The organism is Sporosarcina sp. So3-204, assembly GCF_058068165.1.
Genome location: NZ_CM176485.1, coordinates 2,768,228 through 2,825,898, shown reverse-complemented (window position 1 = coordinate 2,825,898; position 57,671 = coordinate 2,768,228). Strand labels below are relative to the sequence as shown.

45 protein-coding genes, 21 tRNA genes, 3 rRNA genes and 1 riboswitch (2 of these 70 running past the window's edge) are annotated in these 57,671 nt (G+C 38.5%); of the genes, 50 read left to right on the top strand and 19 right to left on the bottom strand.

From position 1 onward, the window contains the following. Positions 1–1,202, bottom strand: the 5' portion of a protein-coding gene (locus tag AC3RV6_RS13905; protein WP_489749263.1) for a transglycosylase domain-containing protein. Its footprint begins 490 nt before the window's first position; only the first 1,202 of its 1,692 coding nucleotides appear in the window; its start codon is at positions 1,200–1,202; the stop codon falls past the left edge of the window. Positions 1,203–1,560: 358 nt separating this feature from the next. Between AC3RV6_RS13905 and AC3RV6_RS13900 the strand changes: the two genes are divergently transcribed. After that, entirely contained in the window at positions 1,561–2,913 is a 1,353-nt protein-coding gene (locus AC3RV6_RS13900; protein WP_489746479.1) for a transposase, read from the top strand. Positions 2,914–3,047: 134 nt separating this feature from the next. On the opposite strand, the gene AC3RV6_RS13895 is transcribed toward AC3RV6_RS13900, so the two are convergent. Beyond that, a complete protein-coding gene (locus AC3RV6_RS13895; protein WP_489746601.1) occupies positions 3,048–4,262 on the bottom strand; it encodes an MFS transporter in 1,215 nt (404 codons plus the stop codon). Between the two features lie 132 nt (positions 4,263–4,394). Here AC3RV6_RS13895 and AC3RV6_RS13890 point away from each other — a divergent pair, with 132 nt between their 5' ends. Genes AC3RV6_RS13890 through AC3RV6_RS13880 form a run of 3 tightly spaced genes read left to right on the top strand, consistent with a single transcriptional unit; the run spans position 4,395 to position 6,000 of the window. Further along, positions 4,395–5,123, top strand: coding sequence for a peptidylprolyl isomerase (locus AC3RV6_RS13890; protein WP_489746600.1), 729 nt, complete (start codon positions 4,395–4,397; stop codon positions 5,121–5,123). Positions 5,124–5,150: 27 nt separating this feature from the next. Continuing rightward, positions 5,151–5,741: a peptidylprolyl isomerase gene (locus AC3RV6_RS13885; protein ID WP_489746599.1), complete on the top strand. Its 591-nt coding sequence runs from the start codon at positions 5,151–5,153 to the stop codon at positions 5,739–5,741. Positions 5,742–5,781: 40 nt separating this feature from the next. Further along, positions 5,782–6,000 (top strand): hypothetical protein, encoded by a 219-nt coding sequence (locus AC3RV6_RS13880; protein ID WP_489746598.1) that lies wholly within the window; start codon positions 5,782–5,784, stop codon positions 5,998–6,000. A 57-nt stretch (positions 6,001–6,057) separates the two neighbouring features. Here AC3RV6_RS13880 and AC3RV6_RS13875 read toward each other — a convergent pair whose 3' ends face one another. Beyond that, positions 6,058–7,230, bottom strand: a complete 1,173-nt coding sequence (locus tag AC3RV6_RS13875) for a MalY/PatB family protein (RefSeq protein WP_489746597.1) — start codon at positions 7,228–7,230, stop codon at positions 6,058–6,060. A gap of 74 nt (positions 7,231–7,304) precedes the next feature. On the opposite strand from AC3RV6_RS13875, the gene AC3RV6_RS13870 reads away from it, so the two are divergent. Next, complete coding sequence (locus AC3RV6_RS13870) at positions 7,305–7,565, top strand: DUF1871 family protein (protein WP_489746596.1); 261 nt, start codon at positions 7,305–7,307, stop codon at positions 7,563–7,565. A gap of 139 nt (positions 7,566–7,704) precedes the next feature. Here the strand turns inward: AC3RV6_RS13870 and AC3RV6_RS13865 are convergent, their stop codons facing one another. Then, positions 7,705–9,036: a sodium-dependent transporter gene (locus tag AC3RV6_RS13865; protein ID WP_489746595.1), complete on the bottom strand. Its 1,332-nt coding sequence runs from the start codon at positions 9,034–9,036 to the stop codon at positions 7,705–7,707. Positions 9,037–9,337: 301 nt separating this feature from the next. On the opposite strand from AC3RV6_RS13865, the gene AC3RV6_RS13860 reads away from it, so the two are divergent. Together AC3RV6_RS13860 and yugI are read left to right on the top strand one after the other, a co-directional pair. Next, positions 9,338–11,467 (top strand): sigma-70 RNA polymerase sigma factor region 4 domain-containing protein, encoded by a 2,130-nt coding sequence (locus AC3RV6_RS13860; RefSeq protein ID WP_489746594.1) that lies wholly within the window; start codon positions 9,338–9,340, stop codon positions 11,465–11,467. 123 nt (positions 11,468–11,590) lie between these two features. Beyond that, the gene (yugI, locus tag AC3RV6_RS13855; RefSeq protein ID WP_489746593.1) at positions 11,591–11,962 is read left to right on the top strand and encodes a S1 domain-containing post-transcriptional regulator GSP13; all 372 of its coding nucleotides are present in this window, start codon (positions 11,591–11,593) and stop codon (positions 11,960–11,962) included. A 32-nt stretch (positions 11,963–11,994) separates the two neighbouring features. On the opposite strand, the gene AC3RV6_RS13850 is transcribed toward yugI, so the two are convergent. After that, on the bottom strand, positions 11,995–13,299 hold the full coding sequence (locus AC3RV6_RS13850; RefSeq protein ID WP_489746592.1) for a sigma 54-interacting transcriptional regulator: 1,305 nt from the start codon (positions 13,297–13,299) through the stop codon (positions 11,995–11,997). Positions 13,300–13,441: 142 nt separating this feature from the next. On the opposite strand from AC3RV6_RS13850, the gene pruA reads away from it, so the two are divergent. The 3 genes from pruA to AC3RV6_RS13835 all read left to right on the top strand — a co-directional run bounded on the left by pruA (position 13,442) and on the right by AC3RV6_RS13835 (position 17,591). After that, positions 13,442–14,986 carry an L-glutamate gamma-semialdehyde dehydrogenase gene (gene pruA, locus AC3RV6_RS13845; protein WP_489746591.1) on the top strand — a complete coding sequence of 515 codons (1,545 nt, stop codon included), beginning with the start codon at positions 13,442–13,444 and terminating at the stop codon, positions 14,984–14,986. Positions 14,987–15,071: 85 nt separating this feature from the next. Beyond that, positions 15,072–16,262 carry an ornithine--oxo-acid transaminase gene (locus AC3RV6_RS13840; RefSeq protein WP_489746590.1) on the top strand — a complete coding sequence of 397 codons (1,191 nt, stop codon included), beginning with the start codon at positions 15,072–15,074 and terminating at the stop codon, positions 16,260–16,262. Between the two features lie 84 nt (positions 16,263–16,346). Next, positions 16,347–17,591 carry a Glu/Leu/Phe/Val family dehydrogenase gene (locus AC3RV6_RS13835; protein WP_489746589.1) on the top strand — a complete coding sequence of 415 codons (1,245 nt, stop codon included), beginning with the start codon at positions 16,347–16,349 and terminating at the stop codon, positions 17,589–17,591. A 46-nt stretch (positions 17,592–17,637) separates the two neighbouring features. On the opposite strand, the gene AC3RV6_RS13830 is transcribed toward AC3RV6_RS13835, so the two are convergent. Then, entirely contained in the window at positions 17,638–17,877 is a 240-nt protein-coding gene (locus AC3RV6_RS13830; RefSeq protein WP_489746588.1) for a DUF378 domain-containing protein, read from the bottom strand. Positions 17,878–17,996: 119 nt separating this feature from the next. Between AC3RV6_RS13830 and AC3RV6_RS13825 the strand changes: the two genes are divergently transcribed. After that, positions 17,997–19,160 carry an iron-containing alcohol dehydrogenase gene (locus AC3RV6_RS13825; RefSeq protein ID WP_489749262.1) on the top strand — a complete coding sequence of 388 codons (1,164 nt, stop codon included), beginning with the start codon at positions 17,997–17,999 and terminating at the stop codon, positions 19,158–19,160. 43 nt (positions 19,161–19,203) lie between these two features. On the opposite strand, the gene AC3RV6_RS13820 is transcribed toward AC3RV6_RS13825, so the two are convergent. Then, positions 19,204–20,205 carry a cation diffusion facilitator family transporter gene (locus AC3RV6_RS13820; RefSeq protein WP_489746587.1) on the bottom strand — a complete coding sequence of 334 codons (1,002 nt, stop codon included), beginning with the start codon at positions 20,203–20,205 and terminating at the stop codon, positions 19,204–19,206. 12 nt (positions 20,206–20,217) lie between these two features. Next, a complete protein-coding gene (locus tag AC3RV6_RS13815; RefSeq protein WP_489746586.1) occupies positions 20,218–20,940 on the bottom strand; it encodes an MgtC/SapB family protein in 723 nt (240 codons plus the stop codon). 108 nt (positions 20,941–21,048) lie between these two features. On the opposite strand from AC3RV6_RS13815, the gene AC3RV6_RS13810 reads away from it, so the two are divergent. From AC3RV6_RS13810 to AC3RV6_RS13685, 26 genes are all read left to right on the top strand, one after another. Then, complete coding sequence (locus AC3RV6_RS13810) at positions 21,049–21,951, top strand: DMT family transporter (protein ID WP_489749261.1); 903 nt, start codon at positions 21,049–21,051, stop codon at positions 21,949–21,951. 474 nt (positions 21,952–22,425) lie between these two features. Beyond that, positions 22,426–23,983 (top strand): 16S ribosomal RNA (locus AC3RV6_RS13805). Between the two features lie 497 nt (positions 23,984–24,480). Further along, positions 24,481–27,436, top strand: a 23S ribosomal RNA gene (locus tag AC3RV6_RS13800). Positions 27,437–27,588: 152 nt separating this feature from the next. Beyond that, a 5S ribosomal RNA gene (rrf, locus tag AC3RV6_RS13795) occupies positions 27,589–27,704 on the top strand. The 16S, 23S and 5S rRNA genes sit together here with 21 tRNA genes alongside, the layout of an rRNA operon. Positions 27,705–27,774: 70 nt before the next feature. After that, positions 27,775–27,850: transfer RNA gene (locus AC3RV6_RS13790), tRNA-Val, on the top strand. 55 nt (positions 27,851–27,905) lie between these two features. Next, positions 27,906–27,981: transfer RNA gene (locus AC3RV6_RS13785), tRNA-Thr, on the top strand. A gap of 5 nt (positions 27,982–27,986) precedes the next feature. Further along, positions 27,987–28,059, top strand: a tRNA-Lys gene (locus AC3RV6_RS13780). 36 nt (positions 28,060–28,095) lie between these two features. Continuing rightward, a tRNA-Leu gene (locus tag AC3RV6_RS13775) sits at positions 28,096–28,177 on the top strand. Between the two features lie 9 nt (positions 28,178–28,186). Beyond that, positions 28,187–28,261: transfer RNA gene (locus tag AC3RV6_RS13770), tRNA-Gly, on the top strand. 11 nt (positions 28,262–28,272) lie between these two features. Continuing rightward, positions 28,273–28,361 (top strand) — tRNA-Leu (locus tag AC3RV6_RS13765). Between the two features lie 20 nt (positions 28,362–28,381). Beyond that, positions 28,382–28,458 (top strand) — tRNA-Arg (locus AC3RV6_RS13760). A gap of 21 nt (positions 28,459–28,479) precedes the next feature. Continuing rightward, positions 28,480–28,553, top strand: a tRNA-Pro gene (locus AC3RV6_RS13755). 11 nt (positions 28,554–28,564) lie between these two features. Continuing rightward, positions 28,565–28,640: transfer RNA gene (locus AC3RV6_RS13750), tRNA-Ala, on the top strand. A gap of 32 nt (positions 28,641–28,672) precedes the next feature. Next, positions 28,673–28,746 (top strand) — tRNA-Met (locus tag AC3RV6_RS13745). Between the two features lie 7 nt (positions 28,747–28,753). After that, positions 28,754–28,830, top strand: a tRNA-Ile gene (locus AC3RV6_RS13740). A 21-nt stretch (positions 28,831–28,851) separates the two neighbouring features. After that, positions 28,852–28,944: transfer RNA gene (locus tag AC3RV6_RS13735), tRNA-Ser, on the top strand. Positions 28,945–28,997: 53 nt separating this feature from the next. Continuing rightward, positions 28,998–29,072, top strand: a tRNA-Met gene (locus AC3RV6_RS13730). Between the two features lie 69 nt (positions 29,073–29,141). Beyond that, a tRNA-Met gene (locus AC3RV6_RS13725) sits at positions 29,142–29,216 on the top strand. Positions 29,217–29,220: 4 nt separating this feature from the next. After that, positions 29,221–29,296, top strand: a tRNA-Asp gene (locus AC3RV6_RS13720). A gap of 23 nt (positions 29,297–29,319) precedes the next feature. Further along, positions 29,320–29,392, top strand: a tRNA-Phe gene (locus AC3RV6_RS13715). A 10-nt stretch (positions 29,393–29,402) separates the two neighbouring features. Beyond that, positions 29,403–29,476, top strand: a tRNA-Gly gene (locus AC3RV6_RS13710). Positions 29,477–29,483: 7 nt separating this feature from the next. Next, a tRNA-Ile gene (locus AC3RV6_RS13705) sits at positions 29,484–29,560 on the top strand. Between the two features lies 1 nt (position 29,561). Continuing rightward, positions 29,562–29,636, top strand: a tRNA-Asn gene (locus AC3RV6_RS13700). Between the two features lie 7 nt (positions 29,637–29,643). Beyond that, positions 29,644–29,734 (top strand) — tRNA-Ser (locus AC3RV6_RS13695). An 8-nt stretch (positions 29,735–29,742) separates the two neighbouring features. Continuing rightward, positions 29,743–29,814, top strand: a tRNA-Glu gene (locus AC3RV6_RS13690). Between the two features lie 499 nt (positions 29,815–30,313). Then, positions 30,314–31,671 (top strand): IS3 family transposase gene (locus AC3RV6_RS13685; RefSeq protein ID WP_489746585.1). Its coding sequence is split into 2 segments (ribosomal slippage): positions 30,314–30,782 and positions 30,782–31,671, totalling 1,359 coding nucleotides; the frame shifts between segments, so codons are not numbered across the junction. Between the two features lie 172 nt (positions 31,672–31,843). Here the strand turns inward: AC3RV6_RS13685 and AC3RV6_RS13680 are convergent. The 5 genes from AC3RV6_RS13680 to AC3RV6_RS13660 all read right to left on the bottom strand — a co-directional run bounded on the left by AC3RV6_RS13680 (position 31,844) and on the right by AC3RV6_RS13660 (position 38,166). Then, positions 31,844–33,058, bottom strand: coding sequence for an ISL3 family transposase (locus AC3RV6_RS13680; protein WP_489749260.1), 1,215 nt, complete (start codon positions 33,056–33,058; stop codon positions 31,844–31,846). A gap of 626 nt (positions 33,059–33,684) precedes the next feature. Continuing rightward, positions 33,685–34,437 carry an IS21-like element helper ATPase IstB gene (gene istB, locus AC3RV6_RS13675; protein ID WP_489745758.1) on the bottom strand — a complete coding sequence of 251 codons (753 nt, stop codon included), beginning with the start codon at positions 34,435–34,437 and terminating at the stop codon, positions 33,685–33,687. Further along, entirely contained in the window at positions 34,430–35,971 is a 1,542-nt protein-coding gene (istA, locus tag AC3RV6_RS13670; protein ID WP_489745757.1) for an IS21 family transposase, read from the bottom strand. The genes istB and istA overlap by 8 nt, the downstream gene beginning before the upstream one ends. 270 nt (positions 35,972–36,241) lie before the next feature. Beyond that, positions 36,242–36,832 carry a TraR/DksA C4-type zinc finger protein gene (locus AC3RV6_RS13665; RefSeq protein WP_489746584.1) on the bottom strand — a complete coding sequence of 197 codons (591 nt, stop codon included), beginning with the start codon at positions 36,830–36,832 and terminating at the stop codon, positions 36,242–36,244. 422 nt (positions 36,833–37,254) lie between these two features. Further along, the gene (locus AC3RV6_RS13660) at positions 37,255–38,166 is read right to left on the bottom strand and encodes a 1,4-dihydroxy-2-naphthoate polyprenyltransferase (RefSeq protein WP_489746583.1); all 912 of its coding nucleotides are present in this window, start codon (positions 38,164–38,166) and stop codon (positions 37,255–37,257) included. A gap of 155 nt (positions 38,167–38,321) precedes the next feature. Between AC3RV6_RS13660 and AC3RV6_RS13655 the strand changes: the two genes are divergently transcribed. From AC3RV6_RS13655 to AC3RV6_RS13635, 5 genes are all read left to right on the top strand, one after another. Further along, positions 38,322–39,707: an isochorismate synthase gene (locus AC3RV6_RS13655; protein ID WP_489746582.1), complete on the top strand. Its 1,386-nt coding sequence runs from the start codon at positions 38,322–38,324 to the stop codon at positions 39,705–39,707. Further along, positions 39,700–41,391: a 2-succinyl-5-enolpyruvyl-6-hydroxy-3-cyclohexene-1-carboxylic-acid synthase gene (gene menD, locus AC3RV6_RS13650; protein WP_489746581.1), complete on the top strand. Its 1,692-nt coding sequence runs from the start codon at positions 39,700–39,702 to the stop codon at positions 41,389–41,391. The genes AC3RV6_RS13655 and menD overlap by 8 nt, the downstream gene beginning before the upstream one ends. Position 41,392: 1 nt before the next feature. Beyond that, positions 41,393–42,229 (top strand): 2-succinyl-6-hydroxy-2,4-cyclohexadiene-1-carboxylate synthase, encoded by an 837-nt coding sequence (gene menH, locus AC3RV6_RS13645; protein ID WP_489746580.1) that lies wholly within the window; start codon positions 41,393–41,395, stop codon positions 42,227–42,229. A 4-nt stretch (positions 42,230–42,233) separates the two neighbouring features. After that, complete coding sequence (gene menB, locus AC3RV6_RS13640; RefSeq protein ID WP_489746579.1) at positions 42,234–43,052, top strand: 1,4-dihydroxy-2-naphthoyl-CoA synthase; 819 nt, start codon at positions 42,234–42,236, stop codon at positions 43,050–43,052. 63 nt (positions 43,053–43,115) lie between these two features. Further along, entirely contained in the window at positions 43,116–44,564 is a 1,449-nt protein-coding gene (locus AC3RV6_RS13635; RefSeq protein ID WP_489746578.1) for an o-succinylbenzoate--CoA ligase, read from the top strand. Between the two features lie 31 nt (positions 44,565–44,595). Here AC3RV6_RS13635 and AC3RV6_RS13630 read toward each other — a convergent pair whose 3' ends face one another. Beyond that, positions 44,596–45,624: a metal ABC transporter solute-binding protein, Zn/Mn family gene (locus tag AC3RV6_RS13630; RefSeq protein WP_489746577.1), complete on the bottom strand. Its 1,029-nt coding sequence runs from the start codon at positions 45,622–45,624 to the stop codon at positions 44,596–44,598. A 127-nt stretch (positions 45,625–45,751) separates the two neighbouring features. After that, on the bottom strand, positions 45,752–45,976 hold the full coding sequence (gene yidD / locus AC3RV6_RS13625) for a membrane protein insertion efficiency factor YidD (RefSeq protein ID WP_489746576.1): 225 nt from the start codon (positions 45,974–45,976) through the stop codon (positions 45,752–45,754). Between the two features lie 100 nt (positions 45,977–46,076). Here yidD and AC3RV6_RS13620 point away from each other — a divergent pair, with 100 nt between their 5' ends. From AC3RV6_RS13620 to AC3RV6_RS13600, 5 genes are all read left to right on the top strand, one after another. Continuing rightward, entirely contained in the window at positions 46,077–46,526 is a 450-nt protein-coding gene (locus tag AC3RV6_RS13620; protein ID WP_489746575.1) for a Dps family protein, read from the top strand. Between the two features lie 82 nt (positions 46,527–46,608). Continuing rightward, entirely contained in the window at positions 46,609–46,791 is a 183-nt protein-coding gene (locus AC3RV6_RS13615; protein ID WP_489746574.1) for a putative motility protein, read from the top strand. Between the two features lie 83 nt (positions 46,792–46,874). After that, a complete protein-coding gene (locus AC3RV6_RS13610; RefSeq protein ID WP_489746573.1) occupies positions 46,875–47,183 on the top strand; it encodes a transposase in 309 nt (102 codons plus the stop codon). A 14-nt stretch (positions 47,184–47,197) separates the two neighbouring features. Continuing rightward, positions 47,198–47,659, top strand: a complete 462-nt coding sequence (locus tag AC3RV6_RS13605; protein WP_489746572.1) for an NUDIX domain-containing protein — start codon at positions 47,198–47,200, stop codon at positions 47,657–47,659. Continuing rightward, the gene (locus AC3RV6_RS13600) at positions 47,649–48,434 is read left to right on the top strand and encodes an alpha/beta hydrolase family protein (RefSeq protein ID WP_489746571.1); all 786 of its coding nucleotides are present in this window, start codon (positions 47,649–47,651) and stop codon (positions 48,432–48,434) included. Before AC3RV6_RS13605 ends, AC3RV6_RS13600 begins: the two co-directional genes overlap by 11 nt. 43 nt (positions 48,435–48,477) lie before the next feature. Here AC3RV6_RS13600 and pckA read toward each other — a convergent pair whose 3' ends face one another. Next, the gene (gene pckA, locus AC3RV6_RS13595) at positions 48,478–50,064 is read right to left on the bottom strand and encodes a phosphoenolpyruvate carboxykinase (ATP) (protein WP_489746570.1); all 1,587 of its coding nucleotides are present in this window, start codon (positions 50,062–50,064) and stop codon (positions 48,478–48,480) included. 186 nt (positions 50,065–50,250) lie between these two features. Further along, positions 50,251–50,370: riboswitch (SAM riboswitch) on the top strand. 189 nt (positions 50,371–50,559) lie between these two features. Here pckA and metK point away from each other — a divergent pair. Further along, positions 50,560–51,765 (top strand): methionine adenosyltransferase, encoded by a 1,206-nt coding sequence (metK, locus tag AC3RV6_RS13590; protein WP_489746569.1) that lies wholly within the window; start codon positions 50,560–50,562, stop codon positions 51,763–51,765. Positions 51,766–51,929: 164 nt separating this feature from the next. Here the strand turns inward: metK and scpC are convergent, their stop codons facing one another. Then, positions 51,930–53,450, bottom strand: coding sequence for a succinyl-CoA:acetate CoA-transferase ScpC (gene scpC, locus AC3RV6_RS13585; protein WP_489746568.1), 1,521 nt, complete (start codon positions 53,448–53,450; stop codon positions 51,930–51,932). A 152-nt stretch (positions 53,451–53,602) separates the two neighbouring features. Next, the gene (locus AC3RV6_RS13580) at positions 53,603–54,253 is read right to left on the bottom strand and encodes a LytTR family DNA-binding domain-containing protein (RefSeq protein ID WP_489746567.1); all 651 of its coding nucleotides are present in this window, start codon (positions 54,251–54,253) and stop codon (positions 53,603–53,605) included. Positions 54,254–54,478: 225 nt separating this feature from the next. Between AC3RV6_RS13580 and AC3RV6_RS13575 the strand changes: the two genes are divergently transcribed. Continuing rightward, entirely contained in the window at positions 54,479–55,579 is a 1,101-nt protein-coding gene (locus AC3RV6_RS13575) for an NAD/NADP octopine/nopaline dehydrogenase family protein (RefSeq protein WP_489746566.1), read from the top strand. Positions 55,580–55,779: 200 nt separating this feature from the next. After that, complete coding sequence (locus AC3RV6_RS13570) at positions 55,780–57,318, top strand: class I adenylate-forming enzyme family protein (RefSeq protein WP_489746565.1); 1,539 nt, start codon at positions 55,780–55,782, stop codon at positions 57,316–57,318. Positions 57,319–57,378: 60 nt separating this feature from the next. On the opposite strand, the gene AC3RV6_RS13565 is transcribed toward AC3RV6_RS13570, so the two are convergent. Continuing rightward, positions 57,379–57,671: the 3' end of an AEC family transporter gene (locus AC3RV6_RS13565; RefSeq protein WP_489746564.1), read on the bottom strand. The gene runs 613 nt beyond the window's last position; 293 of the gene's 906 nt are visible here — the last part of the coding sequence; its start codon lies beyond the right edge, outside the window — the gene reads right to left on this strand; its stop codon occupies positions 57,379–57,381.

Sequence of the window (57,671 nt, the reverse complement as noted above, 5' to 3'; positions counted from 1 at the left end):
TCTTCAATGCCAACACGTTGAAGAAGCCGAACTGCTGCTGTATTATAACTATTTCGAAAAGCGGTCCGAATACTTGTATTCCCGTATACATAACCTCCGAAGTTTTTCGGACAATAACTTCCAATGCAAAGACTTCCACTATTGACAGTCATATTATCTGTATAGCTGCCGCTTTCGAATAAAGGGGCATAGACCAGTAGTGGTTTTATCGCTGAACCTGGTTGTCTAACAGCCTGAAAGGCCCGATGAAAATCAGCTTTTTTATAGTTTTTCCCACCGTAGGCACTGACGATTTCCCGTGTCTTATTATCAATTACAACGGAACCTGCTTGAAGATCTTCTGGTTGCAATAAAGAGGTAATTGCCTGTTCATTTCTAACTTGTTTTGAAGAATTATAGGCTGTTTCAATCATGACTCCAGTTGCTATAATAGCTGAAGTACGCGATTTTAATTGTTTACGTAAGATATTTCGCATATCTTCATCCTTGGCCTCAGCCATTTTTTCAGTAAAACCTTCTGAATTCCCAATCAGTTCTTCAAGCTCAGCTAAGACCAATGTGCTGTATGTAGGTGAATAATTTACCTTCTTTTTAATCTTTAAGACAATAGGCGTTGTTTTATATTGGATGGCCTCTTCCATGAGTATTACGCCATTATTCAAAAGTGTATCTATAAGGCGTTCTTGTCTTTTTTTCGTTTTTTCAAAGCTTTTAACTGGATCGTAAAGAGATGGGTTGTTTGGAATGGCTGCAATAAAGGCAATCTCTCCTTCATTTAAATCTTCTAGTGGTCTACTAAAATAATAGGTAGCGGCGCCACCAATTCCGTAAACTTTGTTACCAAAATACATCTCGTTCATATAACCCTCTAGTATTTCATTTTTTTCTAATTGCTTTTCGAGTTCTGCTGAGTAGAATAGTTCTGTTAGTTTTCGTTCATATGTTTTATCTGTCGTCAAAAAACGCATACGTACGAGCTGTTGCGTAATTGTAGAACCGCCTTGTGAGAAACTGTCAGAAGATGAATTCATAACAAATGCCCTTGCTATTGCGGCCACATCATAACCTCGGTGATGATAGAATTCCTTATCTTCACTTTCTAGAAATAATTGCCTGGCAATAAGAGGGATTTCGGAAAGTGGTAGGGGATTTCGCCATTCTATATACTCCTCTGAAAAAATGACGCCATCTTTATCTTTCATCACTACTGGAACATCCTGACTAGGTGCAGTTAATTCGATTGAATTGGTAATATGTTCATTAAATGTATCTGCATACCCCAACTGTACAACTATTTCGGAGTTGACAAAAATAAGGGTGGGGATGGCTATAAGAATGATTAAAAAGCCGAATACTTTTTTCAGTGGAGGGCCTCCGTTCGTAGCGTTTATTTAATTTGAAAGAATTAATATGTGTATGTATTTTTACTTATATGAATCAATTTCATATTTCTGAGCCCTTGGGGCTCTAGGTGTTAAATCACAAAAAAATAGAGCACCTCCCCAAATCCTGTATAATGAGAGTTACCACACACACATTAACAGACTGGAGAAATGCTCTATGCCTATTATACGACAAGAAAGCCTGTTTGACATGCAAGTTTTATTCGACTTGGAACCTACCCATCGATTTAATTCGATTTTGTCGGTTATTGACATACATCCCATCCTTGACGTGATGATGAAAAAGTCTCGTTTTGGACCTAAACAATCACTTAATTATTCTGCTATGATCTATTCGTTGGTTATTCGAATCACCGAACGCATTCCATTTATTAAGGACCTTGTAAAGCGTCTCACTACAGATTTACGGTTTAAGGTTGATTGTGGATTCTTAGTATCTGATGAGATTCCATCGGAAGCTTCCTATTCCCGTATGATTGCATCCATTAGCGAATCTGATACTTTAGAAATCGTTCAAGAACGTCTTCTTCTCCAAGCGATAACAGAAGGTTTCGTATCAGATGAAACGATAGCTATTGATGCAACACATGTTGAAGCGCGTGATCGTGCTCCATTTAAATCGGATAAAGTTAAAAAAGAACCCAAAAAGCGTGGCCGAAAAAAGAAAGAAGAACATGAACAATGGCTAGTTGAAAAAGCTGAAAAGGAAGCGAACCTTCCGCTCTATGAAAAGAAAATTGAAAATCAACTTGATGCATCCCTATTGGAACTTCGTTCCTCTGTGCCTATTGAACCCAAATGGGGAATAAAGAAAAACAGTGAAGGGAAGAACATCTTTTGGTATGGATTTAAATGTCATCTAGCGGTTGGGACGAAAAGTCAATATATTCTTCAATCTCTATTTTCTTCAGGCAGTCTTAATGATGGAAAAGCTGCAATCTCATTATTAAAAGGTACTAAAGAACGTCTACCTTTATTAAAAATAAACTACGTAACAATGGATGCAGGTTACGATTACAACCCAATTTACGAACAAATTTATCGTAACGGATCGCAATCTATCATTGCTTATAATAAGAAGAATGAACCTGAGCCTATAGGCTTTGATAAATATTTCACACCGACATGTGTTCGAGAACATTCGTATCGTTATGATAGCTTCGACAGTAAGTATCAAACACTGAAATACACACGTCCATTGGAATGTAAGAATTGTCCACTCGCTACTGATACTTTATGTCAGAAGGTTTATAAAAAGAAAATCACTGATGACCTGAGACGTTACACTGCGCCAGCACGTGGCTCAGTAAAATGGGATGAAATTTATAAGGAACGAAGTTCCGTTGAACGTGTAAATGCATACCTCAAAGGATATTTTCTATTAGATCAGATTTATCATTGTACTGGTGAAAAAGCCAAGGTTCATTTTGATTTAGTTCAAATCGCGTACAACGCTAGTAAACTTGCTGTTGATCGACTCCTTCAACTTCAATTATCTGAAACAGCATAATCAGCTACTTCATTCGTTTTTTTAAGAAATCATTTTTAATTCTGTTTCTATATGATTTTTTAAAAGTACGCATTATGAAATTGATTCATATATAAAATTTTAGCACACTCAAGTGAAATGAGTGTGCTAAAATTTTATTTTTCCATAAGAAAGTCTTCAAAGTCTTGTTGAGGTCTTTTTCTCACATAATATAGGAAAGCGAAAGCGATTAAAAATAGCGAGCCGGTTACAAAGAAAACATTAGAGATACCGATGAAACCACTAATTATTCCCCCGAACATTGGTCCGATAATATTACCTAGAAAACGGAAACTCGTATTATAACCCATGACCTCACCCTGAACGTCAATTGGTGCTTCTCTTCTAACGAGCGCTGTCGTAACAGGAATCATACCCCCGACTGCAATACCAAATAAGATACGACAAATAATGAGTTGCCATAAATGAGTAACAAATGCTTGTGGAATGACAAAGAGGAAGGAGAGAAGAAGTAAAATTGATAACACTTTTTCGTAGCCAATATCATCACCGAGCTTACCCCAGCGCCTGGCAAACAGTAAATTACCTATACCTGCAGCACTAAATGTAATCCCTGCAAGAAATGCAACATCTTTTGTATCGGTCAATTCGGCAACATATAAAGAAAGAAGAGGTTGAATACTAAAGTTACCGATTTGAATAAGCACTGTTACTATCATTACATTTAGCATTAGTCGGTGGCGTAGTAACGCACTTAAAATAGTCTTCCTAGAGTAACTAATCGCCAATACACTTTTAACACGCACCGTCTCTTTTATTCCAAATAATATAATTAAAGCTGCAATTGTCACAGTCACCCCTGTAATAATAAAAGTGTATTGAAACCCATATGAATCTGCCAATAATCCCCCGAATACAGGTCCGAAAAGCATTCCAGTAACACTACCGGTTTGAAGTGTTCCAAGTGTTTTACCTGCTTCTTTCTTAGGCGTTTGGGAAGAAATATAGGCAAGAGATGTTGGAATAAAGCCTGTTACAACCCCCATACCCAATCTTAAAAGGAAAAACATTTCAACTGATTGGACGAAGCCCATTAAGAAAATAAAAGTTGCAATACCAAAGCAGTTTATTAACAGTATAGGTTTAAAACCATATTTATCAGCAACTCGTCCCCATATTGGAGACATAATCACTGCAGTTATAAATGTAGCTCCGAAAATTAAACCAGCCCATTTCTGCACATAAGCTGCTGAATGATCGCCAAATGTATCGATATAAATTGAAAGGAAAGGCATGATCATTGTTGTCGTACCTGCTGCTAAAAAATTGCATATCCATATGATTAGAAAATTTCTTTTTTTTACGTCCATAATATGTGTAAACCCACTTTCATTGACTTGCTGTTTCCTTAGTATAAAACAATTCGAAACTCGAAGGAAATAAGGTGCTTAATAATCGAAATTGAGACATCGATATGATAGACTAAAACGTGGTGATTGAGAATGAGAAAATTAGTTTATCCTTTACTAATCGTTTTACTACTAACAGGCCTTGCAGCTTGTGGTAAAGACAAAGTTAAGGAAGAAGTACCAAAGGATGACCCGGCAACAGATAGCTTAAGTGAGAATGTAAGTGATTATCCACAATTATCAGGAGACGTTGCAGATAATGAGGCGCTCGTTGTCATGAACACTACTCTTGGTAGCGTTAAAATTAAGTTATTTCCAGAAATGGCACCAAAAACAGTGGAAAACTTTTTAACACATGCAGAAGATGGTTATTATGATGGTCTTATTTTCCACCGTGTTATTAATGACTTCATGATTCAGGGTGGAGATCCTGATGGAACTGGAGGAGGCGGAGAAAGCATATTTGGTAGTTCATTTGAGGATGAATTTTCGAATAAGCTATTCAATTTACGCGGAGCACTTTCCATGGCTAACGCAGGTCCTAACACGAACGGCAGTCAGTTTTTCATTGTGCAAAATTCAAGCGTGGATGATGCTTCCCTTAATCAAGAAAAAGAGTTTAAGTATGCAGAAATAATCAAAGAAGCTTATCTTGAACTAGGTGGAACACCACATCTTGACCAAGCACATACGGTATTTGGACAAGTCATTGAAGGTATGGACGTTGTTGATAAAATTGCGCAGGAAGAAGCTGTCAACGACCGACCGGTTAATGATGTAAAAATTGAATCGATTGAAATTGTTCAAAAACCAACAAAATAATACGCACAATAATAGGAGGAAATAATTATGTATCCACAGTTATCTAAAGAAGTAGCAGGAAACGAAGCACTAGTTGTTATGAACACAACAATGGGACCGATAAAAATTAAATTGTTCCCTGAAATTGCACCAAAGACAGTAGAAAACTTTTTAACACATGCTGAAAATGGTTATTATGACGGTATCATTTTCCACCGTGTTATTAATGATTTCATGATTCAAGGCGGAGACCCAACTGGAACAGGAATGGGCGGAGAAAGTATTTACGGCGCTTCATTTGAAGACGAATTCTCAAAAAATGCTTTTAATTTACGCGGTGCATTATCAATGGCTAATGCTGGACCAGGCACAAATGGTAGCCAGTTCTTCATTGTTCAAGCATCAGAACTTCCACGCGGAACAGGTAAACAATTAAAGAGTGCTGGTTTCCCTGATGAAATCATAGAAGCTTATGAAGAAATGGGTGGAACACCTCATTTGGATCATAAACACACTGTTTTTGGTCAAGTAATCGAGGGCATGGATACAGTCGACAAAATGGCTACAGTAAAAAAAGGTGCTCAAGATAAGCCTGTTGAAGATATTAAAATTGAATCGATTGAAATCCTTCAAAAATAATATGCCTTGTGAATCATCCAAAGTTAGGAAGTGTACGTAAATGAACGTACTATTAATGCCGTTCCTTTACTTTCCAGAAGATAAGTCAGAATATATTCCAGCTGCGATTTCTTTTGCATTTTTTATGATTTTGTTAGTACTCACTTTTATGTGGATACAACGGAATTCAAAGAAACAGGCAGAAGAGACAAAAGAGCTTGAAGAACGTATTTTAAAAGAACGTCAAGAAGCAAATAAAAACGAACACCTTCATAATTGAAGGTGTTCGTTTTTATGTTCAAAAAGTATGGATAACTAAAATCTATGAAGAATTTATTTAACTTAATGCTTTTATAAAGCGTTGCACACCATCTTCAACAGTAGCTTTAGGACAAGCAACATTCATACGAAGAAAGCCTCTTCCGCGTTCACCATATTTAGTTCCTGGTTCAAGAGCGAGTTTACCTTTATTTAATAGCTTGTCCATGATTTCTGGCTCAGTTAAACCTGTATCCCGGTAATCTATCCATAATAAATAGGAAGCATCGGGTTTATTAATTTTAATGCTTGGAATTGTTGAAGTAAGTTCGTGAATAACATAGTCCATATTCAATCCTACGATTTCAATTAATTCTGCGAGCCAAGGTTCACCTTCTGAAAACGCAGCTTTTAAAGCAGTACCGGCAATTGGACCAGGATCCATTAAACCATGTAACATTCTTGTTGTGTCTAGTTTATTTCGAATAGCCTCGTTTGTTGCGATAATAACAGCAATTTGAACCCCGGCTATATTGAATGTTTTCGTTGGCGCTATTGTCGTAATGATGCGATCCACTTGTTCACCTGCTACTTTAGCAAGCGGGATATGTTTGTGGCCTGGAAGTACTAAGTCAGCATGTATTTCATCTGATAAGATAAGCACATCATATTTAGTACATAAGGCAATCATTTGTTTTAAATCTTCTTCAGTCCATACGACTCCACCTGGGTTATGTGGATTACAGAGAATGAATAGTTTTACGTTCTTCTGTAATGCTTTTTCAAATGCTTTGAAATCAATCGAGTATGTACCTTCATTCTCTACTAAGTCGCACTCAACGATTGTCCGCTCCATGCGTTCTGGAACAAGGAAAAACGGGTGGTAAACTGGTGTTGTTATTAAGATACCGTCGCCTTTCTCAGTAAACGTTTCAATGACGGATGATATAGCTGGAACGACACCTTGATGAAAGAGCATCCAGTCGTTTTGTGTATCCCATGAATGGCGTTCAGACAACCAATTTCTGATAGAATCTTTTTGAGCATCACAAATAAATGTATAACCGAAGACACCGTGATCCAGTCTTTCTTTAATTGCATTAATGACAACAGCAGGTGCCGCGAAATCCATATCTGCGATCCACATTGGTAAAATATCAGATCCATCTTCAATGCCGTAGACCAATTCTAATTGATCCCATTTAAAAGAATTTGTATTTCGACGTTCAATTACATTATTAAATACACTCACTCTAATCCCTCTTTCCTTTTACTCTTCTTATGGTATCATATATATAACTAACAGAAAACATAGGAGACTTCGTTGTGAATATAATTGATATGAATAAGAGAGCGGTTACAATTCTTGAGCAATGGGATCCATTCGATGAAGGAAAAAAGGCTTATGAACTTGAAATCGTTGAGGTTGTGTCAGAATTACACCGACTTGACTATCCAACAGATTTAGCGAAAAGAATTCGTACAATTTACGAAAACACACATAAGCTATGGATTCCAATTGAAAATTGTGTTCAAATATCTTATAAACTTCTTGCATTGAAGTATGAAGCGAAGAGTATAGTTTAAGAAGACTTTATAATTGTTATTTGTATTAAATAGCTAGACAAATAGATAATTAAAATTATAAAAATGGTGTATACATTGTGTTGACAATGTATACACCATTTTTTGAAAATTTCATGGTCTCCGCTTGGTAATTCTGTTGTCAAGATGACCAAACTTCTTTAATCCAAGCTCCAAAGATAATAATGATTGCGATTGGAGCGGCGAACTTAACTAAAAATCGCCAAATACCATACATAACAGGGTGCATAGCTAGCTCATCTTTAGTTTCTTTTTTAGTTAAAATAAAACTAACGAAAATAGAAATTAAAAGTGCGCCAATAGGCATCCCAATTCTACTTGTTAATGTATCCGCAAAATCGAAGAATGTGCCTCCGAATATAGTTACATTTTTAAGCACGCCAAATGATAATGCTGTCGGAATACCGATGATGAAAATAAGTATACCAAAAAACCAAGCTGCACGTTTTCTACGATCATACTTCGCTTTTATACCAGTAGAAACGACAATTTCAAGCATCGAAATGGATGAAGTAAGCGTCGCGAAAAGTAATAAAATAAAGAAGATAATAATGAAAAAATTACCAAATGGTATTTGTGCGAAGATAGCCGGTAATACGATGAATACAAGACCTGGTCCTTCTTCAGGAGACTGACCTAGTGCAAAAACAGCTGGGAAAATGACGAGACCAGCTAATATTGAAATTACGATGTTTAGTATTGCGACATTTAATGCGGATTGTCCTAATTTAACTTCCTTTGGTAAATAAGATGCGTAAGTCATCATGCCTGTTACCCCAACACTTAGTGAGAAAAAAGCCTGACCTAACGCAAGAATAAATGTTTTGCCTGTTAATAATGACCAATCCGGTACAAATAAGAAACGAACGCCTTCCATTGCGCCGTCCAACGTTAATGAACGTATTGCTAGAACGATAAAAAATACGAATAGTAAAGGCATCATCCATGAACTTGCTCGTTCAATCCCTGCTTTAATTCCACCTTGCACAATCCAAATCGTCAGTATCATGAATATGGCCTGCGCGAGCAGAGATTGAATAGGATTAGCAGATATTGATGCAAACAATGCCGCATGGTCTGTTACATCTAAGTTGAAAGTGATTGCACGGGCTAAGTAAGAGAGTATCCAACCTCCAACTACACTGTAAAAAGATAGGATAATGATAGCAAAAGTAAAGCCGAGCCAACCAACGAAATACCACTTACTTCCTTTTGAAAGCCGCTTAAGTGAAGTAACAGCATCAGCCTGTCCTCTTCGTCCAATTAGGAACTCCGCAAGCAAAATGGGAAGTCCAATTGCAAATGTACAAATGATAAATAGTAAAACGAAAACACTACCGCCATTCGTTCCAGCCATATAAGGGAATTTCCATATTGCGCCGAGTCCAATCGCACTACCAGCAGCGGCTAGGATGAACCCGATTTTAGACGACCATTGTTCGCGTGGGGCCATGATTAATCACCTTTCTTTTCCAAACACTGTCTAATCTTACACGATTTATTATTGAATAACATTATTCTTGTATCATTTAATATATATTTTTCGGAAAGAGCTCAAATACTTCTGTCCTTATTTAATAGTATCTGAATTAATGAATAAAAACATACAGTAAAAACTAAATAACGTTTATTAATGGTTAAAATTCATAACATGATGTGAATTTATTAATATGGATACTAAATTTTGCTTAATTAATATACATATTTTGGTATAGTAGAACAATAGGTATGTATGTGTAAAGGAGTCTGATGGTATGGAAGAGTTTATAGAAAATTATTGTAAAGCCACTGAGCGGTTCGCTTTACAGTATGGCTGTAATGAAGAACAGGCGAAACGTATCACAGAAGAAGCCTTTAGCTCTATAAATCAAGAAATTAATGAAGTTGACGATGATTTGTTTATTCATTTATTTAAACAGGCGAGTATGTTATTAGAACAAATTGAATTGACTGAGGTGCAAACTGATAAATTTTTATTTGAAGAGGATACTTACTTACATTGTCAAATACTTAAATTGCCGCATGTAAAGCGAGTGCCGCTAATTCTGTCAACCTTTCAAAAAATAGATATTGATGCAATTGCAAAAATCACAGAAATGACAACGTCTGAAATTAAGAAGGAAATTCAATCCGCGAAGGAAATCCTAATGCTTGCAGTAGAAGAAATTATAAAAGAAAGACTAGAAAAGCGTCTTCAATTTCTAGGTAAATCATATGATCGTTTACCGCTATATTTCCATCCACTTCAAGTAGATGGAATTGAGAAAGCTGAAAGTTCTTTGGAAGAAAGTGTTCAAACTAAACGAAGCCGCAGAGGGCTTATGATTTCAGCTTTAGTAGGTGTTCTCCTAATCGGTTTATTAGCAACTACTTTTTTCAAGGGTGATGACTGGGCACTTACTTCAGATGAGCGCTATGTAGAAAAATTAAAAAAGGATTTTGAGAAAGAAAAGAATAGGCGGATGGAAACACTTGGTATTGCTGAAGAGGTTTTCAATAAAATTCCTTTCATCGAAGAAGAGAATGTACGCTTTGATAATATGATTCGTGATTTTAAAAAGAGAATTGGAAAAGAACAGAAAATCAATAAAGAATTCGGTGATGAAACTTTTAACCTCATTATCGACTCAATGAAATTACCTTCTGAGTTAGCGGATGACTTGTTCAAATCACCTCTCAATAATGACGTGGACAAAAGCATGACATATATTAAAAACTATTTCGCGAAGATGGCGATTGTCTCTAACGCACTTTTTGAAGAGATTTTGCCAGAACTTGAAAACTTTGAAGTTTTAACGAGTTCTCCAAATTCATTTGATTTTGACGCGGAATTATTTTTATCTAAAGAGAAAGAATTCGACGAAGGCACACAACGTGTGATGTCTGGTTTAAGAAGCCAAGGCTTACCAGTACTACCACTATATTTCGATTTAGACTTTGCGGCAGACCCAGCTAGAATATTACATCTGGAAAAAATGCGTAATTCTTTACATGAATCCGTAGGTGGTTATATTACGTTGCAAGAAAAAGAACCGTTTGTTGTCGACGATAAGCTTGTTTATTCATTAGATGAAACTATCGGCTTTATTGAAGAAATGGAAAATACAATGAATGCAGATACTACAGCTGATCCTGATTACTCGTTCTCTTTAGAAGGAATGATTGCCTTTTTTCTTGAAATGATTATTAACGGCAAAACGATAGAACCTTTTAGAGATGCAGATTGGCAAATTACTGAAGTGCACCGCGTAGCATGGAAACAATTAGCTTCGTTTGAAGAGGAGTCGGGGGTTGGACGCTTGATGACGAAAATTGTTGACGAGATGGAGGCCTCGAATTGGGAGCAGTCAGAATTTCTTACTGCCCTTGGTAAAGAGCAGTATAGAATACACGAAGCCTACTATATGGCAGCTGAAGGAAATCTTGAAAACTTTCAATTAGAGTATGTAATACCTGATTATAGCTTGTACAAAGGGCGAGCTGTTGACCCTATCACTATGTTGGAAGAAACGAAAGCTTTATACGAGGACTTTTCAGTTGATTATAATGAAAGTCTACTTGTAAATGCGCATCCGCTTTTAATTTTAAGTTTATTTTATTATGCGAATGAAATTGAAGATCCAATGATGATGTGGTTGTTGTCAGATGAAGAAAGTCGCGGGGAGACACCTGGAAAGTATATAAACGATTGGAAAAAGGAGGAATCATTATTACTGAAAGAAAACACCATAATATCATTTGACCCTGCTTCAATAACAGAGAATGGAGATAAGCCCCATGTTCCACTTGCTATAAGTAGAAGTGGTGGTGGAGCAAATTACGTATGGGTAACGTATGGTCAGGATGAAATATGGCGAATAGAAGGTATAATTCCCGTCAATTAAAATCATCAAGTATTGCATATCGTCAGAGCTGCCCAATTTTGCTCAACATCCTAAATCATGGTATAATTGTGACGGCCCTCGTGGCAGACAGGTACTTAAAAAATAGATTGGGAGCTGTTTCAAATGGTGAGAAAATATGAAACGGGTGAAGAGCTCACTGGAAAAGTTACAGGTATCCAGCCATATGGCGCGTTCGTTGCATTAGATAAAGACACACAAGGATTAGTTCATATTTCAGAAATTACGTATGGCTTTGTAAAAGATATAAACGATCATCTTACTGTAGGCGAAGAAGTAAAAGTAAAGGTATTGGAAATAGATGATTCGGCAGGTAAAATTAGTTTGTCGATTCGTGCATTTCAAAAGGTGCCTGGTAAAGGGAAAGATGGTCGTTCCCGTCAATCATTGCAAGCGCATGTTGAAGAGCGAGATGCAGATGGTTTTAACTCGCTGAAAGATAAATTACAAGACTGGATTAGTCGATCTGGCCAATAAGAAATGAGGGAGAAGGCCTATTGCCTAATCCCTCATTTTTTTAATTTACGCAAACGGTATTGTAAGTTTTGTCTACTCATCCCTAGCGCTTTAGCTGTTTTTGTAATATTCCCATGGTGAAGTTTCATCGCTTTATCGACATAATAGGCTTCAGCAACGCGAAGATACTTATCAAGTGGAAGTATTTCTTTATCGGTTGGCATGATTAAATTTGTTGCATCTACAACTGAGTTAGCAGTTGCATCTGTTTTCATACGGAAATGAAGCGGTAACATAGAGTAGGTAATAACTGTTTCAGTTGTCGCGGTAGAAGTAATTTCATCAAGAAAAAACTCGATTTCCCGTAAATTACCTGGCCAGTCGTATTGTAGAAAAAGTTGTTCTACTTCTCTCGTTATTCCTCCTAATGCGGTACCAAACGTATCACGCCTTCGATTTAAATAATTATTTATAAAAGGTATGATATCTTCTTTCCGTTTGTGAAGTGGGGGCACCCGAATCGAGAAAGAGGCAAAGAGATAGTATAAATCTTTCAACAAAACGCCTGATGCGATTAAATCAACAGGGTCATCTGAAATACTAGCGATTAAATGATGGTTATGTACTTCTAAATTGGAAAGCGCGTTAAATAGTTCCTCTTGAAGAGAGATTGAGAGCAAATCAATACGCTCCGTGAATAGTGTGCTATTAGCTGTCGTTTCTACTAATTCTAATAAAAGTCGAATCTTCTCTTGGTCGGAACTTGAGCAATGTAATGTGTAAAAATTCATGTTTGAAAAGGTACGCATATTATGAATGCTTTCAGCTATTAACTGTTTACCTGTACCAGCATTGCCTATAAGCAAAACAGGTAAAGCTGATTCAGCAGCTTTTTTAGCAGTCGAAACAACTGTTTTCATTGCAGAAGATTCTGCGACGATTTGATTGAAAGTGACGGGCGTATTCGTCTTTTTAAAAGGTTGATGGATAAATTTTTCTAATGCTGTTACATCTCTTGCAAGTACTATTGCGCCTATGATTAAGCTATCGTTATCAAAAATGGGGAAAGTATCGTTTATAGTTGTAATTTCAATACCATTTCTATTCCAATAAGTTTGCTTGACATTCAAAAACTCACTTTCCTCGCGCAATGCTTTGAGAAGCGTACTTTCTTCAGAATCAAAATTGAAAAGTTCAAGAATTGTTCTATCTTGAATGTCTTCAAAGTTTAACCCTTCAATTTCTTTCATTTTTTTATTGTAAATAATAGTCTTGCCTTCTATATCAATCGCGTGGATTCCAATAGCTATATTAGCCAAAGCGAATTCTTGAAAAGGTTGAAGGAATTTATCTGACATAATAAAACCTCTCTTCATAAATTAATTGAAAATAAAGTGAATAATACTTGAAAAGCAATAATCCTTTGCGTTAGTATATAGGTAATCACATACTAAGTGCAAATATTATTTGCGTCTTATTTGTAAATAGGGAGGAAAATATATGATTCCATATAAACATGAACTTTTCACAGATTTTTCGATTGAGGAAAACAAAAATGCTTATCTAGCAGGGTTGGAAATTGTTGAAGGATACCTTGGTGAAGATTACCCGCTTATTGTCGGTGGAGACCGTGTCATAACAGAAGATAAACTCATCTCTTTTAATCCAGCAAATAAAGAAGAAATAATTGGTTACGTCTCAAAAGCGAGTAAAGAAATAGCGAAACAAGCTATGGTTGTGGCGGATGAGACTTTTAATACATGGAGAAAAGTAAAACCTGAGATACGTGCAGACATCTTATTTAAAGCAGCTGCAATCATTCGTAGAAGAAAGCATGAATTTTCTGCATTACTAACGAAAGAAGCGGGAAAACCTTGGAATGAGGCCGATGCGGATACTGCAGAAGGAATCGATTTCCTTGAGTATTACGGACGCCAGATGCTCCAACTAAAAGATGGCATGCCTGTTGGAAGTCGTCCGGGGGAATATAACAGATTTGACTATATTCCACTCGGTGTAGGTGTAGTCATCTCTCCTTGGAACTTTGCCTTCGCTATTATGGCGGGGACTACTGCCGCGGCCCTTGTAACGGGTAACACAGTCCTATTAAAACCTGCATCGACGACACCGGTAGTTGCGTATAAATTTATTGAAGTACTTGAAGAAGCGGGTATGCCAGCAGGAGTTGTGAACTATATTCCAGGATCTGGTTCTGAAATTGGCGATTATTTGGTTGATCATCCAAGAACACGCTTTGTATCTTTTACAGGATCACGTGAAGTTGGGACACGTATTTTTGAACGCGCTGCAAAAGTAAATGAAGGTCAGATTTGGTTAAAGCGTGTTATCGCTGAAATGGGTGGAAAAGATACAATCATTGTCGATAATGATGCTGATCTCGAATTGGCTGCACAATCAATTGTTAAATCCGCATTTGGTTTTAGTGGACAGAAATGTTCAGCTTGTTCACGTGCTGTGATTCATGAGGATGTGTATGATCAAGTTGTAAATCGTGTTGAAGAATTAACAAAAAAACTAAAGTACGGAGACCCGGTAGATAACTCAAATTTTACAGGACCTGTTGTTGATGAAGCTGCTTACAAAAAAATTATGAGTTATATTGAGATAGGAAGAGAAGAAGGACGCCTTATATATGGAGGCGTTGGGGATGATTCTAAGGGTTATTTCATTGCACCTACAGTATTCGCAGACCTTAATCCTGAATCACGTATTATGCAGGAAGAGATTTTCGGTCCAGTTGTTGGATTGACAAAAGCAAAAAACTTCGATAAAGCACTTGAAATTTCTAACAATACAGACTATGGTTTAACTGGGGCTGTAATTACAAATAACCGCGAACACATTGAACAAGCGCGCGAAGATTTTCATGTAGGAAATCTATATTTCAATCGCGGTTGTACAGGTGCAATTGTTGGTTATCAGCCGTTCGGAGGTTTCAATATGTCAGGTACTGATTCCAAAGCTGGTGGCCCTGATTACTTGCAACTATTCATGCAAGGAAAAACAACATCAGAAACGCTATAAAATATATTTAAAAATCAGATTTATCAATGCAGACTTTTCGTGTAGAATGAGTTTGCAGGCTACATATTTAAGGGGGAATTTGTAAATGACTATTTCAGAAAAAGTAATTGTGCAAACAGAAGAATACGGTGCAAATAATTACCACCCATTACCGATTGTGATTTCGGAGGCTGAAGGCGTTTGGGTCCAAGATCCAGAGGGTAATAAATATATGGATATGCTTGCGGCTTACTCCGCTGTAAATCAAGGTCATCGTCATCCTAAAATTATAAATGCATTAATTGATCAAGCGAATCGTGTCACGCTAACTTCACGTGCTTTTCATAATGATCAATTGGGTCCGTGGTACGAGAAAATTTGTAAATTAGCAGGGAAAGAAATGGCACTTCCGATGAATACAGGAGCAGAAGCTGTTGAAACAGCATTTAAAACGGCTCGTCGCTGGGCTTATGATGTAAAAGGTGTTACGGATGGGCAAGCAGAAGTAATTGCTTGTATCGGTAATTTCCACGGTCGTACAATGACGGCAGTATCATTATCATCAGATGCTGAATACCAGCGCGGATTTGGTCCGCTTCTTCCAGGTATTAACCTTGTACCTTATGGTGATATTAAAGCACTTGAAGAAGCAATTACGCCAAATACAGCAGCTTTTCTTGTAGAGCCGATTCAAGGTGAAGCAGGAATCATTATTCCGCCGGCAGGCTATTTGAAAGCGGTTCGTGAACTTTGTACGAAAAATAACGTATTGTTCATTGCTGATGAAATTCAAGCTGGTCTTTGCCGTACAGGAAAAATGTTTGCGTGTGAAGCTGAAGATGTTGTTCCAGATATGTATGTACTTGGAAAAGCATTAGGCGGCGGTGTATTCCCGATTTCTTGTGTTGTAGCAAATAAAGATGTACTTGGTGTATTTAATCCTGGATCTCATGGTTCTACTTTCGGTGGAAATCCAATGGCATGTGCTGTATCGATAGCCTCACTGGAAGTACTCGAAGACGAAAAACTTGCAGAGAACTCACTTGAGCTAGGTAACTATTTTATGGATGAATTAAAGAAAATCGATCATCCATCAATTAAAGAGGTAAGAGGCCGCGGACTGTTTATTGGTTTAGAATTAACAGAAGAAGCTCGCCCTTATTGTGAAAAGTTAAAAGATCTTGGTATATTGTGTAAAGAAACGCATGATACAGTAATTCGTTTTGCACCACCACTTGTAATTACTAAAGACGAAATAGATTGGGCTGTAGAAAGAATCCAAAAAATCTTTGTTTAATTAGAAAAAATGTTCATGTATGTCTTGTTTTATGTTACAATATATGCGATGAAAAAATTATGAATCAAAGAGGCGAAAAAACAATTGACTGAAAATATGAACCTGTTTACATCTACGCAGGAAGTCATCAAGGAAGCACTCGACAAGCTTGGCTACGACAACGGTATGTATGAACTTTTGAAAGATACACTTCGTATGGTTGAAGTACGAATCCCGATCCGCATGGATGATGGGAATATAAAAGTTTTCACAGGGTACCGTGCACAACATAACGATGCAGTAGGTCCAACTAAAGGTGGCGTTCGATTCCATCCGGATGTAGATTTTATTGAAGTGAAAGCACTTGCAATGTGGATGACATTGAAGTGTGGAATTGTGAATCTACCATATGGTGGAGGTAAAGGCGCTGTTATTTGTGACCCGCGTGAAATGTCAATGGGTGAACTTGAACGTCTAAGTCGTGGATATGTACGTGCGCTTAGCCAAGTAATGGGTCCCGCTAAAGACATTCCTGCTCCTGATGTTTTCACGAATGCTCAGATTATGGCATGGATGATGGATGAATATAGTCGAATTGATGAATTTAACTCACCAGGTTTTATTACTGGTAAACCAATTGTTCTTGGTGGTTCACAGGGTAGAGACCGTGCAACAGCAGAAGGCGTTACAATCGTAATTGCTGAAGCGGCTAAGCGTCGTGGAATTGAAATGAAAGGTGCACGTGTTGTTATTCAGGGATTTGGTAACGCGGGAAGTTTCCTATCCAAATTTCTACATGAGGCAGGCGCTAAAGTAATTGGTATTTCAGATGCATATGGTGCGCTTCATGATCCTGAAGGTCTGGATATTGATTATTTATTGGATCGTCGCGATAGTTTTGGTACAGTTACGACGTTATTTGAAGATACAATTACAAATGAAGAATTACTTGAACTTGACTGTGATATTCTAGTGCCTGCTGCGATAGCGAATCAGATAACGGCTGCAAATGCACATAATATTAAAGCAGATATTGTTGTTGAAGCTGCTAATGGACCGACAACAGCAGAAGGTACTCAGATTCTTACTAAACGAGGAATTCTACTAGTTCCAGACGTTTTAGCAAGTGCTGGCGGCGTTACTGTATCATACTTTGAGTGGGTGCAGAACAATATGGGTTATTATTGGTCTGAAGAAGAAGTTCGAGAAAAATTGACTGAGAGAATGGTTGAAGCGTTTGATAATGTCTATACGACAGGAACGACTCGTAATATTGATATGCGCCTTGCTGCGTATATGGTCGGTGTTCGTAAGGCAGCTGAAGCTTCCCGTTTCCGTGGGTGGGCTTAATAAAAAACAAAAGGCATTTCCCTTAATAATTGGGAGATGCCTTTTCTTATGTTTTTTTCAGCTCGACTGTTTGCACATGATTGTTCTGATCTTTCCAATCAGAAAACAACGACGCAACAGAAACGATGCCAGCTATACCGATTAATATATAAATAAACCGTGAAAGCACCTCTGTGGATCCGCCAGCCGCTTGGGCTACAACGTCAAATTGGAATAAACTTATAAGTCCCCAGTTTAAAGCACCTATTATAGCTAAAGTTAAAGCGACTTTTTGTATATTTACCATTGTTAATACACCTCCATTTTAAGTTTGCCCCGATTATAATCATTCATACTAGTACTAAATGTTTGCAATGCCTTAACCAGTTTTAGATAATCAACTAACAGAAAGGAAGTGCATGATTGATGAATGGCTTTACATTTAATAATCCAGTTAAATTGATTTTTGGACAAGGTAAATTGAAAGAACTGGCAAATGAACTTCCGCAATATGGCAAGAAAGTATTGGTAGTATATGGTGGAGGTAGCATTAAACAGAATGGTCTTTATGATGAAGTGATGTCTACTTTGAATGATATAGGTATGGAAGTTTATGAATTTGGTGGCGTTGAACCTAACCCACGCGTTTCGACAGCTCGTAAAGCTGCCGCGTTATGTAAAGAGAAAGAAATCGATGTACTATTAGCAGTCGGTGGAGGTTCAGTCATTGATTGTACGAAACTAATCGCCGCAGCTGCGAAATATGATGGAGATGCCTGGGATTTCGTAAGTCAAAAAGCCCAGCCTACTGAAGCTCTTCCATTTGGAACGGTATTGACGATAGCAGCTACGGGATCAGAAATGAATGCGGGATCAGTTATTACGAATGAAGATACAGAAGAAAAAGATGGATGGGGTAGCCTGTTCAGCTTTCCAAAGTTTTCAATACTCGATCCAACATATACGAAATCAGTACCTAAAAATCATACTGTTTACGGAATAGTTGACATGATGTCACATGTCTTTGAGCAATACTACAATAATGCGAAAAATACACCGATTCAAGACGAAATGTGTGAAGGGGTACTTCGGGCGGTTATTGAAGAAGGACCAAAACTTGTTAACGACTTGGAAAACTATGAATTACGTGAAACGATTTTATTTGCAGGAACGATTGGTTTGAATGGTTTTCTGCAAATGGGTTACCAAGGTGATTGGGGATCGCACGGCATTGAACACGCAGTATCAGCGGTTTATGACATCCCGCATGCAGGTGGATTAGCAATTATATTCCCACATTGGATGCGTCACAATGTAAAAGTGAATCCAGAAAGATTTGCTAAAATGGCTACCAAAGTATTTAACGTAAATCCTGAAGGGAAGACTACAGAAGAAATTGCATATGAAGGCATTGATAATCTTCGTGCATTTTGGACATCTATTGGTGCGCCTGAAACGCTTGCGTATTATGATATAGACGATTCAAAAATTGGAGTTATGGCAGAAAAAGCGACTGTAAATGGACCTTTAGGCAATTTTGCTCATTTAGGTAAATCGGATGTAGAAGCTATACTTCAAGCATCTTTATAAAAAAATGTCACGCTGGAATATTCATTCCATGCGTGACATTTTTTTATTTTGGAAACTTTGAGTTCAGTGCCTTGTTATCTCTTTCCTTATTTGAACCAGTCCAAGTTCGAATACCATCATCTTCATCAAATGATATCATCACGTCTTGTACGCCTTTTTGTTTCAGAATAATTTCCATTAACCGATCACGTACATTATCTACATATTCAATAGTATGTGTTGCCGTAACTTCAGCAACCACTTCTACATGCAGAAATTCACCTTCTTTTACTACTTCAATTCGTTGGATATCTTTAATATCGTCATCCTCTGCGACAATTTGAGCAATATGATTTAGCATTTCTTCATCTGTTTCCCCAATTGCACCACGTGCATTTTCGAGGAAGACCTTTCCGACAACGTAGAACATCATCAAACCAATTAACATTGATGCAACACCTTCGGCAACAAGTAGTTCAAAGAAGTGTGCTAGAAGAACAGCGATAAAAGCAAGAATTCCACCAGCAGTCGCTACTAAATCTTCCATAAAAACAAGCTTCGTAGCCGGTTTTGCCCGATCCAGGTGTTGAAAACTTGTTGTAATCGGCGCGAAACCACCCTTATCGATTCCAACCTCATGTAAAATTTCCTTTCCAGCTTTGTAAAGAACAATGAATTCAAGAATAATTGCAGTGCCCAGAACAGAAAGATTAATGAGGAGTCCGCTCGATTGAACTGGATTCATCATGTGATGGTAACCTTCTTTTATAGCCTCGTAGGACATTATAGCCACAATAATAACAGCACCTAGACAGACTAAGTTTACAATTCTCCCAAAACCATTAGGGAATTTTGAAGTAGGTGCTTTTCTCGATAAAGCTGAACCAATAAAGACAAAGAATTGATTCGCAGCATCTCCAAATGAATGGAGCATTTCCGCGAACATAGCAACGTTTCCTGTTAAGAAAAAGGCAACACTTTTTAAGATAGCAATGATGGTATTTACGACAGCAGCAAGTAACGAAGACTTATTTCCTTCTTTTAAGAGTGCGAGTAGATCTTTCATTAGTTTCCTCCATTATGGAATGATTACGATTTCGACTGCTTCTACATAAGGCAGTGCTGTCAAATCGTTGTATAAGCTAGCGGTTAATTTTTTTGAAGTAGTAGATAGTCGGAACTCCAGTTGATGTTGTATTTTATCATCAACCACCAATAGTTGACTAATTTTTAAATGATCAATTTCCATTTGCTTTTCTTCGAAATAATTAAGTAATTCATTAATCTTTTCTTTGTCTGATAAAATTAATGTGCAAGGCACTCCTTTTATTCTAAGGCGTTTGGGACCAAATTTGTTAATTAAAGGTGCTAATACTTCAATTACGAACATAACGCTGATTACTGCGAACGCGGCTTCTATATAAAATCCGGCACCGACGGCAATCCCAATGCTTGCAGCACCCCAAATCATAGCAGCAGTTGTTAAACCTGTAATATTATCATTGTCTCTACGTAAAATTGCACCAGCCCCGAGAAAACCTATACCACTAACTACTTGTGCAGCGAGACGTAGTGGATCCATCGTAACGTTTATATCATCGCGCGCAGGTACTAGATAAGCGGATTCCATAGAAACAATTGTAAGAAGACAGCTAAAAGTTGCAATAACTGCACTTGTTTTTAATCCTATAGGCTTCTTTTTTATTTCCCTTTCTACACCTATTACTAAACTTAAAAGTAGAGCTAATGTAATTTTTATGAGTACTTCCGGATACATTTCCATATTTGCGACCCATTCCATCATGCTTCCTCCTCAACTTTAGAATGCTATATATATTTGAAATGGTATACTTACTATTTCCCAAAGATACATAAAAAAAACTAAGCAATTGAAAGTGATGTGTTATTTATCGTTAAACCACCCATTCATCCTTATATTCCAATTGTCATTGGTGTTATTTCGATAACACTATCAGTTGTCTTTGTTAAAATGTCCACAGCTGATGCTGGTGTTATTGCATTCTACCGAATGTTTTTTTCGGTACTAATTATGCTGCCGATTTTTCTTCTCTACTATAGATACGAGATTTTTAAGCTTAGTAGAAGAGATTGGGTACTTTCTGCTACCGGTGGTATATTACTAGCATATCATTTTATTTTTTGGTTCGAGTCATTAAATTATACTTCTGTTGCAAGTTCAACGGTACTTGTAACCCTTCAGCCGATATTCGCTATTGCAGGAACCTATTTCTTCTTTAAAGAAAAATTATCGCTTAAAACAATTATATCCGCTGCAATAGCCATAATGGGAAGCGTTATAATTAGTTGGGGTGATTTTAAAATAAGCGGAACTGCTTTCTTTGGAGATATGTTGGCATTAATAGGTTGTGTGCTAATTACTGCCTATCTTCTATTAGGACAAGATGTTCGTAAAAGATTATCTCTTATTACTTATACGTTCATTGTCTATTCAATCAGTACTATAACTTTGTTTTTTTATGTTTTAGCTAAAGGAGAATCGTTTGGGCCTTATCCTAGTTCTGATTGGTTTTGGTTTTTAATGCTAGCGTTAATACCAAACTTACTCGGGCACACTCTTATTAACTGGTCTCTAAAATGGGTGAGCACAAATGTTATTTCTATAGCAATCTTATTTGAGCCGGTAGGGGCTTCAGTTCTTGCATACTTTATTTTCTATGAGGAACTAACAGCAACACAATTTATTGGTGGATTGATTGTTATTTTGGGTATTTTCCTGTTCGTAATTGACTACGAAAAAATAAAAGATAAATTAATTTCAAAAAAGACTTGATTTATTAGTAGGGGATGGGTTATATTAATACCTGTCCTCCAAGAGAGGCAAACAACAACTAAAACGAAAATAAAAAACTTTTCAAAAGTTGTTGACATTACAATTAACATCTGATATATTTAAGAAGTTGTCATTACGAAGACGACAAACACATGAACCTTGAAAACTGAACAGCAAAACGTCGATATAAGTCATTCGTGTTTACACGATATGATTAACAACTCAGGACGCTTCGGCGCACTTGAGTATAAACGTTTCTATATGAAACAAAATTGTCATTCAATAGACGTAGTTAACGCTACAACTATTAATGCCAGCAAAAAGAAATGAGCTTTCATTTTCTTCTTGTTCTGGCGGTCGAGACGTAGTGCGGTGCTAGGAAACGATTGAGCGAAGGAAGGAGCGTACATTAGTACGTGACTGACGGAGTGAGAGAAGTTGACAACGCAATGTGCTGCGTATCGGCTAGCCAGTATTATGGAGAGTTTGATCCTGGCTCAGGACGAACGCTGGCGGCATGCCTAATACATGCAAGTCGAGCGAACAAAACTTTGGAGCTTGCTTCAAAGTTTTGTTAGCGGCGGATGGGTGAGTAACACGTGGGCAACCTGCCCTGCAGATGGGGATAACTCCGGGAAACCGGGGCTAATACCGAATAATCAGTTCGTCCGCATGGACGAACTCTGAAAGACGGTTTCGGCTGTCACTGCAGGATGGGCCCGCGGCGCATTAGCTAGTTGGTGGGGTAATGGCCTACCAAGGCAACGATGCGTAGCCGACCTGAGAGGGTGATCGGCCACACTGGGACTGAGACACGGCCCAGACTCCTACGGGAGGCAGCAGTAGGGAATCTTCCACAATGGACGAAAGTCTGATGGAGCAATGCCGCGTGAGCGAAGAAGGTTTTCGGATCGTAAAGCTCTGTTGTAAGGGAAGAACACGTACGGGAGTAACTGCCCGTACCTTGACGGTACCTTATTAGAAAGCCACGGCTAACTACGTGCCAGCAGCCGCGGTAATACGTAGGTGGCAAGCGTTGTCCGGAATTATTGGGCGTAAAGCGCGCGCAGGCGGCCTGTTAAGTCTGATGTGAAAGCCCCCGGCTCAACCGGGGAAGGTCATTGGAAACTGATAGGCTTGAGTACAGAAGAGGAAAGCGGAATTCCACGTGTAGCGGTGAAATGCGTAGAGATGTGGAGGAACACCAGTGGCGAAGGCGGCTTTCTGGTCTGTAACTGACGCTGAGGCGCGAAAGCGTGGGGAGCAAACAGGATTAGATACCCTGGTAGTCCACGCCGTAAACGATGAGTGCTAAGTGTTAGGGGGTTTCCGCCCCTTAGTGCTGCAGCTAACGCATTAAGCACTCCGCCTGGGGAGTACGGCCGCAAGGCTGAAACTCAAAGGAATTGACGGGGACCCGCACAAGCGGTGGAGCATGTGGTTTAATTCGAAGCTACGCGAAGAACCTTACCAGGTCTTGACATCCCACTGCCCGGTATAGAGATATACTTTTCCCTTCGGGGACAGTGGTGACAGGTGGTGCATGGTTGTCGTCAGCTCGTGTCGTGAGATGTTGGGTTAAGTCCCGCAACGAGCGCAACCCTTGATCTTAGTTGCCATCATTAAGTTGGGCACTCTAAGGTGACTGCCGGTGATAAACCGGAGGAAGGTGGGGATGACGTCAAATCATCATGCCCCTTATGACCTGGGCTACACACGTGCTACAATGGACGGTACAGAGGGTCGCCAACCCGCGAGGGGGAGCTAATCCCATAAAACCGTTCACAGTTCGGATTGCAGGCTGCAACTCGCCTGCATGAAGCCGGAATCGCTAGTAATCGTGGATCAGCATGCCACGGTGAATACGTTCCCGGGTCTTGTACACACCGCCCGTCACACCACGAGAGTTTGTAACACCCGAAGTCGGTGAGGTAACCCTTAGGGGAGCCAGCCGCCGAAGGTGGGACAGATGATTGGGGTGAAGTCGTAACAAGGTAGCCGTATCGGAAGGTGCGGCTGGATCACCTCCTTTCTAAGGATATATGTCCATAGTCGGATTACACCTTTGGTGTATGAAAGCTAGGCATACGGAAAATCGACGTTTTGCGTTCAGTTTTGAAGGTTTATTAAAGATTAATTAAGCGTTTTTTGCTTAACTAATCGTCCATAAATACTAATCAAAACAGCGTTTTGATATTGAGGCAATTTTCGAGGGTTTAATCGAAAATGTACTGCCGGAATACGCTTAGCGTATACGATATCTTAACAAATAAGCTACACTTGTTTTGCACTTTATGGTTACTAATAATAATTCAAAACTTGTTCTTTGAAAACTGGATAAAACAATAATTGAAACAAATCAAGAATCAACCAAGATAAACAGAACTTCGTTTATCTATGATAAACATGTTTTTGTTTATTTTAAAGAACGACCTTTTTACGAAACGTTGGCTTTTACATCGCTGTAAAATCACGTTTATTTAAAAGATAAGAATTAGCGACGCAATGCGACGTTAAGACTTGTTTTTTGGTTAAGTTAGAAAGGGCGCACGGTGGATGCCTTGGCACTAGGAGTCTATGAAGGACGGCACTAACACCGATATGCTTCGGGGAGCTGTAAGTGAGCTTTGATCCGAAGATTTCCGAATGGGGAAACCCACTGCTCGTAATGGAGTAGTACGTTTACGTGAATACATAGCGTAATCGAGACAAACCCGGAGAACTGAAACATCTAAGTACCCGGAGGAAGAGAAAGAAAAATCGATTCCCTGAGTAGCGGCGAGCGAAAAGGGAACAGCCCAAACCAGGAAGCTTGCTTCCTGGGGTTGTAGGACATGCTATACGGAGTTACAAAGGAATGGATTAGGCGAAGCGACCTGGAAAGGTCCGCCGTAGCGGGTAATAGCCCCGTAGTCGAAAGTTCATTCTCTCCAGCATGTATCCTGAGTACGGCGGAACACGTGAAATTCCGTCGGAATCCGGGAGGACCATCTCCCAAGGCTAAATACTTCCTAGTGACCGATAGTGAACCAGTACCGTGAGGGAAAGGTGAAAAGCACCCCGGAAGGGGAGTGAAATAGATCCTGAAACCGTGTGCCTACAAGTAGTCAGAGCCCTTGTTGACTTTCCTTCGGGAGAGTCACGGGTGATGGCGTGCCTTTTGTAGAATGAACCGGCGAGTTACTGATTTCATGCAAGGTTAAGCAGAGAATGCGGAGCCGCAGCGAAAGCGAGTCTTAATAGGGCGAATTAGTATGAGGTCGTAGACCCGAAACCAGGTGATCTACCCATGTCCAGGGTGAAGGTAAGGTAATACTTACTGGAGGCCCGAACCCACGTATGTTGAAAAATGCGGGGATGAGGTGTGGGTAGCGGTGAAATTCCAATCGAACCTGGAGATAGCTGGTTCTCTCCGAAATAGCTTTAGGGCTAGCCTCAAACTTTAGAATCTCGGAGGTAGAGCACTGTTTGGACTAGGGGCCCATCCCGGGTTACCGAATTCAGACAAACTCCGAATGCCGATGATTTATGTTTGGGAGTCAGACTGTGGGTGATAAGATTCATAGTCGAGAGGGAAACAACCCAGACCACCAGTTAAGGTCCCAAAGTCTCTGTTAAGTGGAAAAGGATGTGGCGTTGCCCAGACAACCAGGATGTTGGCTTAGAAGCAGCCATCATTTAAAGAGTGCGTAATAGCTCACTGGTCGAGTGGCGCTGCGCCGAAAATGTACCGGGGCTAAACAGAGCACCGAAACTGTGGACTTACATCTTAGATGTGAGTGGTAGGAGAGCGTTCTAGGGGCGTCGAAGTTAGACCGTAAGGACTAGTGGAGCGCCTAGAAGTGAGAATGCCGGTATGAGTAGCGAAAGAAGGGTGAGAATCCCTTCCACCGAATGCCCAAGGTTTCCTGAGGAAGGCTCGTCCGCTCAGGGTTAGTCGGGACCTAAGTTGAGGCCGAAAGGCGTAGACGATGGATAACAGGTTGATATTCCTGTACCACCTCCCCGCCGTTTGAGTAATGGGGGGACGCAGTAGGATAGGGTGAGCGCGCTGTTGGTTATGCGCGTCTAAGCAGTGAGGTGTGAAATGAGGCAAATCCCATTTCTATAACATTGAGCTGTGATGGCGAGGGGAATTATTCCCTGGAGTCCCTGATTTCACACTGCCAAGAAAAGCCTCTAACGAGGCGGGAGGTGCCCGTACCGCAAACCGACACAGGTAGGCGAGGAGAGAATCCTAAGGTGATCGAGAGAACTCTCGTTAAGGAACTCGGCAAAATGACCCCGTAACTTCGGGAGAAGGGGTGCTCTGGTAGGGTGTTAAAGCCCGAGAGAGCCGCAGTGAATAGGCCCAGGCGACTGTTTAGCAAAAACACAGGTCTCTGCAAAACCGCAAGGTGATGTATAGGGGCTGACGCCTGCCCGGTGCTGGAAGGTTAAGGGAAGAGGTTAGCGCAAGCGAAGCTTTGAACCGAAGCCCCAGTAAACGGCGGCCGTAACTATAACGGTCCTAAGGTAGCGAAATTCCTTGTCGGGTAAGTTCCGACCCGCACGAAAGGCGTAACGATCTGGGCACTGTCTCAACGAGAGACTCGGTGAAATTATAGTACCTGTGAAGATGCAGGTTACCCGCGACAGGACGGAAAGACCCCGTGGAGCTTTACTGTAACCTGATATTGAATTCTGATGCAATCTGTACAGGATAGGTAGGAGCCTTAGAATCCGGAGCGCTAGCTTCGGAGGAGGCGTTGGTGGGATACTACCCTGATTGTATTGGACTTCTAACCCATGCCCCTTATCGGGGCAGGAGACAGTGTCAGGTGGACAGTTTGACTGGGGCGGTCGCCTCCTAAAGAGTAACGGAGGCGCCCAAAGGTTCCCTCAGAATGGTTGGACATCATTCGCAGAGTGCAAAGGCATAAGGGAGCTTAACTGCGAGACCTACAAGTCGAGCAGGGTCGAAAGACGGGCTTAGTGATCCGGTGGTTCCGCATGGAAGGGCCATCGCTCAACGGATAAAAGCTACCCCGGGGATAACAGGCTTATCTCCCCCAAGAGTCCACATCGACGGGGAGGTTTGGCACCTCGATGTCGGCTCATCGCATCCTGGGGCTGTAGTCGGTCCCAAGGGTTGGGCTGTTCGCCCATTAAAGCGGTACGCGAGCTGGGTTCAGAACGTCGTGAGACAGTTCGGTCCCTATCCGTCGCGGGCGCAGGAAATTTGAGAGGAGCTGTCCTTAGTACGAGAGGACCGGGATGGACACACCGCTGGTGTACCAGTTGTCTTGCCAAAGGCATAGCTGGGTAGCTACGTGTGGACGGGATAAATGCTGAAAGCATCTAAGCATGAAGCCCCCCTCGAGATGAGATTTCCCATTACGCAAGTAAGTAAGATCCCTCAGAGATGATGAGGTTGATAGGTCCGGGGTGTAAGTACGGCGACGTATGTAGCTGACGGATACTAATTGATCGAGGACTTAACCAAATAACGTAAGAAGCAAGTGGGCTGATTCCCCTGATTTGTAATAATTATCTGTTTTATTCAGTTTTGAAAGAATAATTTTTTTCTTTCAGTTAGTACTTGCAATTTATGCTAAGTGTGGTATGATGAATAAGGTCTTAAAAAGACAATATAAGTATGGTGGCGATAGCGAAGAGGTCACACCCGTTCTCATCTCGAACACGGTAGTTAAGCTCTTCAGCGCCGATGGTAGTTGGGGGTTTCCCCCTGCAAGAGTAGGACGTTGCCATGCTTGTAATATTCATTACATAGTAATAACTCTTAAAATGATACAGATGTTTATAATTTCTAAATTATACCCAGGAGGATTAGCTCAGCTGGGAGAGCACCTGCCTTACAAGCAGGGGGTCGGCGGTTCGAGCCCGTCATCCTCCACCAATTTTTTTAAAACATAGAATTCCGTTTTAAATAAACTTCATTGTATTTTCACTTAGCCGGAGTAGCTCAACTGGTAGAGCAACTGACTTGTAATCAGTAGGTTGAGGGTTCAAGTCCTTTCTCCGGCACCACTTTTGTGCCATTAGCTCAGTTGGTAGAGCATCTGACTTTTAATCAGAGGGTCGTAGGTTCGAATCCTACATGGCACACTATTTTATGACTTGAAAGAGTCGTAAATGCATCTTGCGGGTGTGGTGGAACTGGCAGACACGCTAGACTTAGGATCTAGTGCCTTCGGGCGTGGGGGTTCGACTCCCTTCACCCGCACTTTTATATGCGGAAGTAGTTCAGTGGTAGAATACGACCTTGCCAAGGTCGGGGTCGCGGGTTCGAATCCCGTCTTCCGCTCCATATAATTATTTGCCGGGGTGGCGGAACTGGCAGACGCACAGGACTTAAAATCCTGCGGTGGGTAACTACCGTACCGGTTCGATTCCGGTTCTCGGCACCAAATTTATACCGTGTAATAATGCGCCCGTAGCTCAATTGGATAGAGCGTCTGACTACGGATCAGAAGGTTGTGGATTCGACTTCTGCCGGGCGCACCATAATTTTATTTGTCTTATAATCGGGAAGTAGCTCAGCTTGGTAGAGCACTTGGTTTGGGACCAAGGGGTCGCAGGTTCGAATCCTGTCTTCCCGATCTTTAACAAAGGGGCCTTAGCTCAGCTGGGAGAGCGCCTGCCTTGCACGCAGGAGGTCAGCGGTTCGATCCCGCTAGGCTCCACCAATTTAAATTTGTTTTAAATTAATTTTTATAATGGCGGTGTAGCTCAGCTGGCTAGAGCGTCCGGTTCATACCCGTAAGGTCGGGGGTTCGACTCCCTCCACCGCCATCTTTAAGGACCTTTAGCTCAGTTGGTTAGAGCAGACGGCTCATAACCGTCCGGTCGCAGGTTCGAGTCCTGCAAGGTCCACCAGTATTATTTATAGATGCATATGGAGGAATACCCAAGCCTGGCTGAAGGGATCGGTCTTGAAAACCGACAGGGGTGTTAAAACCCGCGGGGGTTCGAATCCCTCTTCCTCCTCCATTTTTAAAATGCACTTACTGGTTAAAAGAAAAATTATATTTATATGATATTATCGCGGGGTGGAGCAGTGGTAGCTCGTCGGGCTCATAATCCGAAGGTCACAGGTTCAAATCCTGTCCCCGCAACCAATTTAAAAATGTATTATGTATTTCTAGTACTCAATCTACATATATTTAAATTGTACTCTATAAAATTATCGCGGGGTGGAGCAGTGGTAGCTCGTCGGGCTCATAACCCGAAGGTCACAGGTTCAAATCCTGTCCCCGCAACCAAAATGGTCCCGTGGTGTAGCGGTTAACATGCCTGCCTGTCACGCAGGAGATCGCGGGTTCGATTCCCGTCGGGACCGCCATATTATTTTTATTACATAAACTTGGCTCAGTAGCTCAGTCGGTAGAGCAAAGGACTGAAAATCCTTGTGTCGGCGGTTCGAATCCGTCCTGAGCCATAGTATTTATGCGGGTGTAGTTTAATGGCAAAACTCCAGCCTTCCAAGCTGATAATGAGGGTTCGATTCCCTTCACCCGCTCCAAAATTTAGGGCCTATAGCTCAGCTGGTTAGAGCGCACGCCTGATAAGCGTGAGGTCGATGGTTCGAGTCCATTTAGGCCCACCATTCCGCAGTAGCTCAGTGGTAGAGCTATCGGCTGTTAACCGATCGGTCGTAGGTTCGAATCCTACCTGCGGAGCCATTTATATGGGGAAGTACTCAAGCGGCTCAAGAGGTGCCCCTGCTAAGGGTATAGATCGCGTAAGCGGTGCGAGGGTTCGAATCCCTCCTTCTCCGCCATATAAATTGGCCCCTTGGTCAAGCGGTTAAGACACCGCCCTTTCACGGCGGTATCACGGGTTCGAATCCCGTAGGGGTCATTAGAGACTTTTCAACAAGAACTTGTGTTGAAAAGTCTACCTTGAATTACTTATCAAAACGAAGTTTTGAAACTAAGGCAATTTTCGAGGTACTAATCGAAAATGCTCTGCCGGAATTCAGACTTTGAAAGTAATATAGGTAACGGATTAATACAAGAACTAGAACAAAAATGAAAACTGTTTTATTTACTGAATTATACTCAGTAAATAAAACAGTTTTTTCTATTTTAAAATTTATGCAAAATTTCTTGGTTCTTTGTCAAATGAAGTTGGTGAAGAATAATAGCCAACCATAACTTAGTTATTGTAGGGCTATCCAAGAAGTCAGTAAAGCTGATTTTTTAGGATAGTCCTTTTTCATATAGTCTTCCATGTATCCCGTTGTTTTCCGTTCCAGATGGACGCTTTCCGCGGGCACGGCTTCAGCCTCCTCGTCGCGAAAAGCTGAGCTGCACCCCTAATATTGGACACGTCATCTAATATTAGGAGGTCTAAAAAAGTGTCCAAGTATACTAAAGAATTTAAACTTCTAGTCGCCAAACGTTACGAACATGAAGATATTAGTTACCGAGATCTTGCAGGACAGGTTGGCGTCGACAACTCTGTAATTCGTTACTGGGTGCTTCTGTTTCGACATCATGGTGATAATGCGTTTGACTTTCCCTATACAAACTATCCAAAAGCCTTTAAACTTAGAGTAATTCAATTTATCAATGACACGGATTACTCTGTTCGAGAGGCATCGGCTATTTTCCATATCCCGGATCCTAGTATGGTCCGCAGGTGGAAGAAAAAGTGGGAGACAGCTGGAGAAGGTGCCTTTAAAACGAAAGAAAAGGGGCCTTCTACAATGAAATCTCGCAATCAAAAGAAAACCACTTCCAAAGATCTTGGCGACCAGTCAAAGGACGCCATGAAAAAAGAACTTGAATATCTTCGTATGGAAAATGCCTATCTAAAAAAGCTGGAAGCCTTAGTTCAGGAAGAAAAATCACTAAAAAGATTAAAGCGAAAGTAATATTTGAACTAAGGCATGAATTCCCAGTAAACAAGATGGTCAAGATAGCCGGTATGGTAAGAAGCACCTACTACTACATCATTAATAGTTTCAAGCAGCCAGATCCCGATCGCAAGTGGAAGAGAAGGATCAACTTCATCTACCAGCGACACAAAGGGCGCCTTGGGTATCGCCGGATCACCGACGTCCTGATCGAAAAAGGACACACGATAAACAAAAAGAAAGTACTTCGGATTATGCGAGAACTGGGGCTTCAATGTATTGTCCGAATGAAGAAGTACAAATCCTATAAAGGTGCATTTGGGAAAGCAGCTCCAAATGTCTTGAACCGTAATTTCAAAGCAGGAAAACCCAACGAAAAATGGGTGACAGACGTTACGGAATTTAAATTATTTGGACAAAAATTATATCTCTCACCTGTTTTAGACCTGTTCAATGGTGAAATCATTACCTATACGCTTCAATCGAGGCCTACGTTTGATTTGGTGGAAACAATGTTGAAGCAGTCACTTGAATACGTAAAAGAAGACGATAAGCTCTTGATCCATTCCGATCAAGGCTGGCATTATCGAATGCCGCAGTATTGTCAGCTACTAAAGGAAAACAACATCACACAGAGCATGTCTCGAAAAGGCAACTGTTACGACAACGCCGTCATCGAGAACTTTTTTGGAATTCTTAAATATGAATTCCTGTTCCTGCAGGAATTTGATAATCTTGAACACTTTAAACACGAACTAGAGGAGTATATCCACTACTATAATCATTTGAGAATCAAGTCCAGATTGAATCGGAAAAGCCCAGCGGGCTATCGGATGATATTCGAATCAGCTGCTTAGAAAAATAGCGTCCAATTTTAAGGGTCCAGTGCAAAGCAAGCTCCTGTGGGGTCTTCAGCTCGCGCTGTTCCCGCTGGAGTCGCCATCTTGCACTACAAACAACTAGTATTGCACTTGTGAATTACATAAAAATAGACAAAAGACTTTCAAGCCTATTAAATTCTCATAAATGTTACGCAGCGTCAAAATGGGATTTTCCTTGTTCCTGCTGTTTAACCGATGGTTTTAACTTGAAGTGTAACAGAATCCGTTTTCTATAGTTCTGGAAGTTTCTATATCCATAGGCGACACGATTCAATACCTTGATTTTATTGTTGTTCCCTTCAATTCTTCCGTTATTGTAGGGGTAAATAAAACTGTTTTCTATAAATGGAAGATGTTTTCTCAACGTTTTTAAACTTGTTCTCATATAATTTGAAATTGCAGATGGAACCGCATTTGTTAAACAGGACAATAGTGCTTCGAAGTCCTTATTTGACATGGATTCCATTAATTCTTGATAAAGTTCATAGTTCGCTTTTAGTACAGGATCATAATTTAACATCTCATCTACAATACTTTGCCCTGTACGTTGGCCAAACAATGGATAATACTTATATTCTACGCTGGATAGTTCTGTACGTTTTTTTAATAATAGTTTCCAATAACGCTTAAGGCGACGGTATTTCTTCATATCATCCCCATTAGACGTTCTTAACTGATTCATGACCTGAATACGACATTTATTCATAGAGCAATTAATTAGTTGAACAAGATGGAATCGGTCAATGATAATTTTCGCCCGTGGAAATAATTCTTTAATCACACTTACATAACCCGCATTCATATCAATTGTTACGGTTTCCACATGTTGACGGTCAGTCAAACTGTAGTTCACAATAAAGTGATTCTTAATCGTAAGATTATCTCGTCTATCTAGGATATCCAATATGTCGCCTGATTCCGCATTTATATATTCGAAGGCCATTTCACCTTTTGCGTATTTGAACTCATCAAAAGAAAGGTGCTTAGGTAGGGCCTTGTAGTGTGGGATAATTTGTTTTGCGGCTTGATTAATTTGCCGTTGAACGGTTGCGGGTGATACTGAACAATCCCTCGCGATAGACGTAAGCGACTGTGCTTCGGCAGACTTTAATATGACTTGTACTTTTACATTTTGTGAAATAAAACAATTCCGTTGAACAATCGGTGTTTTAGCGGTAAAACTACTTTGACAGGCTTGGCACATGAAACGTTGTTTCTGTAGAAGTAGGTAGGTTGGATTTATACCCGTAATGGGTAAGGTAATTCTTGATAATTGTGTCCCGTTTTTATAGATTGTAAAGTCGGTGTTTTTTACACCGCATTTCACACAATGTGTGGGAGTATAGGTTAATTTTCCGGAAATATATTTACACCGTTTGCCTTTATAGGTTCATTCTTTTACACAATCTTCATCAAAAATAACATTTGGGTCTTGAATATCAAGCAAAGATTTAATACTATTAGAACACGACAAGTGAATTTCCTCCTGAATGATGGTTTTGGTCGACTTTTATTCTACAGGGAATTTCACTTGTTTTCTCTCTATATATAAAGGGAATTTATCTTACCCAGACCCTCGAGCTGCTTGAAGTGGAAAGCGGCGACTCCAGCGGGAACAGCGCGAGCTGAAGACCCTGGACTGAGCACAGCGAGGGAAGCGGCTGAAGCCGTGCCCGCGGAAAGCGTCCGCTTGGAACGGAAACCAGCGGGTAGTAGGATTACCTTATCCAATATATTTATAAAAAATGACGTTAGTGAAGATCCTCCTCATCTCCCTTTAAAGGGATGGGGAATTTCTTTCACCAACGTCATTTATTGTACAACCAATTTCTTACAGAATTTTGCTATAAGGCAGTCTGAATTCTTAATACCCTTTTGCTACAGTGGACGAAAGTAGTTCAATTCACTCTTTATAATCTACGTCCTGAAGGACGTAATGTATTTCGCAAGTGAAAAGTGAGCCATTTCGCAATTCAATTTTGAGCCACGTTAATTAGCACCAGATTTCATCCATTCTTCCGTTTCTTTCATTCTAAAAGAGGGCCCATTCATATTTAAAACATGAGATTTATGAGTTAAGCGATCTGTTAATGCAGCGGTTAATACTGGATCATGAAAAACCTCTTGCCATTTTAAAAAAGATAAATTGCTTGTTATAATTGTTGATTTTCTTCCTGCTCGTAAGGAAAGATGCGAGAATAATAATTCTGCTCCTTCTTTATCAAAAGAAATATATCCTAACTCATCAAGGATAACCAAATCATATTTTTCAAATTTCATCTCAAAAGATCGAAGCGTTCGTTCTGAACGATGTTCTTTTAGTTGGTTCACTAGTGAAGGCACTGTCGCAAAAAACACTCTGTATCCCGCGAGACATGCTTCCATTCCAAGTCCTATGGCAATGTGAGTTTTTCCGGTGCCTGGAGATCCTGTTAAAATTAAATTTTGTCCTTCTTTGATAAAATCTAATGATTTTAAATGAGGCAACTTTTGCTTTGCTTGATCAGGTAAAGCATCGTGAACAATTTCTTCTAGTAACCTTCTTTGAGGAAAATTAGCTGCACGGATTCGATTTTGTTTTGCACGTAAGAAACGATCTTTTTGTTCCTGTACAAGCACTTGATATAACACATCATATGCTAAAGTAGGATTCTCAAACGATGTTTCATCTTTAGCCATACTCCTAATACTAGGGAGACGAAGCTCCCTACACATCTCAATTACTTTCTCTTTTTTATCCACAATAAACGCCTTCTTTCTCTGTTTGCTCAAACATATTTGCATATGCTCGCATATTGTTTTCTGATTGGTTTGTCGTTTCATCACGATTTAAATCATCAATATTCGCCGTTGGCGATTGCTCACAGATGAAAAGGATTCGTTCAGTACTTACATAGCCTAATCTAATATTATTTAGTTTATTAACTGCACTTAAAACTTCTTCTAGTCTGTTATTTTCCTTTATGTAAAGAAGTAACTCTATGAATTCTTTCTCTTTTCCGATATAATGGTCATTGTATAAGTTTTTTATTTGCGTTGGTGCCTGCCTCAAACATTCACTTTGAGCTATGGCACCTTTTTTCTTTTCAAATGTTTTTAGAAAGTGATTAATATTCATAATCCACTGATGTAAACCCCAGCTACGTAAATGCTCAGTTGCTAATTCTCCGTCTATAAATAATTTAATTCTCTTTGCTCCTACTTTAGCCTTTATATGCTTACCTACGTGACCTTCTGGAACAGAATAACGATTTTGGTTGATTGTTACAGTACTATATTTATCAACCCGGCACTCTATGAAGTCTGTGGCATCGAAAGGTGCGATTGCAGGACTTGATACAGCTTTTTCATTCTCCATCAATTTCTTATGACTAATTTTATGTTCATGATGTTTTCGGTTATTTAGCTTCTCCAGAACAACTGACAGGTATTCTTCAGCTTCTTTCAAACTAGTAAAAGTAAATTGTGAAGAAAATGTCTTCCTTCGAATAAATTCAACACTTCGTTCTACGTGACCTTTTTCATTTCCTCTTCTAGCTTGACATAACCTAATTTTAAAATTGTAGTAGTTTGATAAATTCACCATACTATCTGTTATAACTTTTTCATTTCCAACAAATGATTTAACGACTGTTCTCATGTTGTCATAAGTAAATACCGTCGGTATGAAGCCTACATGATCAATAAAGTTTGTATGAACATCTAGAACGCAGACACGTGTTTCAGATTCATAAAGCATAGCGAATCGATAATTACTGTGGGCTAAAGTAAATACTGCTAGGGAATAACTTTTAATCTTACCGTCTATTTGTAGCTTTACCTCTCCCCAGTCAAATTCTACTTCGTACCCTGGTTTAGAATGTCTTCGGATATATACTTCCTTTGATTTTTCATTCTCTTCATTCACAAAGTTTCGTACAGTAGTGTAGCTAATAGCGAAATCCGCATCTTCGAGCTTTTCATGCATATCAACTATTTTCATTTGTTGCTTTGTCATGTAATGATTTCTTTTCCATTTGTTCTCTTTTATATAACCTCGTAATATATTTTTGATTTCCTCCGTTAAAACTGGTTTTCTACCTTTTCTTTTTTTGTAAGTCGGAGGCTTCATGATGTCTTCAGTAATCGGAAGATTACGAGTATCTATATGTTTGCTTTGTTCGAAAAGCTTAATATATTTATCAACTGTATTTCTGGATTTCTTCAATTCTTTTGCTATTTTTCTCTTACTTAAACCTTCCAAATACAATTTAATAATTTTCTGTTTATCATTCAATGTAATCACTCCTGATAATTCCCCCTAATATAGATCTAGGGTTATTTTCTATCAAAAGTGGCTCAGTTTTCAAGTGCTATGGTGGCTCACTTTTAAGTTACCATATACAGGACGTAAACTGAAATTAAGCCGTATAAGGAAGGAACTGTATTCATCTATAACGGAAAGCGTCTCCCAGGAGTGCAAATCAAGACACTTAATATAAAGAGAAGAAAAAAAGGTGACGTGAAAACCACATCACCCTAACTTTTGACTAAGAGCCGAACGTTTTCAATCATCTGTTTGATCAGTTACACTTTCACCTACAATTTGATCGATTGTTGTTTCATCGTTATCATCTGAATAGGTAGGATTTTCACTATCGGTGAAATCGGAAGGACTGTCAGAAGAGCCGAATTCAGCTACTTCTTCGAAACTATTCTCAAAATCAACAGCACGACCATCTTTAGTTTCTTCAAACGGATTACTATTCGAGTTTATAGCTACGTCTTCAGCAATTGATTGTTCAAACTCTTCAGCATGTTTAATACAGTAGGGTGTGTAAGGAACAGCTTCTAGTCTTTCATATGGAATATCTATATGACATACCGAACACTTACCGTATGTGCCTTTGTCCATTGAGTCCAATGCTATTTCTACTTTGCCAAGTTCAGATTCAGCATGTTCTTGTAAAGCTAGATCTTTTTCTCTTTCAAATAAAGCCGTACCCATATCTGCTGGATGGTTGTCATACATTGAAAGTTCTCCTGAAACGTCTTGAATGCTTTTTTTTGAATATGTGTCTTCTTCAATTTTTGTAGAGTTTTCTTTCATTTCAAGTAAATTATTTTTTAATGTATCTATTTGTTGTTCTGTTAACAAAATAAACCACAACCTTTTCTTATTTAATAGTAGTATGTTCATTATTAGATGAATGATGTTAAAACAATTAAATTGATAACAGTTTATATTCAATTCCCATACAAGTATATGTGTTAAACATTAAACATAAAAAAACTCTAAAAACTAATTATAGTTTTTAGAGATCTTATCGAAAGTGCTATTTATAAATTAAGCCCCGGTGTACCTGCGTTCAGATTTTGTTCGACCTCGTTCAAAAAAATCTAATGAAAAATCTGTGGCAAAGATGGCGTAATTACATCCCTTATATCAGTGGTGAATATAATTTCTGCTGGAGTTTGAACGATTACTGAATAATGACGTATAAGTATTTAGCAAAAGAGAGTGACCAAGCTTTCTTCAACTTTTCACTTATAAAAGTGAGAGACTTCTGCTGAACTCAGTTAAAATAGATGACCAAGCAATATTCCAATACCAAGTAAAAGACCAAATAAAGTATTAGTAATTGCGGTTTCTTTCATGGCAGGCATTACTTTTAAAGGTTGAACATATTTATTGAAGATGGCAACAGCTGTTAGTGGTTTTCGAATGCTGAGGAAAACAAGCAATGCCCAAGGTGTTAAAACACCTATAAAAATTAGAATAAGTATCCAACTATATGAAATAACAAAGAAGAAAAACAATATTTTAATCGCATTCTTACGTCCAGTAAGAATTGCTAATGTATGCCTACCTCCCTCAGTATCCCCTTCTATATCCCGTATATTATTAGCCAACATAATAGCTCCCACAAGGAACATACTAGGAATAGAAAGTAATACAGCTTCTTTCGTTACAGTTTCAGTTTGAATATAAAAGGCTATTAGAATTAGGAGCATACCCATGACAACACCTGACACTAGTTCACCAAATGGTGTGTAAGCGATAGGGTAAGGTCCACCGGTATAAAAGTATCCAACCATCATTGATGCAATGCCGACAACTGCTAGTAGCCATGACGTTTCTATGCATATGTAGATGCCAACTAGAACCGAAATTCCATATAAAAGAAAAGCCAGATTTAACACGGTTTTAGGTTTAACACCGTTTCGAACAATTGCGCCCCCAATACCAATAGAATCTTCGGTATCAAGCTCGCGTTTAAAGTCATAGTATTCATTAAACATATTCGTTGCCATTTGAATTAGAATACTTGCGATGAGCATTGCAAAAAATAGCGGAAAATGGATTTTACCATAAGTCAAAGCAATCATCGTTCCAAGGAACACTGGTGCAAAAGCTGCGGTCAATGTATGTGGCCGTGTAAGTTGCCACCATATACGCCAACCTGAATCGGCTTTTATCGTTTGTTGCAAAATAATTCGCCCCTTAATCGTAGTAGTAACCCAATCTATTATACTCTAAAATTCTACTTCTGGACATGCTACTTGCTTATTTTGTATACGATGGTGTGGTAGAATAAAGACATGTGATATTACTACGAATCCTTTAACGTACGGAGGGAAAATTAATGAATCAAAACTTCATAGCTATTCAAGATAAATCTACTCAAGAAGCAATTAGTGAACTGCGTTTTTTCACGGAAACAATTGATGCTGGTCGAATATCGCCACTTGCATTCTTTGAAGCAGGACAAGCTCGTTATAAAGATGAACTTTTCTACTGGCAAAATGCTAACCAAACACTTACACTCGTGGGAATTGGTCACGCGGATGTGTTGGTAAGTGAAGGTGTGGAAAGCAGGTTTTCCGATATATCAACAGCTTGGAAAAAACTTTGTGCTGCATTAATCAAAGAAGAAAAGGATATTGCGCCTATTCTGTTCGGTGGTTTTTCATTTGATCCTAAAAATGAAATTAAATCTGAGTGGGAGGGGTTTCCTTCAGCCTATTTCGTAGTGCCTTCCTTCCAATTATGTGTAAAAAACGGAAAAACATCTATCTCGATCAATCTTATAACGACAGATATAGATGCGACTGTTGAGTTTCAAAACTTGCGTGATGAAAGAGACCGTTTAATTCATGATGCACAAGTTAATGAATTTGAACCTCTTTTGAAGCCGGTTGTTAAATCAGTTGAGGAATTAGAAAAAGAACATTATAAAGATGCGCTATCGGATGTGATTTCTGCAATAAAGAGTGAAGAAGCTAAAAAAGTAGTCATCGCACGTTCTATCAAAATGAATTTTGAAAGTGCGGTTTCGAGTGTTACTGCACTTCAACATATATCTAAAGAACAACAAGAAAGTTACCAATTTGGTTTGCAGAAAGACGATAAGCTGTTTTTTGGCGCAACACCAGAGAGACTTATTGAAATAGATAATGGAAATGCTTATTCTACTTGTGTTGCTGGGTCAATTGCGCGCGGAAAATCGGCTGTTGAAGATCGTAAACTAGGTGAAGATTTAATTGGAGATCTTAAAAATAGAGAAGAACATCAGTATGTAGTGAATATGATTTCCGGTGTATTTAATGATTTTTGTACAGATGTTACTGTGCCTAGTGAGCCCAAACTTATGATAATCAGGGATATTCAGCATTTATTTACACCTGTTGCAGGTAAAATCAATCGTCAAGCAGATATTTTTAGTTTAGTCGAGGCTCTTCATCCTACGCCTGCATTAGGTGGTTACCCAACGAATACTGCTTTAGATATTATTCGGGATAAAGAAAAGATGAATCGTGGTTATTACGCTGCACCAATTGGTTGGACAGACACGGAAGGCAATGGAGAATTTGCTGTTGCGATTCGTTCAGCACTTCTTAAAAATGACAGTGCCTATCTATATGCAGGTGGAGGAATTGTTGCAGATTCTGAAGTTGAACAAGAATATGAGGAGACATGGGTAAAATTTAGACCTGTTCTACGTGCACTTGGAGGAAAATTAAATGGGTAAAAAGACTTTTCTAACTACCTATGTACGTCGCATGACGAGCGCGTTGTTAAATGCTGGTGTTAAATCAGTTGTCATAAGTCCAGGTTCAAGATCGACTCCACTTGCTTATGCATTTGCGTCAACTGAAAGTTTGAAGGTTTATATGCAAATTGATGAGCGTTCAGCGGGATACTTTGCACTTGGATTAGCAAAAGCATCCTCTGAGCCAGTCGTTTTACTATGTACATCTGGAACGGCTGCATCTAACTACTTCCCAGCCATTACAGAAGCCCATTATGCACGAATTCCACTTATTGTCATGACTGCTGACCGACCTCACGAATTAAGGGAGGTAGGTGCTCCACAAGCGATTGACCAAATTCGGATGTATGGGAATCATGTTAAATCTAGTATTGATTTACCGATACCTGAGGAAAATATCGAAGACTTCATGGAAAGACATGTTCAACGTTCATTATCCGTTGCCTTGACAGCACCAAAGGGGCCTGTACATATAAATATTCCTTTACGAGAACCCCTATTAATCGATTTTGATATGGAAACGCCTAAGAACACTTTTTTAAAGCGGATAACAACTATAGATTCCTTAGACGAATCAACTACGGAGGAAATCACGTATTTACTTCGTACATCTGAAAAAGGGATTATTATTGTTGGAGAATTACCAATATACTTGAATAAGGATAAATTTTGGAAGTTCGCAGAAGCGTTAAATTGGCCAGTTTTATGCGATCCATTATCAAATCTTCGTGCGAACATACCTGAAAAATGCAAACCACTTTGTATTGATAGATATGATGCGTTATTAAAAAGTGAATCTTTTGGCTCGAAAGTTGTACCTGATACGGTTATACGTTTTGGACCACAACCAGTGTCGAAATCACTCTTACTATACTTAAAAAAAATATGTCCCGTAACGATGATTGTTGTCGATGAGTCGCCTGAATTTCGTGATTCGATACATATTGTTACGCACCATATTCAATCGAAAGCAGAAGCAGTACTAAGCATAATCGTGCGCAAATCAGAAACACCTTATAACGCGATTTGGAGTAATGCGAACGACATAGCATCTTCCGTTACAGAAAACATTAATACTGAAGATGAGGGTGCTTTTACACAAATATTATTGAACCATTTACCAAGTGGAACCGATTTAATTAGTGGAAGCAGTATGCCAATTCGTGACATTGATACTTTCTTTGGGAAAACAGTGAAGGATGTTCATTTATTTGCAAACCGTGGAGCAAATGGTATTGATGGCGTTGTATCTACGGCTTTTGGTATTCAGGCTGAAAGGAAACGCTCAGCATGGTTACTAATCGGAGATTTGTCTTTTCTACATGATGTAAATGGATTGATTGTTACGCGTTTTCATGAGACTGATTTAACAATTGTTATTATGAATAATGATGGGGGTGGGATATTCTCATATCTACCTCAAGCAACTTCTGCGGAGCATTTTGAAGAGCTCTTTGGGACACCTACGGGTTTAAAGTTTGGACATATTGCTGAAATGTATGATGCTCAATATGCTGCTGTGCGAACAAAGGAAGAATTTGTTGCTGAATTACTACTTCCTAAAACAAAAAATGTACGTATTATTGAAGTAGAAACTGACCGCGGTAAAAACGTAAAAGCCCATCGTCAATTATGGCAACAAATAATAGAAAGACTTGATTAAAATGAATGAAAAAATTGATGTACGTGGCAATCAACTATACGTAAAATGCGATGGTGATGTTTCATTACCGACAATTGTTTTTTTACATGGATTTACAGGTAGTTCAGAAACATGGAATGAAGTGACACATCAATTAAATGGTCAATTTAGAACGATAGCTGTCGACTTGACAGGGCACGGACTATCCTTTGTACCAGAAAATTATTCTCGTTACACGATGGAAGAACAGATTGCAGATCTAGATGCCTTATTTGTTAAACTAAATTTATCACATTTTAATCTAGTCGGTTATTCAATGGGTGGACGGATTGCACTTGCTTATATGATAAATCATCCTGAAAAAGTAACGTCACTTATTCTTGAAAGTGCTTCACCAGGATTAAAGACAGAATTGGATCGTATAAATAGAGCAGTAGCTGATAATCTGTTATCTCAGAGAATTGTAGAGGAAGGTATTCCTGCATTTGTAGAGTTTTGGGAAGAACTCGCCTTATTTGAAACGCAAAAAAAGTTATTACCTGAAATACAAGATGCGGTTAGGCGAGAACGGTTAAATCAGAGTGTAACTGGCTTGGCTAATAGCCTGCTTGCTATAGGAACTGGAAGTCAGCCTTCATATTGGGATGAACTTCAATTCATCAAACGACCCGTATTTCTCATAACTGGTGAAAAGGATAAGAAATTTGTCAATATTGCCCGGGAAATGGAGAAATATATTCATAAAGTCGTTCATACGACAATTTCTAATGCTGGACATGCAATTCATGTGGAAAAACCGTCGATATTTGCTACAATGATAGGGAAGCATCTTTCTACTGTAATTAAAAATAGGGGGTAAAAGAATGACACGTCAATGGGAAGTAATTCGTACATATGAAGATATTAAGTATGAACAATTTGGTGGAATTGGTAAGATAACAATTAATCGTCCAGAAGTGCGCAATGCATTTCGTCCGAAAACAGTATCAGAACTTATTGATGCATTTTCACGTGCGCGTGATGATGCAAGTATTGGAGTAATTGTATTAACAGGCGAAGGTGAAAAAGCATTCTGTTCAGGTGGAGATCAAAGCGTTCGTGGTCATGGCGGATATGTTGGAGAAGATGAAATTCCACGCTTGAATGTCCTTGATCTACAACGTTTAATTCGCGTAATTCCAAAGCCGGTTGTTGCAATGGTTGCTGGTTATGCGATTGGAGGCGGACATGTACTTCATGTTGTTTGTGATTTAACGATTGCTGCTGATAATGCTGTTTTCGGCCAAACAGGACCTAAAGTTGGATCATTCGACGCTGGATATGGCTCTGGTTATTTAGCTCGTATTGTTGGACATAAGAAAGCTCGTGAAATTTGGTTCTTATGCCGTCAATACAACGCTCAGGAGGCATTGGAGATGGGCCTAGTTAATACAGTTGTTCCATATGCTGAGCTTGAAGATGAAACAGTACAGTGGTGTGAAGAAATGCTAGGTATGAGTCCAACAGCACTTCGTTTTGTTAAGGCGGCAATGAACGCAGATACAGATGGTCTGGCGGGTCTTCAACAATTAGCCGGAGATTCAACGCTTCTTTATTACACAACAGATGAAGCTAAAGAAGGTCGCGATGCATTTAAAGAAAAACGTAAGCCTGATTTCGGTCAGTTTCCACGTTTCCCATAATATGATAAAAATGAAAGCTGCCTATAAGTAAAGGCAGCTTTTTCTGAATGGAAGGTGAATTAAATGGTACCAAATTGGTTAGTGCAACGCGCTTATTTGACGCCTGACAAAATAGCTTTGTCATTTAATGAAGAAAGTTGGTCATTTATAGAACTGAAAAATGCCGCCAATACTTATGCTAAGAAATTAGCAGGGAATGGATTGAATAATGGAGATAGAATAGCGCTTCTAGGATCGTCCACGCCTGAAATGGTAATGATTATCCACGCTTCTATGCTTATGGGGCTAGAAATTGTCATGTTGAATAGTCGATTGACGGAAAAAGAACTTTCTTGGCAACTCATTGATTCAAAAGCAAAAACTGTCATCGCATCAGATAATTTAGTACATCTAATAAAAGAATCGGAAATACTAACTTTAACATTTTCGCAAGTAAAAAATAGTAAAGAATATGATGTTGTGGTAGAAGATACTTGGGAATCATCGCGTACGATTACTATTATGTATACGTCTGGGACGACAGGCTATCCGAAAGGTGTAAGACAAACAGCTGGGAACCATACATCTAGTGCATTGTCTTCTGTATTAAATTTAGGTTTGGATGAATCGGACGTGTGGCTTTGTGTTATGCCTTTGTTTCATATTAGTGGATTCTCTATACTTGTTCGTTCCGTATTATATGGAATGGAAGTTCGTCTTTATGAAAAATTCGATGCTATGCAAGTTTCAGAAGAAATTAGAAGTGGATCAGTCACACGTATGTCTGTTGTGACGACGATGCTTGATAAAATCATACGTATTTTTGAGAATAGCGGTGTAATTGCTCATCCTTCCTTTAAGACGATGTTGGCAGGCGGAGGCTCAGTTGCTGTCGATTATTTAAATCGTGCACAAAATTGCCATCTCCCTGTTCTTCAAACTTATGGTATGACAGAAACGAGTTCTCAAACAGCGACACTTTCAGCATCAGACGCTGTACGTAAATCAGGGTCCGCAGGTAAACCGTTATTTTTCAATCAAATCAAAATAAATGCTTCCAAAGTTGCTGGTGAATACGGTGAAGTATGTATACGGGGACCACATGTCACCCCTGGATATATAGGACATGTTGAAAATGTCAGCCCACTTGTAGACGGATGGTTACTAACGGGTGATATCGGTTATTTTGATGCAGAAGGTTATTTGTATATTGTTGATCGTCGTTCTGATTTAATTATTTCAGGAGGGGAAAATATTTATCCTGCGGAAATTGAAAACGTATTGATGTCTCATAAAAAGGTGCTAGAAGCAGGGGTGTGCGGTTGGGATGATTTAAAATGGGGAAGTGTTCCTGTTGCATTTATTGTCTGTTCTGAAGCAATAACTGAAGAAGAGCTTGAGGCGTTTTCTAATGAACGATTAGCGCGATATAAAATACCGAAATCATTTTATTTTGTAGATGAATTGCCACGCAATGCGGCAAACAAATTACTTCGTAGAGAATTGAAAAAGTTGCTCATAGATGAAAAATAAAAAAGGGCTATCACTGGATAGCCCTTCCACACTATTTACTCCCTAACGCCTTTGCAAGGGTTTTAATATTGTATTCCATCAGGGTGAAGTAGTCTTCTTTATTCTTGATATCATCCGTTGTTAATATACCTAAATTATGAAGCATTAACGAATCGGCACCAATTTCTTTTCGAACGACATCTGTCAGTTTTGAAGAAACATTTTGTTCGAATAATACATATTTTATATCATTTTCTTTCGCATTGGAAACAAGTTCAGCAAGTTCTTTTTGTGACGGTTCACTTTGCGAATTTAATCCGGCAATAGCCACTTGCTCCAGTCCGTAAGTTTCAGCAAGATAACCAAATGCAGCATGTGAGACGAAAAATGTCTTGTTTGGTGCATTAGAAGCCATTTCAATAAACTCTCGATCTAGTTTGAGTAAATCATCACGCAAAGATTGGAAGTTTTTCTCGAATTCTTCTTTTTTATCAGGAGCCGCTTCGATTAGGGCTTCTTTGATTGAATAAGCAAGTGCATCACTTAAAACTGGAGAAATCCATACATGGGGATCCATTGGCCCGTGATTATGTCCATCGTGGTCAGCTTCTTCTTGTGCATGGTCGTCAAGATTATCTTCTTCTTCATGTGCGTGTTCATCATGTTCGTTTCCATCGTCATTGTCGTGACCTTCACTTTCTCCCAACATATCTTCTGGAATATCTTCTGCAGTCGCGACCATTTTGACATTTTCGTTGGTCAGCGTTTTTTCAGCGTTTTCTACAAAACCTTCAAGACCTAATCCGATGTAGAAAAATAAATCTGAATCTGCAAGTGCCATCATGTCTTTTTGCGTAGGGTCAAAAGTATGTTCATCAGCCCCTGGTGGATAAATAGACTGCACATCGACCGCGTCACCGCCAATTCGTTCAGTGAAATATTGAAGTGGATAGACAGTTGTGAACACTTTTATTTTGTCATTCTCCTTTTTTGGTAGATCCTTTACTATCTCTTTGTTTCCACAAGCAGCAAGAAATAAAACGGTAATGACTGATAAAATAAAAACAAGTTTTTTGTTCATTATAATAATTCCTCCTTATTACTAAATAGTAACGGTTACGATTTGAATTCTTATTTATCATACAAGACTGTTTTAAATTTAGCAACATAAAAATAAAAAAAGATTCGACATCAAAGTCGAATCTGCATTACTTTTTGATTTTATCAGGTACAGGGTCAAATCCACCTTCGTGAAATGGATGGCATTTTGAAATGCGAAGTGCAGCAAGCCATGAGCCTTTTAATGCACCATGCTTGTCAATCGCTTCTATGCCATAATGTGAACAAGTTGGATAAAATCTACAAGACGGTGGTGTCAGTGGTGAAATGGTTCTTTGATATATTTTAATTAAAAACATGAGTATTATTTTCATTTATTTCACCCTAATCGTTTTCTATATGTTTATTATATAAGCTAATGTGGTAAACATAAAGAGAGAGGTACTATATAAAATTGAAGGAGATGTTTTTTTTATGTCAACAGCATTAATTAAAGAACTGAATACTCAAGTTTCTACATGGTCGGTTATGTATACAAAGCTACATAATTATCATTGGTATGTAAAAGGACATCAATTTTTCACATTGCATGTAAAATTTGAAGAATTATATGATGAAGCGACTTTGCATATGGATGAGATTGCTGAACGCATATTAACACTTGGAGGCGATCCTGTTGCTACTTTGAAAGAACATTTGGATCAATCAGTTGTAAAAGAAGCGACTGGAAAAGAAAAAGCAGATCAAATGGTATCGTCAATTGTTGATGACTTTGATAATATTATGAAATCGTTAAAAAAAGGTATGGAAGAAGCAGCAAAAATCGGTGATGATATGACTGAAGATTTATTGAACGCAGTTTATCAAAGTATTGAAAAGCACCAATGGATGCTCAATGCTTTTCTTGGAGAAGATAATAAGTAAAAGTTATGCGATTCCTTTCGATAAAACCCTTTAAAATATAGTGTACTTACCGATATAAGGACTGTCAAAGGAGGTATGAGCTATGGATATGAATTCCATTATGGCGAGCCAACTTAGAAGTTTACAGTCAACAGTGCAAATGAGCGTATTAAATAATGCGTTAAATATGAACAAAACAGCTGCAATTGAAATGCTAGGTACTCTTCCAGACCAGCCTGTTGCTGCTCATCCTCATAAAGGCACTTCGATTGATGTGAAAGCATAATAAAAAAACATGCATCTCCATAAAAGGAGATGCATGTTTTAATTTGTATTGACCATGCTATACAATAAAAAGGATGGTTTTGCATGGGAAAATCAAAATTATATGTGTCCGTTACAAATCACAAAGTCTATAGTCATCCAGATGTTTCGCCTTGGGATTATGAAATCGCGATAAACAATGATCATGTCCCAATATTTCACAAACTGTTTAAACAGATTAGTCATTTAGAAATGCGTAATTTTTACAGGGCGCATTTACCTTATGTGCCTTATCATTATGATAAAGATAATCATGACATTGATTTACGAACTAAAAAGGTTTATGCTTTAATTCATGAATATTCTGATAATAAAACTAAAAGGTTTATTGAACAACTGCCGTATTTTCGGTGAAAGTGAGGATTTGTATGATATCTTTTAAAGATTTAAATCGATTTGATGTGGATTTAACGTTTGAAGAAAAATGCTTTAATCCTGATGCCGGCCATGTCCTCGTTGTTTTGAAACATGAGGGCAAGTGGCTGCTCACTATAAACCCAAATCGTGGAAATGAATTTCCAGGTGGGAAAAGGGAAATTGGAGAAACGATTGAGGAAGCCGCAATTCGTGAAACGTTTGAAGAAACAGGTGTAACAATAACTAATATTAAAGTATTTGCCCAGTATATAGTTTATGATACTGAACCTTTCTATAAAACAGTATTTACTGGGCAAGTGTTACATAAGAGTGAAAATTATGAGAGACATGAAACAGATGGTGCGCTTTGGTTAACGGATAATGAACTTGATAAAAATGACAATTTAAGTTTCTTTATGAAGGACGAAGGAATGGAAGCCATTCGAAAATGGGTGATAAATAATGATAAATAATGGTGAAATAGTTCGAAGTCGTCCATATCCATCACCAAATCCGACGATTATACTTTATGAAAAGGTGTATTTATCGAATGGGGTAAAAGTAAAAGGTTTATTAGCTGTACCAATTAAGGAAGGATCTTACGAAGGTATAATATACTTACGTGGCGGTATACAACATGTCGGTATGGTACGTCCGGCAAGAATTGCTCAAATTGCAGCGCAAGGTTTTGTCGTTTTCGCACCTTATTATCGTGGGAATCGAGGGGGAGAAGGACGGGATGAATTTGCGGGTGATGATCTTTTTGATGCTGTCAATGCGATTGAAGTTCTAAAGCAGTGTACTAAAGTAAATCGAAATCGGATTCATCTTTTTGCATTTTCACGTGGCGGGATTATGGCCTTGTGGACTGGAATTTTAAGGGATGACATTACTTCAATTGTTACATGGGGCGGCGTTTCCGACATTATTTTTATGTATAAAGAGCGAAAAGATTTGCGCCGAATGATGAAACGTGTGATAGGAGGAACACCTAATAATAACCCGGATGCCTACCGGGAACGAACCGCATTATTTCGAATAAATGATATTACTGCACCCGTACTTATTGTTCACGGAATACTTGATACAAATGTTTCATTTGAACAAGCTTTATTACTTGAAAATGCTTTACTTGATAAAAAGAAGGTAGTTGAAACGAGGTATTTCCCAAAATACTCACATTATATACCGCCCGTTGAGAACTTAAATGTTTTAAAAGGAGTATGCGCCTGGATGAAGGCACAATAAAATTAATAAAACGTCATGTATTAAAATACATGACGTTTTTTTATTATGCTATTGGTCCGCCTTTTTCAGAGATATCTTTTGAAACATTACCGAACTTTTTAAAGTTTTCTTGGAATAGATTCGAAAGCTCTTTAGCTTTTTTATCATATTCCTCACCATTTGCCCATGTCTTACGCGGGTTAAGTACTTCTGAAGGTACACCAGGAATCTCTTTTGGCATATGCAAGCCAAATATTGCATTTACTTCGGTTTCAACATTATTTAACTCACCATTTATTGCTGCACGAACCATTGTACGCGTATATTTTAAGTTCATACGGCTTCCCACGCCATAAACACCGCCAGTCCAACCAGTATTTACAAGGTATACTTGTGCATCATGCTCATCAATTTTATTACCAAGCATTTCAGCATATACAGTTGCATGTAGTGGTAAAAATGGTGAACCAAAGCATGTTGAGAATGTTGCTTCAGGTGCCGTAATTCCACGCTCAGTACCAGCAAGTTTTGAAGTATAACCACTTAAGAAATGGTACATAGCTTGCTCTTTCGTTAATTTTGAAATAGGTGGGAAAACGCCAGAAGCATCAGCTGTTAGAAATACAATTGTTTTTGGATGCCCTGCAACAGATGGCACGACAATATTGTCGATTGCATCAATTGGGTAAGCAGCACGTGTGTTTTCTGTTAATGAAGTATCGTTATAATCAGGAGTACGTGTAATTGGATCTAGCACTACGTTTTCTAGAACTGCACCAAATCGAATCGCACTGAAAATTTCTGGTTCTTTTTCTTCTGAAAGCCCAACACATTTCGCATAACATCCGCCTTCAATGTTAAATACGCCATTGTCAGACCAGCCATGTTCATCATCACCAATTAGTTTACGATTGCCATCTGCAGATAAAGTAGTTTTACCAGTACCAGATAGACCAAAGAATAAAGCGACATCGCCATCTTCACCGACGTTTGCAGAACAGTGCATTGGCATAATATTATTTTCAGGTAGTAAATAGTTCATAACTGAGAAGATTGATTTTTTCATCTCGCCTGCATACTCAGTTCCACCAATAAGTACAATTTGCTTTTCTATATTTACAATAATAAAAGTTTCTGAATTGGTTCCATCTACTGCTGGATTAGCCTTAAAAGATGGTGCTGCAATAACTGTGAATTGTGCTTTATGAGACGCCAATTCTTCCTCAGTTGGACGAATAAATAATTGATGTACAAAAAGGTTTTGCCACGCATATTCATTTACAACTTGAATCGATAACCGTGATGCTGTATCTGCACCAGCAAATCCTTTAAAAACATATAATTCGTCTTTTTTACTTAAGTGAGCAATTACTTTTTCATATAATGAATTAAAGACTTCTATAGAAATTGGACGGTTTATATTGCCCCAATCGATTTTGTCTTTAGATGTTGCTTCTTCGACGATATACTTGTCTTTAGGTGAACGGCCAGTATATTTTCCTGTACGTGCTGCTACTGCACCATCCGCTGAAAGTGCAGCTTCTCCACGTGATACTGCTTTTTCTACAAGTTGTGGAACTGAAAGTTGTGTGTGCACATTTTCGCCTGAAAGAAGATTTTTAAGCTCGTCATTAACGCTAACTGAGATCATATTTGTTTACCGTCCTTTACTTGATTTCCCATTTACTTGGGTGTCTTTGTTGATTAACATCCTATTCTTGAATTAGTATAACACATTTAAATTAATTTACTATAATAATTACATCTTTCACATTTTATACATAAAGAAGTTTGACATATTTCGATTTATTACGTAATATGTATTAATGAACGGATACTCTTATCCTGAGCTGGTGGAGGGGCAGCCCCTGAGAAACCCGGCAACCTGCAATAACATTTACTGTTAGTGTATAGGTGCCAAACCTGATGCAAGGTGCAAATCCTTGGACGATAAGAGTGAAGGGTGCTTACAAACATACGCCTTTCCTCATGTGTTTTACGTGAGCGGAGGGCTTTTTTGCTACGATTGCCCTTAAACCTCGTGTACGTAACTCGTAATGGTTTGGAAATCGATCCCCTGTAAATCAGGTGTTACATGGGAAAGTGAGTACCGTATCAATCTCGTAGGTTATTAGGAGGAAATCATATGACGAACCGCCGACTTTTTACATCGGAATCAGTGACAGAGGGACACCCAGACAAGATGTGTGATCAGATTTCTGATGCTATTTTGGATGCGATATTAGAAGAGGATCCAAATGCTAGAGTCGCTTGCGAAACAACTATAACTACAGGACTTGTTCTTGTTGCAGGTGAAATTTCTACAACTACATATGTCGACATTCCGAAAGTAGTTAGAGAAACAGTAAAACAAATAGGTTATACTAATGCGAAATATGGCTTCGATTGTGAAACTTCTGCTGTTTTAACTGCAATCGACGAACAATCTGCAGATATAGCTGCAGGTGTAGATAATGCCCTGGAAGCTCGTGAAGGATCAATGACAGATGATGAGCTTGAGGCAATTGGGGCAGGGGATCAAGGATTGATGTTTGGATACGCTTGTAATGAAACTCCAGAATTGATGCCTCTACCTATTAGTATGTCACATAGGCTAGCACGGAAACTTGCGCAAGTGAGAAAAGAAGGTATTCTTACTTACTTACGTCCGGATGGAAAAACACAAGTAACAGTTGAGTACGATGAGGATAATAAGCCGCAACGTATTGATACAATTGTTATTTCAACACAGCATGATCCTGATGCTACGCTTGAAGAGATTAAGCGTGACATTCGAAAGTATGTTATCGAACCAGTTGTTCCAGCTGAATTACTGGATGCAGAAACGAAGTATTTCATCAATCCTACTGGCCGTTTTGTAATTGGTGGTCCGCAAGGTGATGTAGGCTTAACAGGTCGTAAAATTATCGTTGATACTTACGGTGGTTATGCACGACATGGTGGTGGTGCATTTAGTGGGAAAGACGCGACTAAAGTCGATCGTTCCGCTTCTTATGCTGCTCGTTATGTGGCAAAAAATATTGTCGCTGCAGGACTTGCTGAAAGCTGTGAAGTTCAACTTGCTTATGCAATCGGTGTCGCACAACCTGTATCTATTGCAGTTGACACATTTGGAACAGGCACAGTCGAAGAAAGTAAACTTGTTGAAATCGTTCGCGATCTATTTGATTTACGCCCGTCAGGAATTATTAAAATGCTTGATTTACGTCGTCCGATATACAAACAAACGGCTGCATACGGTCATTTCGGTCGGACGGATATCAGTCTACCGTGGGAGCAAACAGATAAAGCTAATTTGTTAAATGAAAAAGTAGCTCTGTTAGTTAAATAATTGTACGCAGGTAGTGAGGGGAACCTCCTATCTGCGTTTTTTGATTTCTTTTAGACTTGTGCAAGTAGTTTCGTGCAAACTATAGTGCTTTTTATATTTTCTGTTTTTCAAAAACAAAAAGAGTTGAGTGGATATTATCCATTCAACTCTTTTTAAGTAATAGATTACTTTTCTACTGCTGATTTGTCATGCATTGTTCCGTGTGAAGCAAGATTCGTATGCCATGAAAATGCTTTTTCTAGAATATGTGGCGTTTGACCACCTCTAGCTTTCGCTTCTTCAAAGTAAGCTCTTGCTTGTGCCTTATAGTCAGGGTGAACACAATTTTCAATAATACGTTCTGCTGCTTGAGTAGGTGCAAGTCCACGAAGGTCTGCATAGCCTTGTTCAGTAACGATTACATCTACATCGTGGTTTGTATGGTCAACATGCGAAACGAATGGAACGATTGTAGAGATAGCTCCACCTTTTGCTGTTGACTGTGTTACGAAAATAGAGATTCTTGCATTTCGAGCAAAGTCTCCAGAACCGCCAATTCCATTCATTACTTTCGTTCCACTTACATGAGTAGAGTTTACGTTTCCGTAAATATCAACTTCCAACGCAGTGTTGAAAGAAATGATTCCAAGTCGACGAATAACTTCCGGATGGTTAGAAATCTCTTGTGGTCTAAATACAATTTTATCTTTATATTTAACTAAATCTGCTGCTAAATTATCTACGCGTTTCTTAGAAAGTGAAAATGCTGTCGCTGATGCAAATTTAACTACTCCTGCATCAATTAAATCAAAAACACCATCTTGTAGAACTTCTGAAGCAACTACAATATCTTTAAAGTTTGAATTTTTCATCCCATTAAGTACTGCATTCGCAACAGAACCAACACCTGATTGTAATGGAGCCAATTCTTCAGTTAAACGGCCTGCTTTAACTTCTTCTTCAAAAAAGTGTAATAAGTTATTAGCGATTTCTTGCGTCTCTTCGTTAGGTTCGAATAGTGGAGATGGGATATCTGGTTCTTCAGATAATACGATTCCACGAACTTTACTAGGATCTACACGAATACCTATTTCACCAATGCGTGTGCCAATATCATATACTGGAATTGCTTCACGCTCACTGCCTTGGTCTTTAGGAATATAGATATCATGAAGTCCTTCATATTCTTTTGGAGCAGATAAGTTAAGTTCAATAATTACATGTTTAGCTTCTTGCACAAAAATTGGAGAGTTTCCAACTGAGCCTGTTGGAATGATTAAACCATCTTCAGTAATTGCTGCAGCTTCAATAATTGCATAGTCGATTGGACCAAGAACGCCTTGACGAATAAGTTCTGCTGAATGTGATAAATGTTGATCGATATAAAATACTTCACCAGTATTGATTTTATTACGTAAAACAGGGTTACCTTGATAAGGAATACGCATATTAATAATTCCTGCTTCAGCCATCGATTGGTCAGCAGCTGGCCCCATAGAAGCGCCAGTATACAGGTTTACTTTGAATTTTTCATTTTGTCCTCTATTTGCTAAAGCTTGTGGAAATACTTTTGGTTCTCCGAAAAGTGTAAAACCACTCATACCTAGTGTCATTCCATCTTCAATCCATGATGCTGCTTCATCTGCTGATACTACTTTGCCTTCAAATGCAGCATTGCGAATAACTTTACTAAGATCTTTCTCCACGTCATCATCCACCTTATATCATTTTGTATCTAGTATATCAGTAATAGAGACTTAATTAACTATTAAGTGACTGAAAGGGCTTTTATTTTGACTAAAGCAAGATATTCACTACATAAAGAAGTAAATTTTGTTATTGCTAAAAATGAACAGCATTAAAAGTTTAGTAATTTCCTAAAGTAACTTGCATAACTTTGACTTACGGGAATCTTAGTTTTCCCCGACATAACTAAGAGAAAAGTAGAGTGCGAATCAGGAAGTATTTCTTCTATATGATTGATATTTATTATATAAGAACGGTGACACCGTATAAAAGTATCTACTGGCAATGATGATTCAAGTTCGCTTATATTATATCTATGTGTACAATTTTCAATTGTAGTATGGACATTTGTTTTTCTATTTTGTGCTTCCAGATAAATGATATCTTTGAAATGTATGGGTAACCAGCGGTCAGAAGATTTAACTGTTAAAAAAGGGGAGACCAATAACTGTGGTTTTCGGGGATAGATGGATGTAACTGCTCCCTCAACAATTCCATCCTTAAAAATTGGCACAGCAATACCATAGTATTGTACGCCGAAAATTTGGCTATCTCTTTCCTCTGAAATTCTTTTTTTATTTTGTAACGCTTTAAAAGTTATCGTTTCCTTATGAATTTCATCCCCAACTTGAATCCCTAAATCAACTTGCTTACTTGGTTTATAATAAATAATTTTTTGTTGATTGGTTATGATAATGGATGTTCCTTCTAATGAATGCTCATTCAAGCCTTCCATTAATAAACAAACCGTCATTGGATCCATGATGATTCACCTCGTGTACTTTATAGGTTCATTATACCATAAACTTAGTAATGCCAATTGTGAAAAGCGTAATATGTAGATTGCTATTTCACTAGCACGCCTTCTTTTTGTAATATTTTAGTGCTATAATATTAAATAATGCAAAAAAATGGTATTTATAGGAATTTAAAAATAACTTTAGAACTATAAAACATTTTTTAGTATTTTCAAAAAATAGGGGGATGAATGATGAGAATTACAGTTGTTGGAGCGGGACATGGTGGAACAACGATAGCAGCGGATTTAAAACAGAAAGGTCATTATGTAAAGTTGTTGAAAACGTCGCAGGGTTTGCATAATGAACATTTTGATTTACTTAAAAATAATGCTGGCGAAATTAAAATCATGGAAGGTACTAGACATACATCTGTAAAATTAGATGATGTCACAACAAATGTAGAATCTGCGATTACGGATGCGGAGCTAATTATTATTTATGTACAGACAAATTATCATGAACAAGTGATTAAGCGTATAATACCTTTCATGAATAAAGATCAAATTGTCCTATTAGAACCCGGATATTTATCAACTGCTTACTTTTTAAAGCATAATCAAAAGGGACTAGACTTTACAATTGTTGAAGCGCAAAGTTCACCTATTGATTGCAGAATAATTGAACCTGGGCAGGTAAAAGTTTTGTATAGGAATGTAAGAAATCCTGTCGCGATTTTTACAAAGAAAGATTCTTCTGTTATTCAGAAAAAGTTGGATGAGCTAAAATACAATTTTGTTTATCTTGACTCCATAATAGAAGCAGCGCTTCATAATCCGAATCTCATTGTCCATACGATTGGCGGAATTATGAGTATCCCTAGAATTGAATACACTGACGGAGAATATTGGATGTATAAAGAAGTATTTACTCCACATGTATGGAACTTAGTTGAAAATCTTGATAATGAAAAAATGAATGTACTTGAAAAAATAGGTGCAAAAAGAATGCCCTATGTAGATGCGTGCAAATTTCGAAACTCTGAAGATTTAACATTAGATAGTAAAGCGGTATTTTTAGATTATGCGAAGAATAGTTCACCTGAAGGTCCGCTAGTTCCAAATTCTAGGTTCATAACAGAAGATGTTCCAGAAGGATTAGTATTACTAGAATCATTGGGAAAGATGTTAGATATTGAAACGCCGACATGTACGGGTTTGATTAATATTGCATCTGCTGCATTGAATAAAAACTTTAGACTGAATGCTAGAACTATAGATGATTTTGGAAAAGAAAACTTAGACCAGATTATTGGCGCGCTGAGACCTATTAAACCCTCAAAAATTGTATAGATTTAAATAACTTATTAAATCTTTAATACACACTTCTCACTTTACATCGACTATTTACCTCAGAACATACACAACAAAGGAGATCAACGATAAAAATTCGTTGGTCTTTTTCCGCTTTCCACCTATCACTTATAGTATTTGTAATACTCTGACTGTATAGTATCATAGTTATTAAGGATAATATGGAAAGGATGGATGGTATGTTAACATTCGGAAATATTATTAGACAAAATGCTTTAAAATATGAGGGAAAGCCAGCAGTTATTTTTAAAAACACAATACTTACTTATGGTGAATTAAATGTAAGGTCTAACCAACTTGCAAATGCATTTAAATCGCAAGGTTATCAAAAAGGGGACAAAGTATCTGTTCTGATGAAAAATAATGCTGTATATGTTGAAATTATAGTAGCACTTTCAAAAATAGGCGTAGTAATTGTGCCAATGAACTACCGATTAATTGGAACAGACATCGATTATATAATAGAGAACTCGAATAGTCGGGGAATTATTCTTACTTCTGATTATGTAGAAGAATTGAACTCATTGGAGAGACTTAAGCAGTTGGATACGATTTTAATTGTGGGAGAAGTTGAACATGAATTGACGACCGATTATGAGGATTTTATGTTAGGAGCATCTGTTAGTAACCCGAATATTGATGTGTTAGAGGAAGACATTTTCTATATGGGATATACTTCTGGGACGACCGGTAAACCAAAGGGTGTCGTTATTTCACACCGTTCACGTATTCTGACAGGCATGGTAGCAGCTTATGAGTATAAAATTGATGAATCAGATATCCACCTTGTCGGAGGCCCTATTTATCATGCTGCTCCGTGGATTTTCTTAGTCATGCAACTTATTGTAGGTGGAACTGTCATAATTCATGAAGCATTTCAGCCGGAAAAAGTATTAGAAGACATTAGTAAATATAAGATTTCCAATACATTTTTAGCACCTACTATGTACAGCTTTTTAGTGAATATGACAGAAGAACAGGATAAGAAATTTGATAAATCATCAATCCGGGTCCTAATTTCGGCTGGATCACCACTTGCGACTAAGTTAAAACAAGATATACTTAATTATTTCGCAGAGGCAGATTTACATGAATTTTATGGTTCGACTGAATCAGCCATCACGCTAAACATTAAACCGAAAAATATTAGAAATAAAGAGCGTAGTGTCGGTTTACCTTTCCCATTTGTTGAATGTGCTATTTTGGATGAAAATAAAGAATCAGTCAAGCCAGGAGAAATAGGGGAGCTCTATTTTAAAGGACCATATCTTCTTGATGAATACTATAATAATCCAGAAGAAACAGCTGCTTCATTCTATAACGGATACATTTCTGTTGGAGATATGGCGATGCAGGATAAAGATGGATTTTATTATATCGTCGATCGAAAGAAAGATATGCTTATTAGTGGTGGTGTGAATATATATCCGAGAGATGTTGAAGAAGTTTTGTATATGCATCCGGATATATTAGAAGTTGCAGTCATTGGCGTTCCAGATTCAATTTGGGGTGAGGCTGTCAAAGCAATTGTTGTGACCCGTGATGGTGTGAGTTTGAACGAGCAAGATGTCATCGATTTTTGCGAAGGGAAAATAGCCGGATATCAAAAACCTAAATCAGTAAATTTTCTTTCCGCACTTCCACGTAATCCTTCAGGTAAAATACTTAAAATAGAATTGCGAAATGAGTACTGGGAAAGTGATACAACAAAAATATAAATGTAAGCATCTATTCGCCAAATTTCCATCAACCGAATGAATTGCCGCCTACACTTTTATTTAAACACCTAATAAGAATAAAACGATTGGGATAGTTGCAATACTTATAATTGTTGTTATTAAAGTTGTGAAAGAAACTAGATCAGGCTCGGTTCCAAATTGAATGGCGAACATTGTTGTGTTTGCTGCTGCCGGCATAGCAGATTGGATAATAATAACGCTTTTTAATAAATCATTTATTGGCATGAAATATAAAATAATAACGGCAAAAATTGGCGATGCTAGCATTCTAATAATGACAACTGCAGAAACATATTTATAAACGACTTTTTTTCTAGTAATAACTGCAAGTT

Bases quoted from the DNA above. Each gene is read 5' to 3' on its own strand.
- AC3RV6_RS13900 (WP_489746479.1), top strand. From the start codon at position 1,561: ATGCCTATTATACGACAAGAAAGCCTGTTTGACATGCAAGTTTTATTC.
- AC3RV6_RS13895 (WP_489746601.1), bottom strand. From the start codon at position 4,262: ATGGACGTAAAAAAAAGAAATTTTCTAATCATATGGATATGCAATTTT.
- AC3RV6_RS13890 (WP_489746600.1), top strand. From the start codon at position 4,395: ATGAGAAAATTAGTTTATCCTTTACTAATCGTTTTACTACTAACAGGC.
- AC3RV6_RS13885 (WP_489746599.1), top strand. From the start codon at position 5,151: ATGTATCCACAGTTATCTAAAGAAGTAGCAGGAAACGAAGCACTAGTT.
- AC3RV6_RS13880 (WP_489746598.1), top strand. From the start codon at position 5,782: ATGAACGTACTATTAATGCCGTTCCTTTACTTTCCAGAAGATAAGTCA.
- AC3RV6_RS13865 (WP_489746595.1), bottom strand. From the start codon at position 9,036: ATGGCCCCACGCGAACAATGGTCGTCTAAAATCGGGTTCATCCTAGCC.
- AC3RV6_RS13860 (WP_489746594.1), top strand. From the start codon at position 9,338: ATGGAAGAGTTTATAGAAAATTATTGTAAAGCCACTGAGCGGTTCGCT.
- yugI (WP_489746593.1), top strand. From the start codon at position 11,591: ATGGTGAGAAAATATGAAACGGGTGAAGAGCTCACTGGAAAAGTTACA.
- AC3RV6_RS13850 (WP_489746592.1), bottom strand. From the start codon at position 13,299: ATGTCAGATAAATTCCTTCAACCTTTTCAAGAATTCGCTTTGGCTAAT.
- pruA (WP_489746591.1), top strand. From the start codon at position 13,442: ATGATTCCATATAAACATGAACTTTTCACAGATTTTTCGATTGAGGAA.
- AC3RV6_RS13840 (WP_489746590.1), top strand. From the start codon at position 15,072: ATGACTATTTCAGAAAAAGTAATTGTGCAAACAGAAGAATACGGTGCA.
- AC3RV6_RS13830 (WP_489746588.1), bottom strand. From the start codon at position 17,877: ATGGTAAATATACAAAAAGTCGCTTTAACTTTAGCTATAATAGGTGCT.
- AC3RV6_RS13825 (WP_489749262.1), top strand. From the start codon at position 17,997: ATGAATGGCTTTACATTTAATAATCCAGTTAAATTGATTTTTGGACAA.
- AC3RV6_RS13820 (WP_489746587.1), bottom strand. From the start codon at position 20,205: ATGAAAGATCTACTCGCACTCTTAAAAGAAGGAAATAAGTCTTCGTTA.
- AC3RV6_RS13815 (WP_489746586.1), bottom strand. From the start codon at position 20,940: ATGGAATGGGTCGCAAATATGGAAATGTATCCGGAAGTACTCATAAAA.
- AC3RV6_RS13655 (WP_489746582.1), top strand. From the start codon at position 38,322: ATGAATCAAAACTTCATAGCTATTCAAGATAAATCTACTCAAGAAGCA.
- menD (WP_489746581.1), top strand. From the start codon at position 39,700: ATGGGTAAAAAGACTTTTCTAACTACCTATGTACGTCGCATGACGAGC.
- menH (WP_489746580.1), top strand. From the start codon at position 41,393: ATGAATGAAAAAATTGATGTACGTGGCAATCAACTATACGTAAAATGC.
- menB (WP_489746579.1), top strand. From the start codon at position 42,234: ATGACACGTCAATGGGAAGTAATTCGTACATATGAAGATATTAAGTAT.
- AC3RV6_RS13635 (WP_489746578.1), top strand. From the start codon at position 43,116: ATGGTACCAAATTGGTTAGTGCAACGCGCTTATTTGACGCCTGACAAA.
- AC3RV6_RS13630 (WP_489746577.1), bottom strand. From the start codon at position 45,624: ATGAACAAAAAACTTGTTTTTATTTTATCAGTCATTACCGTTTTATTT.
- yidD (WP_489746576.1), bottom strand. From the start codon at position 45,976: ATGAAAATAATACTCATGTTTTTAATTAAAATATATCAAAGAACCATT.
- AC3RV6_RS13620 (WP_489746575.1), top strand. From the start codon at position 46,077: ATGTCAACAGCATTAATTAAAGAACTGAATACTCAAGTTTCTACATGG.
- AC3RV6_RS13615 (WP_489746574.1), top strand. From the start codon at position 46,609: ATGGATATGAATTCCATTATGGCGAGCCAACTTAGAAGTTTACAGTCA.
- AC3RV6_RS13610 (WP_489746573.1), top strand. From the start codon at position 46,875: ATGGGAAAATCAAAATTATATGTGTCCGTTACAAATCACAAAGTCTAT.
- AC3RV6_RS13605 (WP_489746572.1), top strand. From the start codon at position 47,198: ATGATATCTTTTAAAGATTTAAATCGATTTGATGTGGATTTAACGTTT.
- AC3RV6_RS13600 (WP_489746571.1), top strand. From the start codon at position 47,649: ATGATAAATAATGGTGAAATAGTTCGAAGTCGTCCATATCCATCACCA.
- pckA (WP_489746570.1), bottom strand. From the start codon at position 50,064: ATGATCTCAGTTAGCGTTAATGACGAGCTTAAAAATCTTCTTTCAGGC.
- metK (WP_489746569.1), top strand. From the start codon at position 50,560: ATGACGAACCGCCGACTTTTTACATCGGAATCAGTGACAGAGGGACAC.
- AC3RV6_RS13580 (WP_489746567.1), bottom strand. From the start codon at position 54,253: ATGGATCCAATGACGGTTTGTTTATTAATGGAAGGCTTGAATGAGCAT.
- AC3RV6_RS13575 (WP_489746566.1), top strand. From the start codon at position 54,479: ATGATGAGAATTACAGTTGTTGGAGCGGGACATGGTGGAACAACGATA.
- AC3RV6_RS13570 (WP_489746565.1), top strand. From the start codon at position 55,780: ATGTTAACATTCGGAAATATTATTAGACAAAATGCTTTAAAATATGAG.